General features: G+C 69.1%; 59 protein-coding genes and 1 pseudogene (1 of these 60 cut by a window edge). 40 read left to right on the top strand and 20 right to left on the bottom strand.

What is annotated here, in order from left to right; translation table 11 throughout:
* Positions 1-2075, bottom strand: the 5' portion of a protein-coding gene (locus ACOADB_RS21485; RefSeq protein WP_378603313.1) for a DEAD/DEAH box helicase. The gene continues 922 nt to the left of window position 1, outside the view; the window shows 2075 of its 2997 coding nt (coding positions 1-2075); its start codon is at positions 2073-2075; its stop codon lies beyond the left edge, outside the window.
* Positions 1982-2395 carry a (deoxy)nucleoside triphosphate pyrophosphohydrolase gene (locus ACOADB_RS21480; protein WP_378603310.1) on the bottom strand — a complete coding sequence of 138 codons (414 nt, stop codon included), beginning with the start codon at positions 2393-2395 and terminating at the stop codon, positions 1982-1984. Before ACOADB_RS21480 ends, ACOADB_RS21485 begins: the two co-directional genes overlap by 94 nt.
* 186 nt (positions 2396-2581) lie before the next feature.
* Here ACOADB_RS21480 and ACOADB_RS21475 point away from each other — a divergent pair, with 186 nt between their 5' ends.
* Positions 2582-3520: a nuclease-related domain-containing protein gene (locus tag ACOADB_RS21475; protein ID WP_378603307.1), complete on the top strand. Its 939-nt coding sequence runs from the start codon at positions 2582-2584 to the stop codon at positions 3518-3520.
* Between the two features lie 62 nt (positions 3521-3582).
* On the opposite strand, the gene ACOADB_RS21470 is transcribed toward ACOADB_RS21475, so the two are convergent.
* The 3 genes from ACOADB_RS21470 to ACOADB_RS21460 all read right to left on the bottom strand — a co-directional run bounded on the left by ACOADB_RS21470 (position 3583) and on the right by ACOADB_RS21460 (position 4466).
* Complete coding sequence (locus ACOADB_RS21470) at positions 3583-3993, bottom strand: (deoxy)nucleoside triphosphate pyrophosphohydrolase (RefSeq protein WP_378603304.1); 411 nt, start codon at positions 3991-3993, stop codon at positions 3583-3585.
* 93 nt (positions 3994-4086) lie between these two features.
* Complete coding sequence (locus ACOADB_RS21465) at positions 4087-4284, bottom strand: hypothetical protein (protein WP_378603301.1); 198 nt, start codon at positions 4282-4284, stop codon at positions 4087-4089.
* A gap of 38 nt (positions 4285-4322) precedes the next feature.
* The gene (locus ACOADB_RS21460; RefSeq protein WP_378603298.1) at positions 4323-4466 is read right to left on the bottom strand and encodes a GPGG-motif small membrane protein; all 144 of its coding nucleotides are present in this window, start codon (positions 4464-4466) and stop codon (positions 4323-4325) included.
* Positions 4467-4559: 93 nt separating this feature from the next.
* Between ACOADB_RS21460 and ACOADB_RS21455 the strand changes: the two genes are divergently transcribed.
* Genes ACOADB_RS21455 through ACOADB_RS21425 form a run of 7 tightly spaced genes read left to right on the top strand, consistent with a single transcriptional unit; the run spans position 4560 to position 8277 of the window.
* Positions 4560-5033, top strand: a complete 474-nt coding sequence (locus tag ACOADB_RS21455; protein ID WP_378603295.1) for a hypothetical protein — start codon at positions 4560-4562, stop codon at positions 5031-5033.
* A gap of 54 nt (positions 5034-5087) precedes the next feature.
* Positions 5088-5576: a PPOX class F420-dependent oxidoreductase gene (locus ACOADB_RS21450; protein ID WP_378603293.1), complete on the top strand. Its 489-nt coding sequence runs from the start codon at positions 5088-5090 to the stop codon at positions 5574-5576.
* Between the two features lie 48 nt (positions 5577-5624).
* On the top strand, positions 5625-6116 hold the full coding sequence (locus tag ACOADB_RS21445; RefSeq protein ID WP_378603290.1) for a thermonuclease family protein: 492 nt from the start codon (positions 5625-5627) through the stop codon (positions 6114-6116).
* A gap of 10 nt (positions 6117-6126) precedes the next feature.
* Positions 6127-6729, top strand: a complete 603-nt coding sequence (locus ACOADB_RS21440) for a DNA-3-methyladenine glycosylase (protein WP_378603287.1) — start codon at positions 6127-6129, stop codon at positions 6727-6729.
* Positions 6726-7034: a pyrimidine/purine nucleoside phosphorylase gene (locus ACOADB_RS21435; protein ID WP_378603285.1), complete on the top strand. Its 309-nt coding sequence runs from the start codon at positions 6726-6728 to the stop codon at positions 7032-7034. Before ACOADB_RS21440 ends, ACOADB_RS21435 begins: the two co-directional genes overlap by 4 nt.
* 53 nt (positions 7035-7087) lie before the next feature.
* Positions 7088-7627 carry a SigE family RNA polymerase sigma factor gene (locus tag ACOADB_RS21430; RefSeq protein ID WP_378603282.1) on the top strand — a complete coding sequence of 180 codons (540 nt, stop codon included), beginning with the start codon at positions 7088-7090 and terminating at the stop codon, positions 7625-7627.
* Positions 7624-8277 (top strand): hypothetical protein, encoded by a 654-nt coding sequence (locus ACOADB_RS21425; RefSeq protein ID WP_378603279.1) that lies wholly within the window; start codon positions 7624-7626, stop codon positions 8275-8277. Before ACOADB_RS21430 ends, ACOADB_RS21425 begins: the two co-directional genes overlap by 4 nt.
* Before the next feature lie 18 nt (positions 8278-8295).
* On the opposite strand, the gene ACOADB_RS21420 is transcribed toward ACOADB_RS21425, so the two are convergent.
* A complete protein-coding gene (locus tag ACOADB_RS21420) occupies positions 8296-9768 on the bottom strand; it encodes an MFS transporter (protein WP_378603276.1) in 1473 nt (490 codons plus the stop codon).
* Positions 9769-9854: 86 nt separating this feature from the next.
* On the opposite strand from ACOADB_RS21420, the gene ACOADB_RS21415 reads away from it, so the two are divergent.
* Positions 9855-10235 (top strand): MarR family winged helix-turn-helix transcriptional regulator, encoded by a 381-nt coding sequence (locus ACOADB_RS21415; RefSeq protein ID WP_378603273.1) that lies wholly within the window; start codon positions 9855-9857, stop codon positions 10233-10235.
* Here ACOADB_RS21415 and ACOADB_RS21410 read toward each other — a convergent pair.
* The 4 genes from ACOADB_RS21410 to ACOADB_RS21395 all read right to left on the bottom strand — a co-directional run bounded on the left by ACOADB_RS21410 (position 10232) and on the right by ACOADB_RS21395 (position 13135).
* Entirely contained in the window at positions 10232-10618 is a 387-nt protein-coding gene (locus ACOADB_RS21410) for a DUF2237 family protein (RefSeq protein ID WP_378603270.1), read from the bottom strand. The genes ACOADB_RS21415 and ACOADB_RS21410 overlap by 4 nt on opposite strands.
* Complete coding sequence (locus ACOADB_RS21405; RefSeq protein ID WP_378603268.1) at positions 10615-11709, bottom strand: ABC transporter permease; 1095 nt, start codon at positions 11707-11709, stop codon at positions 10615-10617. Before ACOADB_RS21405 ends, ACOADB_RS21410 begins: the two co-directional genes overlap by 4 nt.
* Before the next feature lie 67 nt (positions 11710-11776).
* Entirely contained in the window at positions 11777-12400 is a 624-nt protein-coding gene (locus ACOADB_RS21400) for a hypothetical protein (protein ID WP_378603266.1), read from the bottom strand.
* Positions 12401-12403: 3 nt separating this feature from the next.
* Complete coding sequence (locus ACOADB_RS21395) at positions 12404-13135, bottom strand: FadR/GntR family transcriptional regulator (RefSeq protein WP_378603263.1); 732 nt, start codon at positions 13133-13135, stop codon at positions 12404-12406.
* 106 nt (positions 13136-13241) lie between these two features.
* On the opposite strand from ACOADB_RS21395, the gene ACOADB_RS21390 reads away from it, so the two are divergent.
* Genes ACOADB_RS21390 through ACOADB_RS21370 form a run of 5 tightly spaced genes read left to right on the top strand, consistent with a single transcriptional unit; the run spans position 13242 to position 18109 of the window.
* Positions 13242-13763 (top strand): gluconokinase, encoded by a 522-nt coding sequence (locus ACOADB_RS21390; RefSeq protein ID WP_378603260.1) that lies wholly within the window; start codon positions 13242-13244, stop codon positions 13761-13763.
* Between the two features lie 13 nt (positions 13764-13776).
* Entirely contained in the window at positions 13777-15159 is a 1383-nt protein-coding gene (locus ACOADB_RS21385) for a GntP family permease (protein WP_378603257.1), read from the top strand.
* A 26-nt stretch (positions 15160-15185) separates the two neighbouring features.
* Entirely contained in the window at positions 15186-16880 is a 1695-nt protein-coding gene (locus ACOADB_RS21380) for an FAD-dependent oxidoreductase (RefSeq protein WP_378603254.1), read from the top strand.
* Positions 16877-17416 carry a hemerythrin domain-containing protein gene (locus ACOADB_RS21375; RefSeq protein ID WP_378603251.1) on the top strand — a complete coding sequence of 180 codons (540 nt, stop codon included), beginning with the start codon at positions 16877-16879 and terminating at the stop codon, positions 17414-17416. The genes ACOADB_RS21380 and ACOADB_RS21375 overlap by 4 nt, the downstream gene beginning before the upstream one ends.
* A 9-nt stretch (positions 17417-17425) precedes the next feature.
* Positions 17426-18109 (top strand): hypothetical protein, encoded by a 684-nt coding sequence (locus tag ACOADB_RS21370; RefSeq protein WP_378603248.1) that lies wholly within the window; start codon positions 17426-17428, stop codon positions 18107-18109.
* Positions 18110-18111: 2 nt separating this feature from the next.
* Here ACOADB_RS21370 and ACOADB_RS21365 read toward each other — a convergent pair whose 3' ends face one another.
* Positions 18112-19110 (bottom strand): HAD family hydrolase, encoded by a 999-nt coding sequence (locus tag ACOADB_RS21365; RefSeq protein WP_378603245.1) that lies wholly within the window; start codon positions 19108-19110, stop codon positions 18112-18114.
* Positions 19110-20345, bottom strand: coding sequence for a helix-turn-helix domain-containing protein (locus ACOADB_RS21360; protein WP_378603242.1), 1236 nt, complete (start codon positions 20343-20345; stop codon positions 19110-19112). Before ACOADB_RS21360 ends, ACOADB_RS21365 begins: the two co-directional genes overlap by 1 nt.
* A 363-nt stretch (positions 20346-20708) precedes the next feature.
* Here ACOADB_RS21360 and ACOADB_RS21355 point away from each other — a divergent pair, with 363 nt between their 5' ends.
* From ACOADB_RS21355 to ACOADB_RS21270, 18 genes and pseudogenes are all read left to right on the top strand, one after another.
* On the top strand, positions 20709-21839 hold the full coding sequence (locus tag ACOADB_RS21355) for a helix-turn-helix domain-containing protein (protein ID WP_378603239.1): 1131 nt from the start codon (positions 20709-20711) through the stop codon (positions 21837-21839).
* 117 nt (positions 21840-21956) lie between these two features.
* Positions 21957-22706, top strand: a complete 750-nt coding sequence (locus ACOADB_RS21350; RefSeq protein ID WP_378603236.1) for a hypothetical protein — start codon at positions 21957-21959, stop codon at positions 22704-22706.
* A gap of 58 nt (positions 22707-22764) precedes the next feature.
* The gene (locus tag ACOADB_RS21345; RefSeq protein ID WP_378603233.1) at positions 22765-23415 is read left to right on the top strand and encodes a hypothetical protein; all 651 of its coding nucleotides are present in this window, start codon (positions 22765-22767) and stop codon (positions 23413-23415) included.
* Between the two features lie 334 nt (positions 23416-23749).
* The gene (locus ACOADB_RS21340; RefSeq protein WP_378603230.1) at positions 23750-24667 is read left to right on the top strand and encodes a hypothetical protein; all 918 of its coding nucleotides are present in this window, start codon (positions 23750-23752) and stop codon (positions 24665-24667) included.
* Positions 24667-25296 (top strand): hypothetical protein, encoded by a 630-nt coding sequence (locus ACOADB_RS21335; RefSeq protein ID WP_378603228.1) that lies wholly within the window; start codon positions 24667-24669, stop codon positions 25294-25296. The genes ACOADB_RS21340 and ACOADB_RS21335 overlap by 1 nt, the downstream gene beginning before the upstream one ends.
* Positions 25297-25618: 322 nt before the next feature.
* Positions 25619-26686 (top strand): hypothetical protein, encoded by a 1068-nt coding sequence (locus tag ACOADB_RS21330; RefSeq protein ID WP_378603225.1) that lies wholly within the window; start codon positions 25619-25621, stop codon positions 26684-26686.
* 36 nt (positions 26687-26722) lie between these two features.
* A pseudogene (locus ACOADB_RS21325) lies at positions 26723-27166 on the top strand (ABC transporter ATP-binding protein); the annotation flags it as partial.
* Between the two features lie 549 nt (positions 27167-27715).
* A complete protein-coding gene (locus ACOADB_RS21320; protein ID WP_378603442.1) occupies positions 27716-28495 on the top strand; it encodes an MlaE family ABC transporter permease in 780 nt (259 codons plus the stop codon).
* A 1-nt stretch (position 28496) separates the two neighbouring features.
* Positions 28497-29420, top strand: a complete 924-nt coding sequence (locus ACOADB_RS21315) for an MlaE family ABC transporter permease (protein WP_378603223.1) — start codon at positions 28497-28499, stop codon at positions 29418-29420.
* Positions 29417-30736 carry an MCE family protein gene (locus ACOADB_RS21310; RefSeq protein ID WP_378603221.1) on the top strand — a complete coding sequence of 440 codons (1320 nt, stop codon included), beginning with the start codon at positions 29417-29419 and terminating at the stop codon, positions 30734-30736. The genes ACOADB_RS21315 and ACOADB_RS21310 overlap by 4 nt, the downstream gene beginning before the upstream one ends.
* A complete protein-coding gene (locus ACOADB_RS21305; RefSeq protein ID WP_378603219.1) occupies positions 30733-31758 on the top strand; it encodes an MCE family protein in 1026 nt (341 codons plus the stop codon). Before ACOADB_RS21310 ends, ACOADB_RS21305 begins: the two co-directional genes overlap by 4 nt.
* Positions 31758-32774 carry an MCE family protein gene (locus ACOADB_RS21300; protein WP_378603217.1) on the top strand — a complete coding sequence of 339 codons (1017 nt, stop codon included), beginning with the start codon at positions 31758-31760 and terminating at the stop codon, positions 32772-32774. The genes ACOADB_RS21305 and ACOADB_RS21300 overlap by 1 nt, the downstream gene beginning before the upstream one ends.
* A complete protein-coding gene (locus ACOADB_RS21295) occupies positions 32771-33811 on the top strand; it encodes an MCE family protein (protein WP_378603214.1) in 1041 nt (346 codons plus the stop codon). Before ACOADB_RS21300 ends, ACOADB_RS21295 begins: the two co-directional genes overlap by 4 nt.
* A gap of 2 nt (positions 33812-33813) precedes the next feature.
* On the top strand, positions 33814-35148 hold the full coding sequence (locus ACOADB_RS21290; RefSeq protein WP_378603211.1) for an MCE family protein: 1335 nt from the start codon (positions 33814-33816) through the stop codon (positions 35146-35148).
* Positions 35148-36332: an MlaD family protein gene (locus ACOADB_RS21285; RefSeq protein ID WP_378603208.1), complete on the top strand. Its 1185-nt coding sequence runs from the start codon at positions 35148-35150 to the stop codon at positions 36330-36332. Before ACOADB_RS21290 ends, ACOADB_RS21285 begins: the two co-directional genes overlap by 1 nt.
* Positions 36329-36895: a hypothetical protein gene (locus tag ACOADB_RS21280; RefSeq protein WP_378603205.1), complete on the top strand. Its 567-nt coding sequence runs from the start codon at positions 36329-36331 to the stop codon at positions 36893-36895. Before ACOADB_RS21285 ends, ACOADB_RS21280 begins: the two co-directional genes overlap by 4 nt.
* Positions 36892-37398 carry a hypothetical protein gene (locus ACOADB_RS21275; RefSeq protein ID WP_378603202.1) on the top strand — a complete coding sequence of 169 codons (507 nt, stop codon included), beginning with the start codon at positions 36892-36894 and terminating at the stop codon, positions 37396-37398. Before ACOADB_RS21280 ends, ACOADB_RS21275 begins: the two co-directional genes overlap by 4 nt.
* 21 nt (positions 37399-37419) lie before the next feature.
* Positions 37420-38247 carry a hypothetical protein gene (locus tag ACOADB_RS21270; RefSeq protein WP_378603199.1) on the top strand — a complete coding sequence of 276 codons (828 nt, stop codon included), beginning with the start codon at positions 37420-37422 and terminating at the stop codon, positions 38245-38247.
* On the opposite strand, the gene ACOADB_RS21265 is transcribed toward ACOADB_RS21270, so the two are convergent.
* On the bottom strand, positions 38234-38827 hold the full coding sequence (locus tag ACOADB_RS21265) for a mismatch-specific DNA-glycosylase (protein ID WP_378603196.1): 594 nt from the start codon (positions 38825-38827) through the stop codon (positions 38234-38236). The genes ACOADB_RS21270 and ACOADB_RS21265 overlap by 14 nt on opposite strands.
* A gap of 26 nt (positions 38828-38853) precedes the next feature.
* Here ACOADB_RS21265 and ACOADB_RS21260 point away from each other — a divergent pair, with 26 nt between their 5' ends.
* The gene (locus ACOADB_RS21260; protein ID WP_378603193.1) at positions 38854-40035 is read left to right on the top strand and encodes a site-specific DNA-methyltransferase; all 1182 of its coding nucleotides are present in this window, start codon (positions 38854-38856) and stop codon (positions 40033-40035) included.
* On the opposite strand, the gene ACOADB_RS21255 is transcribed toward ACOADB_RS21260, so the two are convergent.
* Complete coding sequence (locus ACOADB_RS21255) at positions 40036-41493, bottom strand: WS/DGAT/MGAT family O-acyltransferase (RefSeq protein ID WP_378603190.1); 1458 nt, start codon at positions 41491-41493, stop codon at positions 40036-40038.
* Between the two features lie 102 nt (positions 41494-41595).
* Here ACOADB_RS21255 and ACOADB_RS21250 point away from each other — a divergent pair, with 102 nt between their 5' ends.
* Complete coding sequence (locus ACOADB_RS21250; protein ID WP_378603187.1) at positions 41596-43188, top strand: FG-GAP-like repeat-containing protein; 1593 nt, start codon at positions 41596-41598, stop codon at positions 43186-43188.
* A gap of 27 nt (positions 43189-43215) precedes the next feature.
* Here the strand turns inward: ACOADB_RS21250 and ACOADB_RS21245 are convergent, their stop codons facing one another.
* Positions 43216-44349 (bottom strand): glutamate--cysteine ligase, encoded by a 1134-nt coding sequence (locus ACOADB_RS21245; protein WP_378603184.1) that lies wholly within the window; start codon positions 44347-44349, stop codon positions 43216-43218.
* Between the two features lie 219 nt (positions 44350-44568).
* Between ACOADB_RS21245 and ACOADB_RS21240 the strand changes: the two genes are divergently transcribed.
* On the top strand, positions 44569-45549 hold the full coding sequence (locus ACOADB_RS21240) for a hypothetical protein (protein WP_378603181.1): 981 nt from the start codon (positions 44569-44571) through the stop codon (positions 45547-45549).
* 53 nt (positions 45550-45602) lie between these two features.
* Here ACOADB_RS21240 and ACOADB_RS21235 read toward each other — a convergent pair whose 3' ends face one another.
* Complete coding sequence (locus tag ACOADB_RS21235; RefSeq protein WP_378603178.1) at positions 45603-46211, bottom strand: TetR/AcrR family transcriptional regulator; 609 nt, start codon at positions 46209-46211, stop codon at positions 45603-45605.
* A gap of 40 nt (positions 46212-46251) precedes the next feature.
* On the opposite strand from ACOADB_RS21235, the gene ACOADB_RS21230 reads away from it, so the two are divergent.
* The 4 genes from ACOADB_RS21230 (at position 46252) to ACOADB_RS21215 (ending at position 50188) form a co-directional block, all read left to right on the top strand.
* The gene (locus ACOADB_RS21230; RefSeq protein ID WP_378603175.1) at positions 46252-47784 is read left to right on the top strand and encodes a flavin-containing monooxygenase; all 1533 of its coding nucleotides are present in this window, start codon (positions 46252-46254) and stop codon (positions 47782-47784) included.
* On the top strand, positions 47781-48617 hold the full coding sequence (locus ACOADB_RS21225; protein WP_378603172.1) for an SDR family NAD(P)-dependent oxidoreductase: 837 nt from the start codon (positions 47781-47783) through the stop codon (positions 48615-48617). Before ACOADB_RS21230 ends, ACOADB_RS21225 begins: the two co-directional genes overlap by 4 nt.
* A gap of 100 nt (positions 48618-48717) precedes the next feature.
* Entirely contained in the window at positions 48718-49725 is a 1008-nt protein-coding gene (locus tag ACOADB_RS21220) for an FUSC family protein (RefSeq protein ID WP_378603169.1), read from the top strand.
* A gap of 22 nt (positions 49726-49747) precedes the next feature.
* The gene (locus ACOADB_RS21215; RefSeq protein WP_378603166.1) at positions 49748-50188 is read left to right on the top strand and encodes an SRPBCC family protein; all 441 of its coding nucleotides are present in this window, start codon (positions 49748-49750) and stop codon (positions 50186-50188) included.
* Between the two features lie 6 nt (positions 50189-50194).
* Here the strand turns inward: ACOADB_RS21215 and ACOADB_RS21210 are convergent, their stop codons facing one another.
* The 4 genes from ACOADB_RS21210 to rocD are packed head-to-tail and all read right to left on the bottom strand — an operon-like array spanning position 50195 to position 55240.
* A complete protein-coding gene (locus ACOADB_RS21210) occupies positions 50195-51400 on the bottom strand; it encodes a 2-oxoadipate dioxygenase/decarboxylase family protein (protein WP_378603163.1) in 1206 nt (401 codons plus the stop codon).
* Positions 51397-52911: an aldehyde dehydrogenase family protein gene (locus tag ACOADB_RS21205; protein WP_378603160.1), complete on the bottom strand. Its 1515-nt coding sequence runs from the start codon at positions 52909-52911 to the stop codon at positions 51397-51399. The genes ACOADB_RS21210 and ACOADB_RS21205 overlap by 4 nt, the downstream gene beginning before the upstream one ends.
* A complete protein-coding gene (locus tag ACOADB_RS21200; protein ID WP_378603157.1) occupies positions 52908-54011 on the bottom strand; it encodes a saccharopine dehydrogenase family protein in 1104 nt (367 codons plus the stop codon). The genes ACOADB_RS21205 and ACOADB_RS21200 overlap by 4 nt, the downstream gene beginning before the upstream one ends.
* Positions 54008-55240, bottom strand: coding sequence for an ornithine--oxo-acid transaminase (gene rocD / locus ACOADB_RS21195; protein WP_378603154.1), 1233 nt, complete (start codon positions 55238-55240; stop codon positions 54008-54010). Before rocD ends, ACOADB_RS21200 begins: the two co-directional genes overlap by 4 nt.
* Before the next feature lie 183 nt (positions 55241-55423).
* Between rocD and ACOADB_RS21190 the strand changes: the two genes are divergently transcribed.
* Positions 55424-55641 (top strand): hypothetical protein (locus ACOADB_RS21190; RefSeq protein ID WP_378603439.1); only part of this gene is annotated, 218 nt, incomplete at its 3' end.

Raw genomic sequence — 55641 nt, 5'->3', positions numbered from 1 at the left:
AGAACGGGGTCGACGGACTCGAACCGGTAGAAGTCCCAAAGCTCCGGCAGCCCGCCCACACGGTTACTCATCCCTGTGATGGCAACCTTCAAGCGAGCCGCGTTGTTCAGGGTGGTGTCGCCAATGGACTGGAGCACCCGTTCTTGCGAGACCTTGTCGAAGCGCACGCTGGAGAGTCCAGGCAGAACGCCCGTCTCCTCGGCCGCGATCAGGTTCTTGCGCAGCGATTCCTTGTTGAGGGACTCGTCGCCGAACAGTGCGATCGGGATGAGGAAGTTGTTGGCGTAGTTCCCGATCACATCGATGACGACGAGGTACTCCTTGCCGTCGGCCTTGCGAAGCCCGCGGCCGAGTTGCTGGACGAAGACAATCGCTGACTGCGTCTGGCGAAGCAGGATCACCTGGTTGACCGAGGGGATGTCGACCCCTTCGTTGAAGACGTCGACCGTCAGGATGTAGTCGATGGCGCCACGTTCGAGTTCCTCGACCACGTGCTCTCGGTAGGGAATCGAGTCCGTACCTGTCAGCGCGACCGTGCGAAGTTGTTTCCCTCGCAGAGTGCGTTGGTTCAGGGCCTGAGCTAGGGCGTGGGCTTCATCCTTGCGGCTGCAGAAGATCAGGCCTCGTGGTGCGACACCTGCCTGGCCGTACTTGGTGATGGCTTCGAGCAGGTGGTCGACGCGCTCGGGAGTGATGAGGAACGCGAGATCGGAGTCCGCGGTTGCGGTCGTTCCGTCGTCGAGGGTGACGTCCGCGACGCCGTAGTAGTGGAACGGACTCAGCATGTCTGCCTCGAGAGCGTGAGTCAGACGAATCTCGTACGGCACGTTGTAGTCGAAGAGTTCGTAGACGTTGAAGCCGTCGGTGCGCTCGGGAGTCGCGGTCATGCCGAGCAGGAACTCTGGCTGGAAGTAGTCGATGACGCGACGGTGGGAGATGGCACCGGCACGGTGTGCTTCGTCAACGATCACGTAGTCGAAGGCGTCGGGTGCGAGAGCCGCGAGAACGTCGGGTTGAGACAGGGTCTGAACGGTCGCGAAGGTGTAGCGCCGGTCGGTCTGCTTTGAGGTGCCGGAGAGCTTGCCGTAGTCGGACGGAGGTCCGCCGAGTACCCGCTGATACTCGTGGATCGTGCGATCCAGGATCTGCTCACGGTGCACGATGAACAGCATTCGACGCGGATTGAACGCGCGGACATCAAGAGCTGACAGGATCGTCTTGCCCGTCCCCGTGGCGGAGATGATGATCGCTCGCGACTCGCCTTTGCGTCGAACATCCGCGATCTCAGCAAGTGCGTCACGCTGCATCAGGTTCGGGACAACGCCGCGATGCGGTTCGACCTCGTCAATGGTCGATGCGGACACATCGAGCGGCGCTCGATGCGGGCGGGGGCCCGGCGCGACGAACGACGCGGCGTACTGCTCGATCCATTCGGGCGTCAGAGGGATCGATTCGGCGAGTTGGTCGTCGATCAGTCGTCGGACCTGGGCGGCTAGGTCGCTCCCCGTTGCTGCCGACACCTTGAGATTCCACTCATGGTTCTTGACGAGCGCACTCTCCGTGAGGTTCGAGCTGCCGACCATCGCGGTGACCCCATCCGCGTGATCAAAGATGTAGCCCTTGGGGTGGAAGGCGCTCGCGCGGTGCAGGCGCACGTCGACGCCGTAGTCGGCAAGGGTGAGGAGCTCGGCGAAGGCCTCAGGACGGTTGAAGCCCAGATAGTCGGACGTGACAATTCGCCCTGTTCCGCCAAACTCGAAAATCTCTTGCTTCAACAGGGCGATGGCGCGAGGGGAGACAAAGGCGACCGAGAAGAGGAAGCCCGAAGCTCGCTTCAGTTCGTCTCGCAGTACGCGGAGCACGGACTCGCTCTCGCCGTTGAGCACCATCTGGGGATGGTGTTGGCGAGGCGCGACCACGTCGCCACCGAGATAGCCGAACTGGACGTCGAGGGCCAACTCCTTGTGCCAGCCGATGTCACTCATCGATCGGCCAACTCCGCCTGGATCTTCTCGACGGCGGGAATGTCGGCGGGTGCCCAATCCAACTCGGAGAGCCTGGACGGCGAGCGCCACTCGACGGCCGCGTGTTCGGTCAGACTCGGGGTGCCGTCGATAAGTTCGCAGTAGAACGTGGTGAGCGTGACGATGCCGAAGTCGTACTCGTGGGTGGTCGAAACGACCTCCTCGCCGACGCGGACCTGGCATTCGAGCTCTTCGTCAATCTCGCGCTCGAGCGCGTGACGGGGAGTCTCGCCTGGTTCGATCTTGCCGCCGGGGAACTCCCACATGCCGGCGAGAGCGCCGTCGCCGCGCTGGGCACACAGAACGTCACCGTCCCTGACGATGACCGCCCCGACAACGTTGATCTGCTTCTTGGCGACCGGTTGCTCCACGTGCCGAAGCTTAGGGGTGGGGCCGATAGAAACATCTCCTTTGAGCGCAGCCTGGCGGCCTGGGCCAAAGCACGGCGACTCACGGCTGATGATTCACTCGGATCCGCGCGCTCGCCCCACCCGATGCGTCATGCCAGTCCTGACGATCCGCTGCGGAATCGCCTGCCGCCAGCCGATGATCGGGGCATGACCCAGGAGACGGTGGTGAACCGGTGGAAGCGGTACGGCAAGGACCGCCTCTACGTGTCTGTGCCTGTCGAGGGTGGTGACGATCTCAAGGTTGGATGGTGGGATCTCCTCTCTGACGAGGCTCACCCCGAGAACCCGGCACACGCCGCTCTACTCTCGTCCGCAGTCGCCTCGTGGCGACAGCAGAATGGCGGTGAGAACTCTCCGGTGCCGTCGACGCGGGCGACGTCTGTAGAGCCGTCCGCTCCGGCGGAACCGTTACCTGTTGCCGCTCCCGCTTCAGTGCTGGACGCAACGGCGAGGCCCTGGCGCGACCTGTCCGAGAACCGCGCCGGGGCAGCGGCCCGGGAGCAGGCCTTGTCTAGACGCGCCGCAGCGCCGGTCAAGACAACACTCGCTCGGGTGCTCGGCGTCCACACCGACGAGCGCGCGTGGCGTATCGGCGCCCACGGCGAAGAACTTGTGGCAACCCAACTCAACAAGGCAGCAATCAGAGACCCGCGCTGGCGATTCCTTCACGCCATCCCCGTTGGCAATCGAGGATCCGACATCGACCATCTCCTCATCGGACCCGGAGGAGTGTTCACCGTTAACGCAAAAAACCACCCCGGAGCCAAGATCTGGGTCGGCGGTAACACGCTCATGGTCAATGGCGCGAAGACTCAACACATCCGCAACGCCCGCTACGAAGCCCAACGGGCATCGAAGTTTCTCACTCAAGCCTGCGGTTTCCCGGTCCACGTTGACGGCCTTGTAGTCACCGTCAATGCAAGAGACGTCGTCATCAAGGCCCAACCCGAGGGCGTCTCCGTCACGTGGCGCAAGAACGTCTCGACGTGGCTGCTCAACCACGGAGACGTTCTCAGCGATGAGGCCATCAGTGCCATTTACGAGATGGCCCGCCGCTCCACCACTTGGACCGGCGCCCATCCATAGCGTGCGGCCATCGGAGGCGTGAGCACAGCGCCGCCGGGTTCGGCCGCAGCCACGACGACCCGCTACGTCCCGAGGTGCCGCTTCACGAGCTCGACAGCCGGCTCGTCCGCCGGCGCCCACTCGAGGTCATCGAGCTCATCCGGCGGGAGCCACAGCAACGCCGCATGCTCGGTCGCGGTCGGCGTACCGTCGAGAAGGTCGCAGTAGAACGTCGTGAGGGTGATGACGCCGAAGGCGTACTCATGCGTCGTGGCGGTCACCTTGGCGCCGACCTTGATCCGGCAGCCGAGTTCTTCGAGGATCTCGCGTTCGAGTGCGTGGCCCGCGGACTCGCCGGGTTCGATCTTGCCGCCGGGGAACTCCCACAGGTCGCCGGTCTCGCCGCCCGGTGCGCGCCGGGCGCACAGCACCAGGCCGTCGCGGACGATGACCGCGCCGACGACCTTGTAGTGCTTCTTCGCGGAGGGCGTCATGGGACGTGAGCCTAGGGTGCGCCCGCCCGTGCCCTCCGCCAGAAATGACGAAGGCCCGGACTTCCGCGTGGGGAGCCCGAGCCTTCGACAGCTTCAGCGGCGTTCTTCGACCACCGTGTGGCGACTGCGCTGCTGGTTCACGATCAGCGACACCACGATGGCCAGGATGCCGACGGCCAAGAGGATGCCGCCGAGTGCCGAGTCGTCGATGAACGACATGTCGATCGTCACGACGTCGAGCAGCAGGATCAGCCCTGCCGCGATGAGCACGATGCCCAGTCCGATAGCCATGATTTGCTCCTTCGATCAGAGTTGTTGAGGACGAGAAGTCAGTTGAAGATCGAGACGCCGCCGGGGCCGACGAGGAGGCCCACGACGATCAGCAGGGCGCCGTACAGGATCCGTCCCTTGACGAGCGAGACGACGCCAGCGATGACCAGGACGACCGCGATCAACCACAAGATGGTGAGCATGAGAACTCCAATCGATTCCTTCGGCTCCTTCGCCGAATGACCTTCGATACCCCAGAACCCCCATTCCATACGGGTTCTGTGCACACTGGCGGCATGGTCTCGTTGAAGTACGCCGTGGTCGAACGCGAACGCCGGTTCCTGGTCGCTGCGCTTCCCGAGGGAGTGGGGGAGACCTGGGAGATCGAGGACCGGTACGTCGACGGGAGCCGCCTCCGGCTTCGGGAGGTACGACGACCCGACGGCACCATCGTGCGCAAGCTCGGGCACAAGGTGCGCCTTGGCGACAGCCCGGCCGAGGTCGCGTGCACGTCGCTCTACCTCGACGACGCCGAATGGACCCTGCTCCTCTCGAGCCTGCCGGGAAGGACGCTGCGCAAGCGGCGGCACCACGTCCACCGCGACGGGTGGCACGTCGTCGTCGACGAGCTCGAGGACGGCACGCTGCTCGCCGAGATCGATGACGGCGACCACGAACCCCGGCCAGTTCCGGTCTGGCTCGACGTTCTCGAGGACGTCAGTGGCGACGAGGCGTGGACCGGCGCCGCGCTCGCGCGCGGGGACAGCTGACGATTCCGCCCCTGGGAGGACGACAGCGCCTGCCCCAGCCGCGAAGATCGACCCATGCGACTTCCTGGAGCCATCGTCCGGCCGCTGATCAAGTCGGGCAAGAAGCCGATGAACGCCATGCGCGCGCCCGAGGCGATGACCGTCCTGGACCGGCCGGTGCAGCACACCGACTTCTCGTCCCTCGACGGTCACGTCCACGTGCTGCTGGTGACCTACAAGCGCGACGGGACGCCCATTCCGTCGCCGGTGTGGTTCGCCCGCGACGGCGAGACGCTCTATGTCTGGACCGAGATCAACGCCTTCAAGGCCAAGCGGATCCGCAACGATCCGCGCGCGCTCCTCGCCCCCTGCGATGCCCGCGGCGTCCCTGAGGGTGATCCGATCGCCGCGCGCGGCCGGGTCCTCACCGACGAAGCAGACCGGCAGCGCGCCGCGAAGGTGATCCGCGGCCAGTGGGGGATCGGCCGCCGGATCTTCGAGCTCGTGTCGCGCCCGCTCACCGACGTGCACTACCTCGCCTTCGAACCGGCGCCGAAGGACTGACTTCGCCGTTCCCCTGACAGGGTCGGACCCTGGCCGTACGTTCCGCACATGCGCCGCCACCCCCTGCTCCTCGCGGTGGCGATCGTCGCGCTGGTCTTCGTGCTGTTCCGCGTGTTCGGCGATGCCAGTGCCAGGCCCCACAACGAGGTCCAGCAGGTCCAGCCCAAGGACGGCCGCACGCTCGTCGTCACGCACGTCGTCGACGGCGACACCGTCGACCTCGACAACGGCGAGACCGTGCGTCTCGTCGGGATCGACACCCCGGAGCGTGGTGAGTGTGGCTACGACGAAGCCCGGGACGCGCTCGTCGACCTGGTCGACGGCAAGCGGATCACCCTCGGCGCCTCCGACGAGGACCGCGACCGCTACGACCGGTTGCTGCGGTACGTCGACGTCGGCAAGGTCGACGCCGGCCTGCAGCTGATCAAGCAGGGGCTCGCGATCGCGCGCTACGACTCCCGCGACGGCTACGGCCGCCACCCGCGCGAGGACCGCTACGTCAAGGCCGACCGGGCCAGCCCGCCCTCGGTCTGCGGCTAGCCTCGCCACCGTGGCCAGCAACACCGACGACGTCGTACGACGCGCGCGCTCCCTGCTCGGCCGCACCTTCACCGCCCACGACGTCACGATCCGGATCACCGAGGTCGAGGCGTACGGCGGCCGCGAGGACCCCGCCTCCCATGCCTTCACCCGCACCCCGCGCTCGGAGGTGATGTACGGACCGCCCTGGCGGCTCTACGTCTACCGCTCCTACGGCATCCACTACTGCGCCAACGTCGTCACCGGACCCACCGAGATCGGGGCCGCGGTGCTGCTGCGGGCAGGGGAGGTGGTCGACGGAATCGACCTCGCCCGGGCCCGCCGCAACGACGCCCCCGACCACCAACTGGCACGAGGACCGGGCAACCTCGCCCAGGCGCTCGCCATCACGCTCGACGACCTCGGCACCGACCTCCTGGCCCCCGGTGCCGTCGCCCTCGGGCCGGAGGTACGCCACCGGCACCGCATCGAGGCCGGCCCGCGCGTCGGCGTCTCCAAGGCGGCCGACGTGCCCTGGCGGTTCTGGCTCGCGGGCGAGGCCAGCGTGTCGTCGTACCGCCGGAGCCCGCGCGCGCCGGCCCTCACGCCGACGCCCACTAAAGTTCGGCCGTGACCTTTGAGAACGTGACCCTGGACCCGCAGGCCAACATCTACTTCGACGGCAAGTGCGTCAGCCACACCTTCCACCTCGCCGACGGCACGAAGAAGTCGGCCGGCGTGATCTTCCCGGCACAGCTCAACTTCGGCACCGCTGCGCCCGAGGTGATGGAGCTCAACGCCGGCGCCTGCCGGATCCGCCTGGCCGGCTCCGAGGAGTGGACCGAGTACGCCGCCGGCGAGTCCTTCAGCGTCCCCGGCGACTCGTCCTTCGACATCGAGGTCACCGAGACGCTGGGGTACGTCTGCCACTACGGGTGACATCGTGGGGCGGGTGATGCAACCCGCCGGGACCTCCCACTCGTGTAGGGGACATGAGACCGACGCCGCGTGACGCGGAGTTCGAAGAGTTCGTACGACGACGCCGCTCCCACCTCCTGGGTACGGCGACCGTCCTGACCGCCGGCGACCACTACCTGGCCGAGGACCTCGTCCAGGGCACCCTGGTGCGCCTGTACCTCGCCTGGGGCCGGGCCACGAAGCGCGGCGGCGTCGACGCCTATGCGCGACGGGTCCTGGTCAACGCCTTCATCGACCACCGCCGCCGACCCATGGTGGCGAAGGAGAAGGTGACCGGCGAGCTGCCGGATCGGGCCGGCCCGTCGGCCGAGGAGCCGATCGACGCGGAGCTGCTCGCCGCGCTGAGCGCGCTGCCGGCCCGGATGCGGGCGGCCGTCGTACTGCGCCACGTCGTCGACCTCAGCGTCGAGGACGCGGCCGACGCGCTCGGCTGCAGCGAGGGCACGGTCAAGAGCCAGACGGCTCGCGGCCTGGCCAAGCTCCGCGACGTCCTGCCCGACCCCAGCACCGTCCCCAGCACCCCGCACACCCCCCACGAAGGAGACGCATCATGACCGACCTCGACCTCACCGATCGCCTGCGCAAGCTCAACGACCTCGACCCGGCGATCACCGACGACATCGTCAAGCGCGACGTGCTCCGTGGTCGCGGCGCCGCCCGTCGTCGTACCGTCCGGATGGGCGTGGCCGGCCTCGGCATTGCCGCCGTCGCTGCCGTCGGCGTGACCGTGGCGATCAACGCCGACCAGGACCGCGCGCCGGTGATCGCCCAGGACTCCACCGACAACACCGACGACCAGGTCCAGGCCGGCGACCTCGAGCTGGTCAACTACACCGGCGCCCAGGAGCCCGGCTTCGTGATCACCAAGGTGCCCGAGGGCTTCGTGCTCGAGGGTGCCGGGCCGTTCAACCTCAACATCGCCCGGCCCGACAACCTGACCGGACTCGACGTCTTCGTCGACAAGGTCACCGTGATGCTCGAGTCGTCCTCGGTCACAGGCGCTCCGGAAGGCACGCCGGTCAAGGTCGGCGACCTCGACGGGTGGCTGCGCGACAGCGACGAGGCCAAGGCACTGACCTACATCGACGGCACCCACCGTGTCGTGGTCCAGGTCTGGAACTCGCTCGGCCTCACCGACGACCAGATCATCGAGTTGGCCGAAGGCGTCACCGTGACCGCGGAGGCGCAGGCCGGCGTCGGCTGACCTGCGCCCCTCGGTAGGTCACGCCACCTCGGCCAGCTCCGGTTCCGGAGCGGTCGGGGTGGTGGCGTCTGCAGTCCGCCGGTCGAGGACCAGGCCGGCAACGGCCACCGCGGCGCCGACCGCGCAGACTGCGGCGGCGAAGCCGAGTCCCGGTCGGTAGGCGTCGAGCACGTCGGCGGCTGATGTCGCCCCTTCGGCGCCCGACGTGACGATGGCGGTGGTCACGGCCAGCACGATCGCCGCCCCGACCTGCATCGAGGTCTGCAGCACGCCCGCGGCGAGACCCTGCTCGTCGTCATCGATGCCGCTGGTGGCCTGGATGTTGATGGCAGGGAAGCCCACCCATCCGATGCCGATGAGGAGCAGTGCGGGCAGCAGCATGCCGACGTACGACGGCGAGGTGTCCAGGCGCAGCACGAACATCAGGTAGCCGATCGCCATCACCGTCATCGTCACGGCGATGATCGGGCCGGTGCCGAAGCGGCCGACGAGCTTGTCGGAGTAGATCGCCGACAGGGTGACCATCAGGCCGATCGGCAACAGGGCGAGCGCGAGCTCGAGCGGGCTCCAGCCCAGGTCCTCCTGGAGGAACAGGGTGACGATGAACTGCCAGCTGAAGTACGAACCACCGACCGCGACGATCGCGATGCTCGCGCGCACCAGGGTCGACTTGCGCAGGATGCCGAGCCGGATCAACGGGTGGGCGATGCGCTGCTCGATCGCGACGAAGGCGGCGAACAGGACGGCCACGGCGACGAACGAGCCGACCGTGCGGGCCGATGCCCAGCCGGCTTCGGGTGCCGAGACGACCGTGTAGACGAGGAGCAGCATCGCCGCACCGGAGGTGATCGCACCGAGCACGTCGTGGCCGCCCTCGGCGACCGCCTTGTCGCGGGGGACCAGGAAGTACGCCGCCACCAGCGCCAGCAGCGCGATGGGCACCGGCAGCAGGAACGTCCAGCGCCAGCCGACGCCGGTCATCAGGCCGCCGAAGAGCAGCCCGGACGAGTAGCCGCCCGCACCGAACACGGTGTAGATCGACAGCGCCTTGTTGCGGGCCGGTCCCTCGGCGAAGTTGGTGGTGATGATCGACAGGCCGGTCGGTGCGGTGAACGCAGCGGCGAGGCCCTTGATGAAGCGGGTCGCGATGAGCAGCGGGCCCGAGCTGACGAAGCCGCTGAGCAGCGACGCCACGGCGAAGACCGCGAGCGCGATCAGGAAGACCTTGCGGCGACCGAGCAGGTCGGCGGTGCGGCCACCGACGAGGAGCAGGCCGCCGTACCCGAGGACGTAGCCGCTGATCAGCCACTGCAGCGTCGAGGTCGACAGGTCGAGCTCGGCGCCGATGGACGGCAGTGCGACTCCGATCATGGAGACGTCGAGGCCGTCGAGGAAGAGCACGATGCACAGGGTCATCAGGAGGGCCCAGGTGCGGGTGGACCAGCGGATCGCGCTGATCGTGGAGGGTGGATTGGAGGTTGTCGAGGACATGCCGAGAAGGGTTTCATGCACGTGCATTGAATGCAAGCGCAAATAATGTGTTTGCATGAATGTAACCTGCTGGCTAGGATGCAGCCGTGTCGAAGGTCCGCGCTCCGCAAGCACCCGTCGCCGAATGGCGCGCGTTGCTGGACCGCCACGCAGTCGTGAGCTGTGCGCTCGAGAAGGCGATGCAGGATCGCCACGGCATCGGGCTCAGCGAGTTCGAGACGCTGGACCGGATCGTCGACGCCAACTGCGGCAAGTACCGCATGGCCGAGCTCGCCCAGGACATCCACCTCAGCCAGAGCGCGCTGTCGCGCGCGATCACCCGGCTCGAGAAGGACGGCCTGGTCTCGCGGTCGACCTGCGACGACGACCGCCGCGCCGTCTTCGTCTGCCTGACCGACCAGGGTCGTCAGGTGTACGACGACGCCCTGCCCACGCACCGCGAGGTGCTGAGCAACAGCTGGGACTAGAGGCCGCTCGGGTCGTCCGGGACGTCGACGGAGTGGGACTGCAGCACCTCGAGCGGGATGAGCTCGAGCGCCCGCTCGTTGGTCGACGCGAGCACGATCGGAGCCGCGGCTCCGTCGTCGTACGCCTGCAGCCAGCGGGCTGCGACCACGCACCACCGGTCACCGGGGTGCAGGCCCGCGAACTGCCACTGCGGACGCGGCGTCGACAGGTCGTTGCCGACGGCCATCTGGTGCGCCAGGAACTCCTCGGTCATCACCGCGCACACCGCGTGCAGCCCGACGTCCTGCGGCCCGCACGAGCAGTTGCCGTCGCGGTAGAACCCGGTCATCGGATCGGTCCCGCAGGGCTGGAGGTCGCCACCGAGGACGTTGCGCTCGCTCATGAGTCACCCGATCGGCGCAGGATGCGGGTGAACCGGGTGTGGTTCGCCGCGGCGTTGCTCAACAGGATCACCAGCAGTCCGAGCACGGAGTAGAGGCCGAGCACCACGAACGGTGCCGACGTCGACGCGTCGGGGAAGTAGAGCGCGTCGCGGGCGACCGTCGCCCCCGCCCCCGGCGGCAGCAGCTGGCCGATCGTATGGCCGAAGCGCGGGAGCATCTCCGGTGCGATCGACGACCCGGAGATGATCAGGCCGACGGTGAAGTAGAGGCCGCCGATCAGGGACCCGGCCGGCCCGATGAGGGCGACGAATGCGGCGGTCGAAGCGGTCACCGCGAGCGAGATCAGGGCCAGGCCCCAGAACAGCGTGAAGTGGTCGGCGCCGTCACCGACCCCGAACAGCGACATCGCCAGCAGGCCCACGCCCGACGACAGCAGTGCGTACGCCACCAGCAGGGCCGCGTGCCCCAGGCCGCGCAGCGTCGACTGCTCGGTCCTGCCCCGCAGCCGTCCGAGCGCGAGCGACGCGATGGACCCGCCCAGGCACAGCGCCTGGATGACGAAGCCCAGCGAGCTGCCGCCGCTGTCCTCCTTCGGCAGTGGTACGACGTCCGTCACCGGTGGCGGCGTCGTGAGGGCCGCGAGCGTGGCGACCGGGACGGCGGCACCGGCCGCGGTGAGGGACTCGACCTGCGAGGCGATCTCGTCCTGGTAGGCCGCGGTGTACTTCGCCTTGAACAGGTTGGCCACCGACGGGGACGCCGCGGAGGCGACGTAGAGCGTGGGGGACTGTCCCTCGAACGCAACGCCGCCGTAGGCCTTGCGTTCGCGGATCGCCTGCGTCAGCGCGGCCGCGTCGTCGTACGGCTCGACCTTGAAGGCGCCGTCGGCCTCGAGCTGCTCGGTCAGCTGGTCCTGCTGGGCCTGGCTGCCGACGATGCCCATGGGCAGCTCGTTGGGGGACGGCGAGTGCGCCATCGCCAGGTAGTAGATCCCGAGGACCAGCTGGATCAGCGCGCCGACCAGTGCGATGGCGATGCCGACGCGCGAGATCGCGCGCAGGGTGGTGGGAGCAGTGGAGGTTTCGCTCATGACACCAGCATGGCGCGTCTCGATACGCGCTCGCCTTGCGGCTCGCGCTACTCGACGACCTTGGTGCTCAGCAGCCGTTGTCGCAGACGCCCGTGGACGGGAGCGCCATGAAGCAGGTCGGGCAGATCTTGAAGACGACGTCCGACTTGGCCGGCTTGGCCGGGGTGCGGGGCACGGCGGCCTTCGTGGCGCGGGGCGCGCGGGGTGCCTTGACGGGCACGACCTTCTCGACCGGGGTCGGGACCTCGACGACCGGCGCGACCCAGCCCGGCGGGGGCGGGTCGGTGATCCCGAAGCGGGCGAGCACGGCGCGGGCCGAGGTGGTCGGCTGGTGCTTGGGCCGGGTCTCGATGTCGAACGACGAGGACGCGCCCTCGAGGAAGGTCTGGGCGTCCGGGTTCAGCGTCGGGGGCAGCTCGCGGTGGCGCCAGCGCTGAGGCGTCTGGCCGCGCTGGTTGACGGCGACCAGGTCGGGGCGGTCCCACGCGATGAGGGTCCAGTCGTCGCGGTGGCTGGTGGCCCAGACCGCGATCGGGCGGTCACCCGCGTCGGCCGCGGCACGCAGGGCGATGCGCTCCGGGTTGGAGAACCGGCCCTTCACGTGCAGCACGCCCGGGAGCACCTCCTCGACGGTGTGCTCCTCGGCCTTGATGAGATCAATCAGGTCAGCAAGTTCCGGCGTGTTCTCCATGGCTCAACCGACATTAGTCGAATCCGGGCCACCACCCTCATCGGTGTCGACATTCACCACCGCATCGGTGGCCTCCTCGATGATCGCCGCCATGGCGGCCCGGGCCGCGGTGGCGTCGCCCGAGCGCACCGCGCGGGCCACTTCGACGTGCAGGTCGATGGCCTCGTCCTTGGGGTTCGTGGGCATCAGGTGGTGGTGGGTGCGGCCGGTGAGGACCTCGGCGACGACGCCGTCGAGGGCGGCCAGCATCTCGTTGCCGGACGCCTCGAGCACGATCTGGTGGAACAGGACGTCAGCTTCGAGGAAGGCCTCGAGGTCGCCGGAGCGCCCGTGGACGACCATGTCGCTGGCCGCGGCCGACAGCGCACCGCACTGCTCGGGCGTGGCCCGGATGGCGGCGAGTCCGGCTGCGACGGGCTCGAATCCGCTGCGCAGCTCGCCCAGGGAGCGGAGCTGGGCAACGCGGTCGTCCGACTCGAGGCGCCAGCGGATCAGCCGCGGGTCGAAGACCTGCCACGACGTCCGCGGTTGCACGGTCAGGCCGACCCGCTGTCGCGAGGCGACCATGCCCATCGAGGCGAGCACCCGGACCGCCTCGCGCGACACGGAGCGACTGACGTCGTACTCGCTGTCGATGGTGTCGAGGGTCAGCACCGTGCCGGCGGCCAGGGTGCCGCTGACGATCCGCTGCCCGAGGGCATCGAGCACGTTGTCGTGCAGCGCGGTGCGAGCCATCGTTCCTCCAATAATCAGATTTATTGGGTCAAGGTCTTGATAAAACCAGATTAATCATCGCACACTGTGACGGCCAACACATCAGGACACGTCCGCAGGAGGCGACATGACCAGCATGAACCCGCAGGCCGTCGGGCAGGTCGTCGTGATGGGCGTGTCCGGATCGGGCAAGTCCACCGTCGGCGCGGCGCTCGCGCAACGCCTCGGGGTGCCGTTCGCGGACGCCGACGACTTCCACCCGCTCGCCAACATCGCGAAGATGACCGCCGGCCACGCGCTCGACGACGCCGACCGCCACCCCTGGCTGGAGGCGATCGGGGAGTGGCTCGCCCGGCACGCGCAGGGTGGCGTGATCAGTTGCTCCGCGCTCAAGGTCGCCTACCGCGACCAGCTCCGCGCGCACGCCCCGCGCACCGCGTTCGTCCACCTGCACGGGTCGCGTGAGGTCATCGCGCGGCGCCAGGCCAGCCGGCCAGGTCACTTCATGCCGGCCTCGTTGCTCGACTCGCAGTTCGACACGCTCGAACCGCTCGGGAGCGATGAGGCCGGCCTCGTCATCAATGTCGACCAGGACGTCGACGCCATCGTCCAGGAATACGTCGACCGCACCGCGGCACCGACCGACTGAGGAGAACCACCCCATGTCCGCTCATCTCGTCCTCGCCGCCGGCACCGACCTCGTCGATCCGGTCGCGTCCGAAGGCCGCCTGCTCGCCGCGGCCCTGCTCGGCATCGGCGTCATCGTCGCGCTGATCATCGTCGGCAAGATCCACCCGTTCCTCGCCCTCACCGCAGGCGCCATCACTGTCGGCATCACGGCCGGGGTCAGCGTGGAGGTCGCGCTGGCCAGCTTCACCGGCGGCTTCGGGACCACGGCCGCCGGGGTCGGCATCCTGATCGCGCTCGGAGCGATGTTCGGCAAGATCCTCGCCGACAGCGGGGGAGCCGACCAGATCGTCGACACGATCATCCGGCACGCCTCGCCCCGCGCCCTGCCGTGGGCGATGGCGCTGGTCGGCGCGATCATCGGGCTGCCGATGTTCTTCGAGATCGGCCTGGTCCTGCTGATGCCGGTGATCTACCTCGTGGCCCGCCGGTCCGGCCAGTCGCTGGTCACCATCGGCATCCCCGCGCTCGCCGGCCTCTCCGCCATGCACGGCCTGGTGCCGCCGCACCCCGGCCCGCTCACGGCGATCGACTACCTCGGCGCCGACCTCGGCACCACCCTCGCCCTCGGCGTCGCAGTCGCCATCCCGACGGTGATCATCGCGGGCCCGGTCTTCGGTCTCGTCGGGCGGTACGTCGACGTGGCGGTGCCCGAGCGGTTCGACGCCCCGGAGCGCGAGTTCGACCGCCGACCGAGCTTCGTCGTGACGCTCGCGTCCGTGCTGCTGCCCGTGGTGCTGATGATGGGCAAGGCGATGGCCGACATCTTCATCGACGACGCGACCGCCCCGCTGCGCCGTACCCTCGACGTGCTCGGCACCCCGCTGATCGCCCTCGCGATCGCCGTCGTGGTGGGCATGTTCACCCTCGGCTTCGGGTCGGGCATGGGACGCGACGGTGTCGCGAAGTCGCTCGAGTCCTCGCTGCCCGGGGTGGCCGGCATCCTGCTGATCGTCGCGGCCGGTGGTGGCTTCAAGCAGTCCCTGGTCGACACCGGGATCGGCACGATCGTGGCCGAGCGGGTCGCCGACTCGAACATCTCCGTCCTGCTGCTGGCGTGGTTCGTCGCCGTACTCATCCGGCTCGCGACCGGCTCCGCCACGGTCGCCACCGTGACGGCCTCCGGACTCCTCGCACCGTTGACCACGCAGCTCTCCAGCGGTGAGGTCTCCCTGATGGTGCTGGCGATCGGCGCCGGCTCGGTGTTCTTCTCCCACGTCAACGACGCCGGCTTCTGGCTGGTGAAGGAGTACTTCGGGATGAGCGTCGGGCAGACCCTCAAGACCTGGTCGGCGATGGAGACGCTGCTGTCGGTGACCGGACTGGTCTTCGTGCTCGCGCTCAACCTCGTGATCTGACTGGACACGTCGGGGAGGATGGAGGGGTGAGCGATCCCCTCATCCTCCTCGTCTCCGCCGACGAGATCGACGTCCTGACCGAGCAGTTCCGTCGCTACGAGCACGACTACGACGTCCGCGCCGCCACCACGGCCACCCAGGCGAGCAGCGCGCTGCGGGCAGCGGTCGACAGCGGGCAGGCGGTCGCGATGATCGTCACCGAGTCCGAGCTGTCGGACCAGGACGTGCTGATGGCGATGCACGAGTGGCGCACGCTCGTCCCGACCGCGCGCCGCGTCGTCGCGATCCCGATCTCGCGCTTCGCCAGCGACTCGGTGACCCTCCGGCCGTACCTGCAGAAGGGCAAGTTCGACACCTACCTCATGCTGCCGCAGGGCCGACGCGACGAGGAGTTCCACTACGCCATCGTCGAGCTGCTGAGCGACTGGGGCGCCACCGTGGCCGCGTCGGTGATCGACACCGTCCGGCTGATCACGCCCGACAGCTCGCCGCTGGCCCTGGCCATCCGCGACTTCCTGGACCGCACCGGCTTCCCGCACCGCACCTACCCGCCCGACAGCCCGCAGGGCCAGGAGGCGATTGCGCTCTACGACGGCACGCCGACGTACCCGTTGGTCCACCTGTCCTCGCGGCCCTTCGCCGAGCACCCGATCATCGCGCCGACCTCGGTCCGCGAGCTCGCGGCCCTGATCTACGGGCGCCCGTCGGACATCGAGGTCGACACGGTCGTCGACCTGGCCGTCGTGGGCGCCGGTCCGGCCGGCCTGGCGGCCGCCGTGTACGGCGCTTCGGAGGGCCTGAGCACGATCGTGCTCGAGTCCGAGGTGATCGGTGGCCAGGCCGGCACCAGCTCGATGATCCGCAACTACCTCGGCTTCCCCCGCGGCATCTCCGGGATGCGGCTGGGGCAGCGTGCCCGGGTCCAGGCGATCCGCTTCGGGGCCCGCTTCTTCACCGGCTGGCCGGTCGAGGAGCTGGTGCCCGGCGTCGACGGCGCCCCGCACACCCTCGTCACCGCCGGCGGATCGGTGCGGGCCCGCGCCGTGATGGTCGCCTCGGGCGTCGCCTATCGCCGCCTCGGCGTCGCACCGCTCGAGGACCTCGTCGGCGCCGGCGTGAACTACGGCGCCGCGATGACGGCAGCGCGCGAGATGGAGGAGCGCGACGTGTACGTCGTCGGCGGCGGCAACTCCGCCGGCCAGGCTGCCGTCCACCTGGCCCGCTTCGCCCGCTCGGTCACGATCCTGATCCGCCGCGAGGACCTGGCCGCCACGATGTCGCGCTACCTCATCGACGAGATCGAGTGGAACCCGCGGATCAGCGTGCGGTCGTGCACCGAGATCATCGACGGCGGCCCCGACGACAGCGGCCAGCTCGGCTGGCTGCAGCTGTGCGACGTCCGCACCCGGGTCGAGGAACGCGTGGACGCGGGCGGGCTGTTCCTGCTGATCGGTGCAGCGCCGCACTGCGACTGGCTGCCCGACGACGTACGACGTGATGGCCACGGGTTCGTCCTGACCGGGCGCGACGTACCCACCGAGTGCTGGGTCGACGACCTGCCGCCGGAGAACCTCGCGACCTGCGTCCCGGGCATCTTCGCCGCCGGCGACATCCGGTCGGGCTCGATGAAACGGGTCGCCTCGGCCAGCGGTGAGGGCGCGTCGGCGGTGTCGCTGGTCCACGAATACCTCGAGGGACTTCGGGTACCTGCGGCTCCATGACCACTGCCATCGACCTGGGCCGCCCCACCTCGGGTGACGTCCTCGACCTGATCACCGACGACCACCGCCGTTTCGAGCACCTCCTGTCCCAGCTGCGCCAGGCGACCGCGGACCGCGACGCCGTACGCCGGGCCTTCGCCGATGTCCTCGTTGCCCACAGCGAGGCCGAGGAGGACCTCGTCTATCCCGTCCTGCGCCGCAAGGCAGGCGACGTCGACGGGCACGACATCGAGCACGGCAAGGAGGAGCACGCCGAGGGCACCCAGGCGCTGCTCGCCGTCCTCGAGCTCAAGGGCACCGACACCCAGGCCTTCGTCGACGCGGTCGAGGAGCTCAGCAACCTCATCGCCCACCACATCGCGGAGGAGGAGCTGAGCATCATCGAGCCCGCGCGGTCGGAGGTGTCCGACAAGGTACGACGCGAGCTCGGCGAGAAGTGGTCTGCTCGCCGCAACCAGCTGATCGACGAGGGGTGCGGTTCGCTGGAGAAGGTGAGGCACCTGGTGGCCGAGGCCGAGCGGAAGGGCGTTTTGTAGGGTCTCTGCATGGCGAACAGGCGGCGGTGGAGTCGGTACAAGCCCCCTGTCGAGAAGCGGGACGAGACCGGCCAGCCCGTCGCCACGCCCACGGCGAAGCCGAAGCAGAAGGCGAGATCGAGGTCGACCTCGACGTCGAAGGTCATGCCGCCGAAGGCGAAGGCCGGGGCCGGGGTGAAGCTCAGCAGCTGGGTGGGCTTCCTGATCGTGGTCGTCAGCCTCGCCGTCGTCGTCGGGATCATCGTCGCGGCGAACTCGAGTGACGACGACGGCATCAGCGGGGATGTCGACACCTCCCTGCTGAACGAGGAGTTCGTCGGCGACGGCCTCGCGCTGGCGCTGGAGGTCGAGGGCAAGGACGCCGTGTCGGTGCGCCTGTCCGAGTACAACCTGACGGTGGAGTACTTCGACCCCAACAACCGGGAGACGCGCTACTTCGAGACCAACGACTACGTCGACGGTTACGAGCTGCGCGTCGAGAAGAGCCACTACGACGACTACCAGCCGCGGCCGTTCGACCTCTCCACCATCGACGCCGCCACGATGATCGCCGCCGTCGAGGACGCCCTGACGAAGACCGACGACGTCTACACCTACGACCTGCGGATCGCGGCCGACCGCGAGACCGGCGAGGTCTCGATGGTCGTCAGCGTCGGCGGCGACGAGTCGATCGACATCACGTCGGCGCCCTGATCTCACGGCCGGGTGGCGACGGCCGCGACCGCGGCGCAACCGACGACGGCGTAGCCCGCCGCGAGGAGCGGTGACAGCACGCCGAAGCCCGCCAGGACGGCGCCGGTCGCGCCGACCACGATGCCGACCCGTCGGGTCGCGACCAGCCGCCGCGCGGCGCGCCGCGTGAGGCTCAGGGCACGAGCGATCCGGGTGACGTCCAGGTCGCTCAACCGGATGCCGTGGCTGAGGTCCTCGGTGTCCGACAGCGTCAGGTCGGCGGAGTCCTCGGCGGTCCGGGAGGCGACCGCGACGACGCGATCGAGCCCGCGGTAGTCCGCGACCAGTCCCGACTGCTGCGCAGGCGATGTCGCGGCATGCCAGTGCTCGATGCCGCAGGCCTCGGCCAGGTGGCCGGTGTTGCGGTCGCTGTCGTCCGAGACCAGCACCGGGTCGACCCCGTCGCTGCGCAGCTGCTCGACAGCCGCGCGCGCATCAGGGCGTACGTCGTCGGCGACCGTGATGTAGCCGATCGGCCGGGAGTCGACCTGGACGCCCACGGTGACGCCGACGTCGTCGCGCGTCGCCATGCCGAGCCACTCGGGCGGTCCCAGCCGGACGGGGTGCCGGTCGACCGAGCCGCTGATCCCGACCCCGTCGTGCATGTCGATCCCGCTCACCTTGCCGCGAGCCGCGAGGCGGGCGATGGCCTGGCCGACGGGGTCCTCGGCGGCGTGGCCGAGCGCGCCGGCGAACCAGCGCAGGTTGCGGTCGTGGTCGGCCTCGAAGGGATCGACCGAGGTCACCCGCAGGTGTCCGGTCGTCACCGTGCCCCACCGGTCCAGGAGCACGGTGTCGACGCGCGGCCCGACCTTGAGGGCGGCCGGGTCGTCGAAGAAGATGCCGGCCGACCGGCCGCGGGAGCGCGTCGCCCAACGGGTCAGCGGGACGCCGTACGCGATCACGGCGGGCAGGGCAGCCACCAGGACCCAGAGCGCGGCGCCCCATGCGCCGGTCGGCATCAGCTGACCTCCTGCTCTCGGAAGCGCTCGAAGTCGCTCTGGTCGCCGGCCAGCCAGAGCGGGACGCTGGCCTTGAGCAGCAGGGTCAGCTGGATCACGAACTCGGGGTCGTGGAGGGCGTCGCCGAACAGCTCGTTGATCCGCTTCCAGCGGTAGCGCACCGTCTGCGGATGGACGCCGAGACGGGCCGCGATCGCTGGCGCGCTGTCGCGGGTCTCCAGCCAGACCAGCAGCGTCTCGGACAGGATCTCGCGGGAGTTCTCGGTCTCGCCGAACAGTGGCTGCAACAGCTCCTGGGCGAGCTGGCGACGCAGGACCGGCTCGGCGTGCAGCCAGATCTCGGTACGGAAGCGGACGCAGTCGATCACCGGTCGCGCCGGGATCACCTTGGCGGCGACGAGCTCCACCGCTCGCGTCGCCCAGGTCCAGGCGGCGGGGGTGTCGGCTCGAGGAACCGGCCAGCACACCGCGATCCGGGTGTGCGGTGCCACCGCCTTGATCGCGGCCACGACATCGTCGGCGTCGGCGGTCGCACACACGACCGGTTGCGGGTAGCGACCCGGACGCGTCAGCGCCTCGGGGCCGAGGGCGTCGCCGCCGATCGGCTCGTTCGCCTGCACCTCGACGGCGATGACGGTGATCGACTCGGGAACGTCCCACGCAGCGACCGCCGCCTGCGTCTCGACCTCGTCGTCATCGGCCACGAGCAGCGCGGCAAGGAGGCGGGCGCGGGCCAGGCCGGTGTCGGTGTTGCGCGCCTCGGTCCCGGCCCGGTAGCCGACGCCGATCTGCGCGGTCAGGTGGGCGACGAACGTCGTCACCGCCTCGTTGATGGTGTTCAGTGCGCTCGCCGACAGCTCGTTGTCCGCCGCCCGCACGCGCAGCTCGGTGAGGATCTCGCCGACTGCGACCGTCATGCCCTGGTCGATCAGGTCCTGGTCGCGGCCTCGTACGGCGACGCGGTAGCCGACCTTGCGGAACATGTCCTCGACGGGCATGTAGGACACCTCGCGCCCGAGCGCTTCGTCGACGAACAGGCGCATGGCGTTGTGGATCGCCGTGAAGACGAGCTGGCGCAGCCGACTGTCGCCCGGGGCGTCGAGCTCCGGGACGGTCGTGCGCACCTGCTGGGTCACCCGCTCGGCGACCGGGCGCACCTCTGCCTCGAGGCTGCTGATCATCCACTGGGCAGAGCCCGGCAACGAGACCCGATTCCGGGTCTCGTCCGAATTCATCTGGTTGTCCCCTCCCGTGCGGCTGTCCCGAACGCTGCGCGAAGCGGGCTCGATGGGAGCCAACACCTCTGCATGCCGCTGTGCTGTGGAACATACCTCCGCAGGTCGAGCGGCGGGAGAATTTGTCATGTGCATGACAAGTAATGACTGCTGACGACCGGTTCCGGCGTCGGTCACCGGGCGACGTCACCGCCCTTCCGCGCCGTTCTTCACCTCCCCGACCCACCGTTGTCACCCACCTGACAAGCGAGCACCGCTTTCGGCCGTCCTGCGGGGCGGGACCTTGCGACGGTCGCTCGCGATGTGGCTCGCTCATGTGGCGGTCGTCACTGACGGCCCCGGAGGGACGAGAGGGAGATCGTGGTGCTCGGGAGCGCGATCGGCGGGTGGGCCGACATCATCGACGGCGATGCGCTGGTCGCTGCGTTGTGTCGCGACCTCGACTCCGCGGACCACGCGCTGCCGCCTGCCGTGGTCCGCTCGGTCCTCGCCGCGACCCGCGCGTTCGTCGTCGCTGACGGGCGGTCCGACGACGCTGCGCGCCAGGTGAGTCCGGTCCTGATGAGGCTGGGGCGGCGCGCCGCAGTCCGCGGTCACTCCGCCGTACGACTGAGCCAGGACCTCCGGCGCGTCGTGGAGGACCGGTCCCGGCTGGCGGATCCCGTCATCGCCCGGATCGACCTTCCCGAGCAGCGTGACCTGGTCCGGTGCCGCTTGCGCCAGTTCCTGCACCAGGTCCACCACGCGACGCTGACCGGGCACCGTCAGGCCCGCGCGATGATGGCGCTGGGTCCGGTGGCCCGACGAGACATGGTCGCCCGCGCGCTGTTCGCGTCCGGCTCGGTGCCCGAAGAGCTGCTCGTCATCGCGGGCATCGACACCACGTCGTCGTACGTCCCGGTCGTCTGGATCACGGGCCTGGGGGCGCCGCACGCCGTGGCCGCGATCGACGACGCCCTGGTCGAGGGGACCGGACGGAGCGCGCTCGTGCCCGAGCGTCGGATCGACGAGCTGGCGCTCGCGCCCGGCGACCGCGTCGTCACCGGGCCCGCCCGGCCGCCGTACGACATCGGTGACGCCCTGCAGCTCGCCCGTCAGGCCGCTGCAGGACTGCGGGCCGGTCTCATCGGGAGCGACGCGCCGATCACGTCGTGTGTCGACGTCGCTGCCGAGCTCCTCATCACCGGGCGGCCGGCCCTGACCGAGGTCCTCGTCGAGAAGTACCTCGCCGGCCTGCGGGACCTCAGGCCGACGCGGCGGGTCGAGGTCGGCGAGGTGCTGCTGACCTGGCTGGAGTCGCGAGAGCCGCTCTCGGTGATCGCGACCCGACACCACGTCGCACGGCAGACCGCGCACGACCGGCTCCGGGCGGGCAAGCAGCTCGTCGGAACGGCCATCGAGGACCCCGCTGCCCATGCCGCGATCGTTGTCGCGCTGCACGCCAGCCTGCCTCGCTGGCGCGAGGAGGTGGCTGCTCGTGCGGCCCGCTCCTGACCTTGTTTTCCGGGCAGGCGTCCGGATTTCGGGCTGTTGCCCGTCCTTTCCGTTGACCGTGGAAGCCGCTGGCTCCCACGGTGACGGTGATCCCACCCCGACCCCCCAGGAGATCCAGTGAACGTTCTTCCCCAGGCACGCAGGCGCTCGGCCGTCGTGGCGAGCGCCTTCGCGCTCGTTGCCGCCACCGCGGCGCTTTCCCAGCCGGTGGCGCACGCGGACGAGACCAACCCCAACCACCTCTCCGTCGTGTACGACGCCGTCGGCTCCACCCACATCGGCGCCCAGATCGACGCCGACATGGCCCTCGGCCCCACCACGATCGAGGTCACCATCGACACCACGGCGCCGCTGCCGACGCCGATCGTCGACGGCACGATGGCGATCCCCAGCAAGGTGATGTCCTTCAGCATCTTCGGCATCCCGAGCCGGGCCACGGTCACGATGACCCAGGTCGGACCGGTCACCGGGACCCTGACGAAGCTGCCCTCACCGCGCCAGGCGCTCGACCTCGAGACGCAGGTCAAGTACGACATCAGGCTGAGCAACGTCGAGGCGAAGGTGTTCGGCATCTGGTGGCCGCTGGCCGTGGGCAGCAACTGCCACACCATCAACCCGGTCACCATCAACGCCAGCAGCCCGATCGACAACAGCACCACGCCGCCGACCGGTTACTTCACCATCAACGCCGGCGGCCCGGTCACGGCGACGTACACGATCGGGAACTTCACCGGCTGCACGCCGCTGAACTTCTTCGACATCCCCGGGTTCTTCCCGTGGTTCGGCTCGATCCCGATCAACTCGCTCGTGCCCGGCACCGACAACACGCTCGAGCTGAACCTGAACAACCCGCGTCCGCCGGCCTGATGCCTGCATCCACCGACTGCTCCACAGGTAACACCCCCACCACCCAAGGAGAAACCCCATGAAGAAGTCCAACCGGTTCGTCAGCACCATGTTGGCGACCACGGCCGCGGCCTCCGCCGTCCTGGCCATGACCGCAACGTCCGCCCAGGCTGCGACCACCTACACCCCCACGGGTGGCCCGAGCGCCAACTTCGTCGGCACCAGCGTCAGCTTCACCGACATCGAGGCTGCGCAGACGCTGACCTGTTCCACGTTCAACCTGAGCGGATCGATCATCAGCTCGGGATCGAGTCGTGCGTACGGCGCCGACGGCGGCACGCTGGGCACGCTGTCCTCGAGCGGGTGCACCAACCCGCTCGCCGGTGCCACGACCGTCGCCCCGGTCGGCACCTGGACCGTCGCTGTCACGGGCGACGCCACTGGCACGTCGTGGCCGGCCCGCCTGAAGAACGTCAAGGCCACGGTCACCGCCGCCAACTGCACCTTCGGCGTCACCGGGGTCGTCAACGGCAAGTTCGACGACAGCAACCAGCGGTTCACCCCGAACACTGGTGCGTCGGGCCTGACCATCGATGGCGGCGCCGGAGCCCCCACCGGCTCCATGTGCGTGACTCTGGACCTGCAGCCCGGCGACACCATCGCTGTCGGCGGCTACTGGACCAACACGCCGCCGGCCGGCAGCACTGCCCTGGACATCTCCAACCCGTGACGGTGATGCCCTGATCCGGAGCCGGTGGTGCGGGTCGCCCGACGCGACCTGCACCACCGGCCTTCGGTGATTTGTGTACTACCGTCCCCATCAGCCCACTCGGAGGTCAGCAGTCATCATGCGAGCTCGAACCAGGCGTCTCGGCGCCACCCGACGCCATGCCGTCGCCGTCGCGTGTGTCGTGGCTGTGGTGTCGCTGCTGCTGTCCACGCCGAGCAGCAGTGCACCGGGTGATCCGGTGCCCGGTGAGGACGAGCTGCCCCAGACGGCGATCGGCACCGGTCAGGGTGGCGTGGTCACCAACTCCCAGGGGACCGTCGTGAGGCGCTCGAAGATGTACATCACGATCCGACCTGACAGTCCGATCTGGGGAATCCTCTACGCCAACCTCTTCAACTCGCCGCCGGACAACCCGACAGCGTTTCAAGGGCTCTGTGCGCGCGGCCGACCCTGCCTGCCTGATCCGTTCTATCAGCCGGAATGTGCCAGCGCCGACCTCACGACGCAGAAGCGAGGCCTTTACTTCAAATCCTTGCTGTATCCAGTCGCCCCCTTGAGGTCGGGTGGCGTCGACGTCGGCAAAGTTGCCTCCACCCGCGTTCGGCTGCTGGCCTTTGGATCAGTTCCTGCGGAAGTCACCCTCACATTGAGGACTCCCCGCGTGAGCGGCCGAGTCCAGCCTTTCGCCGTGCACATCTGGCACACCAATGTGGGTGCGAACATCGGCTGCGACCCCACTTTCGACGCTCCCCCTGTCACGGCCCTGGTCGAAGGCAAGGTGGAGATCACCCTGAGCGACCTGAAGGTGGACGGTGTCGCGATCGACCTCGGTGCCACGTGTCGCACGGTCCGCCCCGCTGACCTCCAGTTGTGGGGGGAGACCGGACTCGGTGGCTACTTCCCCAACACAGGCGGCCCTGTCGGTGCCTTTGACGGCCTTCACCCGGGCACCATCCGCCCGCTGGACTCGCCCTACTACGGGCCGGACAACGGGAGGACGTTTCCCGCGTCGACGGGGGTCACGGTTCCGCCGTTCACCGGTTGCGGGACGGGCGGAGAAGACCTGAGTCGCTTGATGACCACCATGGCGTCGGGACCCAACAACCCGGTCCGGCTGGTGCAGTCCACCTTGGTCGGGCAGAACGACAGCACCGTTGACCTGAACGACCTCACCAAGTGCAACGCAACTGCGTGCCCGCTGCCTGCCCCGGCCTTGCCGGTGCGTCCGCCGCTTCCGGAAGGTGACCAGTGATGATGGTCCAGACTCGAACTCGGCAGCCGTTGCGTGCCTTGGCGGTTGCGATGGCCAGCGCTGCGATGGTCACGACAATGTCGGCGGGGGCTCACGCGGCGACCGACTACACGCCGACCGGTGGGCCCTCGCTCAATCTGGTGGGCACCAACGTCAGGGTTCACTTCGAAGAGATCAACCAGAGCTTCACCTGTTCGCGCTTCGACGTCGCTGGCCAAGTCACGATGCCGGGCGTTGCGCGGGAGTTCGGCGGCGAGGCCGTCGACCTGGGTGCGCTGACTGATACGTGCACGAACCCCCTCTACGGACTCAGCAACTTCACGGCGGAGCCTACTTGGCGGACTACCGTGACGGGTCCGTCGAACGGAACTTCGTGGCCCGTCCGCCTCGACGAGGTCGAGATGGGCTTCACTGCTGTCAACTGTGTGGTGGAGTTCGAGGGCACGATCGACGGCGCCTTCGACACCGCTACACAGCGATTCACTCCGGGCACCTCCGCGCTGATCGTCACTTACTGGTCGGGGAGCTGGTGCGTCACTCTCGACTTCCAGGTTGGTGACCACGCGGTGTTGCAAGGCGAACTCACCAACGTCCCGCCTGCAGGCAGCAGTCCGCTGACGTTGTCCTGACTCCGCGCTGACACTGACCCCCACCGGAACCGTCATTCCTCAACAGGAATGGCGGTTTCGGGGTCTCGAGACGGTCGCCGCGCGACCTCCTCGACCTCCGGGGCCCAGCGGGTTGTCATCGGGCTGACAACGACCCGCGTCGCCGGCCCCTTCGCCCCGCGGACCGGTCGTGGCTCCGGCGCTCCCATCCCAAAAGTTGTCACGCGCATCACAACATCCGTGTGGTGGGCGGACAGATTGCGGCGAGGCCCTAGCCCCGGTGTCGCCGTCAGCCTTGACTGAGCCGCAGGCCGAGTGACGGCCGTCACGGGAGAGGGAGCCGATGTCTCGGGCAACGAAGGCGTTCCACCGCATCGTGCGGGGGAACCGGGCACGCACCGTGCTCACCGTCGTGCTCGGCGTCCTCCTCGCGACGACCGGTCTGGTCGGGGGAGCGGTCCAGGTCCTCCGGGTCGCATCGGCCGCCCCAGCCCCCGCGACGCCGGAACGGTCGGAGGGGACCTCCCAGGCAACAGCCCTCGTCTCCGACGCGGTTCCGGCGGTCGCGGTGGAACCCGCAGTCGTCGTACGACGGCAGGCGGTTGGCGAGCCGAGCGACTTCCCGGGGTCGCTCGGCTCCGCCCCGCCGGACGCGGTCGCCGCCTACCAGCGGGCTGCCGCGATCATGACGGCCGCGTCGGACTGCGGACTCGACTGGACGGTGCTCGCCGCCATCGGTCGCGTCGAGTCCGACCACGGTCGCGGCCCGGCCGTGGGGGAGCTCCTCGACATCCCGGACACCGACCTCGGCAAGGTCGACGGCAACGAGCTGCGGGACGCGCCCGTCGGGCCGATGCGGCTGCTGCCCGCCACCTGGGCCGTCGTCGCGGTTGACGCCGACGACGACGGGGTCCGCAACCCGCAGGACGTCGACGACGCCGCCCTGGCGGCAGCGGTCCTGCTCTGCGCCGGTGGACGCAACCTCGCGTCGTTGTGGGACCTGGTGCCGGCCCTCGCGTCGTACCACCCGGCGCCGGGCTTCGTCCGCACGGTCCTCGCGCTCGTCCGGCAGTACGACGAGGAGGCGGCACGGCTGCCCGCTCCGACGGTGCCCGTGAGTCCGCTGCCGGTGTTGCCCGATCTGTGTGCCTGCCGGGACATCCAGGCGCGGAGCGTCGTGTCCAGCACGGTCCGGACCCCGCAACCGAGCCCGTCGGCCACCCCGTCAGCCACCCCGTCGACCACTCCATCGACCACTCCGTCGGCCACTCCGTCGGCAACGGAGACGACCACGGAACCGACGGACGTACCGACGGGAGAAACCAGCGACCCGACCGACGGGCCGACCAGCGAACCCACCGAACCCAGCACCGCCACGACCACCAGCAGCGACCCCGCGGTCGCGCCATGAACACCCGCATCAACACCGACAGGCAGGAGACCCGCCATGGGCGGCACCGTTGAGGTCACCGGACTCACCAAGAGCTTCGGTTCCCAGAACATCTGGAGCGACGTCACGCTGACGTTGGCGCCCGGTGAGATCACGGCGCTGCTCGGCCCGTCGGGGACGGGCAAGTCGGTCTTCCTCAAGTCGCTGATGGGTCTGCTCCGCCCGGAGTACGGGCAATGCCTGGTCAACGGTGTCGACATGATGACGGCCAAGGAATCGCACCGTCTCGACCTGCGCAAGAAGTTCGGCGTGCTCTTCCAGGACGGTGCCCTGTTCGGATCGATGAGCGTCTACGACAACGTCGCGTTCCCGCTGCGGGCCCACACCCACAAGTCCGAGGCGGAGGTGCGCCAGATCGCCTTGAACAAGCTGGACATGGTCGGACTCCTCGGCCAGGAGCACAAGCTCCCCGGTGAGATCTCGGGCGGCATGCGCAAGCGCGCCGGTCTCGCGCGGTCGCTGGTCACCGAGCCCGAGATCATCCTGTGCGACGAGCCCGACTCGGGCCTCGACCCGGTCCGTACGGCGAACCTCGCGCAGCTGCTGCTCGACGTGAACGCGCAGACCGACGCGACCATGCTGGTCGTCACCCACAACATCGAGCTGGCCCGCACCCTGCCCGACAACCTCGGCATGCTGTACCGCCGCCAGCTGGTGATGTACGGCCCGCGTGAGCAGTTCCTGCTCACCGACCACCCGGTCGTGTCGCAGTTCATGGCCGGTGACCCGGTCGGCCCAATCGGGATGAGCGAGGAGGTCGACCACAGCGTCAATGCGCCCGTGCTCGACGCCTACGGCTACCCGGCCGACGCCGTCGGTGCCCACACGATGGTGCGTGCCGGTGCCCGCGCGATCGAGGTCCTGCCGCGCCAGCTGCTTCCCGCCAGTGGTCTCCCGCGCCCGGCCACCGAACGGCACGCCCGGAGAGTCGCGTCCGGGGAGTCGTCGCTGTACATCGCCGACGACGAGGAGGTAGATCGACCACCTTCCGTGAAGCGCCCCGATCCCGTCTCGCGCTCGCTCGACCAGGTCGGCGCCTTCTTCGCGCTGGCCCTCGACACGATCCGCGCCACCTTCCGCCGGCCCTTCGCGGCCCGCGAGCTTCTCGACCAGTTCTGGTTCGTCACCAGCGTCTCCTGGGTCCCCGCGATGTTGATCGCCATCCCGTTCGGCGCCGTGATCGCCCTCCAGCTCGGCACCCTCACCGTCCAGGTCGGCGCGCAGTCCTTCACCGGCGCGGCCTCGGTCCTGGCCGTCGTGCAACAGGCAGCGCCGATCGTCACCACGCTGGTCATTGCGGGAGCCGGAGGTGCGGCCATCTGTGCCGACCTCGGGTCGCGGACGATCCGCGACGAGATCGATGCGATGAAGGTGATCGGCATCGATCCGGTGCAACAGCTCGTCGTCCCGCGCGTGCTCGCCTGCGTGATGGCGGCCGTGCTGCTCAACGGGCTCGTGTCCGTCGTCGGAGTCCTCGGTGGCTACTTCTTCAACGTCGTCGTGCAAGGCGGTACGCCGGGCGCCTACCTCGCCAGCTTCACCGCACTCGCGCAGATCTCCGACCTGTGGGTCGGCGAGCTCAAGGCCGTGATCTTCGGCTTCCTCGCCGGCGTCGTCGCCGCCTACCGCGGCCTCAACACCCGCCCCGGGCCGAAGGGCGTGGGGGAGTCGGTCAACCAGTCCGTCGTCGTGACCTTCCTCCTGCTGTTCTTCGTGAACTTCGTGATCACCACGCTCTACCTCGAGCTCGTCCCCGGGAAGGGAGCCTGAGATGGCGATCGGCACCCGGCCACCAACAGGCCCGCCAGGCAACGGGGGCATTCCGCCCACCTGGGGCCGGCCGCCCAGCCGCAAGGCCGGCCACGTCGTCGTACCCCAGCGCCCGTGGTGGGACCGCCGCCTCGACGGCCTGGTCCAGAGCGGCCGCGACGTCCGCTTCTACGGCACCGTCATCGCCGGCATCCCCAAGGCGATCCGCCTCTATCCCAAGGAGATCTGGCGGGTCCTGTCCGAGGTCAGCTTCGGCACCGGCGCGCTCGCCGTCATCGGCGGCACCGTCGGCGTGATGACCGGCATGAGCCTGTTCGTCGGCACCGTCGTCGGGCTGCAGGGGTACGCCGCCCTCGACCAGATCGGCACCAGCGCGCTCAACGGCTTCATCTCCGCCTACTTCAACACCCGCGAGATCGCGCCGCTCGTCGCCGCACTCGCCATGTCGGCCACCGTCGGCGCGGGCTTCACCGCCCAGCTCGGAGCGATGCGGATCAGCGAGGAGATCGACGCGGTCAAGGTGATCGGGCTCGACGCCGTCCCGTTCCTCGTGTCCACCCGGGTCGTCGCCGGTTTCATCGCGATCATCCCGCTCTACGTGATCGGGTTGTTGACGTCGTACGCCGGAAGCCGGCTGGTCACCGTCCAGCTGCGCGGCCAGTCCGCCGGCACCTACGACCACTACTTCCAGCTCTTCCTGCCACCGGTCGACATCCTGCTGTCCTTCGGCAAGGTGCTCGTGTTCGCGGTCCTGATCATCCTGATCCACTGCCGGCTCGGGTTCTTCGCCAAGGGCGGTCCCGCCGGGGTGGGACTGGCCGTCGGTCAGTCCGTACGACGCACGCTGGTCGTCGTCGCGCTGCTGGACCTGGCCCTGTCGATGGCGATGTGGGGCACCACGACGACGGTGAGGATCGCCGGATGAGCGGCGTGATGAGTCTCGGCCGCGCGCGGGATGCCGCCCTCGGCGTCGGCTACATCGCGCTGGTGCTCGCGATCCTCGCCGGCACCTGGCTGGCCTACAACCAGGTGTTCACCGACCGCGCCGAGATCACCCTCACCACCGGCACCCTCGGCAACGCCCTGCTCGAAGGCTCCGACGTGAAGCTCAACGGCGTGCCCGTCGGCACGGTGGACAAGATCGAACCCCGCGACGGGGGAGCGACCCTCACGCTCGCGCTCCAGCCCGACGTGCTCGACGACCTGTCGACCACGACCACCGCGCGCCTGCTGCCCAAGACCCTGTTCGGCGAGCGCTACGTCGCCCTCGTGGTCCCGTCGACCGCTGGAAAGGGGGACGACAAGCTCGAGGCCGGCGACACCATCGCCCAGGACGCCTCGTCCGCCGCCGTCGAGCTGGAAGAGGTCTTCGACCAGTTGTTGCCCGTCCTGCAGGCGATCCAGCCCGACAAGCTCTCCGCGATGCTCGGCGAGCTCGCCCTCATGTTGCGCGGCAACGGCGACGACATCGGCACCACGATGGTCGCCTGGGGTGACTACCTCCACAAGCTCAACCCGCTCGCGCCGCAGATGATGGACGACCTCGAGTCCTTCGGCCGGGTCGCCGAGACCTACGCCGTCGCCGCGCCGGACCTGATCGACGCGCTCGACAGCATGACCACGACGTCCGCGACCCTCGTCGACCAGCGCACCGAGGTGAACGACCTGTTCGCCAATGTCATCGTCGCGGCCGACGACGCCCGCGAGTTCGTCGCTGCGAACCAGTCCACGATCACCGTGCTGTCGGAGCAGAGCCGACGGGCGCTGGAGGCGGTGGCGCCGTACGCCGCCCAGTTCCCGTGCCTGTTCAAGTCACTGCGCGACTTCATCCCGGTGATGGACAAGACCCTCGGCAAGGGCACCAACGAACCCGGAGTGCACGTGGTCCTCAACGTCACGCCGTCGCGGGGGAAGTACCTGCTGGGCCGCGACGACCCGCGCTACGCGACACAGGGCAAGCCGCGTTGTCCCTACCAGGACGGCAGCGTCAAGCCCGTCGGCGGCAACCGTCAGGTTCCCTCCGCGGACACGCCCGAGCAGGTTCCCCCTCCGCCGAGCGACCGGATCCGCAACACGTTCGCGGCCGGCGCCGGCCTCGGTGAGGCCAACTCGCCCGCCGAGAACCAGTTGATCGCCGAGCTGATGGCGCCGACCGTCGGGGTCAGCCCGCGTGCCTACCCCGCCTGGGGCAGCCTGCTGGTCGGACCGCTGCTCCGTGGAGCCGAGGTGGAGGTCCGATGAGCCGCAACCAGAAGTTCGCAACGACGCTGACCAAGTCGCTGGTCTTCGCGATCGCCACCGTGCTCGCGACGCTCGCGCTCGCCGGCACGATCCGCAACAGCAGCAGCGGACCGAGCGACGAGTACGTCGCCCTGTTCACCGACGCCACCAGCCTCAACAAGGGCGACGACGTCCGCATGGCGGGGGTCAAGGTCGGCACGGTCACCGACATCGAGATCGCCAACGGACGCACCGCTCGCGTGACGTTCACCGTCTCCGAGAGTGCACCGCTGAGCGAGGGATCCACCGCCCAGCTGCGGTTCCGCAACCTCGTCGGCCAGCGCTACGTCGCCGTACAGCCGGCGGAGGTGCCCGGCAAACGCCTGGCCGCGGGGCACGTCTTCGACCTCGACGACACCGAGCCGGCGCTGGACCTCACGGTGCTGTTCAACGGGTTCCAGCCGCTCTTCCGGCTCCTCGACCCCGAGGACGTCAACGAGCTGTCCGGGCAGATCATCGCCGTCTTCCAGGGCGAGGGCCCCACCGTCGAAGGCCTGCTCAGCAGCACCGCCAGCCTCACCTCCACACTGGCCGATCGCGACCAGGTGATCGGTGACCTGATCACCAACCTGAGCTCGGTGCTGGGCGTCGTGGAGGAGCGCTCCGGGCAGCTCGACACGACCCTGGTCACCCTGCAGCAGCTGGTCAGCGGACTCGCCGAGGACCGCGAGACCATCGGCTCCACCATCGACGGGATGAGCGACCTGTCCGACAGCGTCGCCGGACTGCTCCAGGAGGGCAGGGCGCCGCTCAAGGGCTCGATCAAGGCGCTGGGCGACCTGTCCGCCGTGCTCGCCGACAACGAGGACGTCATCGCGAAGTTCCTCCGGACGCTCCCCACCAAGCTCGACCGGGTCGGCCGCCTGACCAGCTACGGCTCCTGGGTGAACTTCTACGTCTGCTCGATCGAGGGCCGGATCCCGCTGCCCGAGGGCTACTACGGCGACCTGGGCGTCCAGCCCGTCGCCGGGAGGTGCAAGTGATGACGAAGCGCTATCCGACCTCGTTCGCCGAACGCAACCGCGTGGTCATCGCCGTGATCGGGCTCGTCGCCCTCGTCGCGACCTTCTTCGCGACCTTCTACGCCGAGGACCTGCCGGTCATCGGCGGCGGCGACCGCCACCAGGCCTACCTCGCGGAGACCGCCGGGCTGCACGCCGGCGACGAGGTCCGGGTCGCCGGCGTCAAGGTCGGCAAGGTGGCCGACATCGAGCTCGTCGGCAAGCAGGTGCTGGTGACCTTCCGGGTCAAGGGCGTCGAGGTCGGCGACCAGTCCACCGCGGCGGTCAAGATCAAGACCCTGCTCGGCAAGAAGTTCCTGTCCATCGACCCACTCGGCGCCGAGGCTCTCGACGGTCCGATCCCGCTCGAGCACACCACGACGCCGTACGACGTCAACGCGGCCTTCTCCGACCTGTCCTCCACCATCGGCGAGATCGACACCGCCCAGCTCGAGGAGAGCCTGAACACGATGTCCGAGGTGTTCGCCAACACCCCGGAATCGGTGCGGGGCATGGTCGACGGGTTGTCGCGGCTGTCGCGCACCATCTCCAGCCGCGACGACGAGCTGGGCAAGCTGTTCGCCTCGACCAACGAGGTCACCGACACCCTCGCCACCCGCAACGACGAACTGGGTGCGCTGGTCTCCGACGGCAACCTGTTGCTCACCGAGCTGGCCAACCGCCGCGAGTCGATCCGCACGATGCTGCGCAGCACGGTGACGCTGGGCAAGGAGCTCCAGGGCCTGGTGCGGGACAACGAGAAGCAGTTGGCACCGGCACTGAAGAAGCTCGACCGTGTGTCCGCTGTCCTGAGGCGCAACCAGAGCCACCTCAACGACGCGCTGAAGGTGCTCGGGCCGTACTACCGGATGCTCACGTCGGCGATGGGCAACGGCCACTGGATCGACTCCTACATCTGCGGCCTCTTCGATGCCGACGACGCACCGGTCCTCGACAACGACGTGGTCCGCGACTGCCAGCCGGGAGGCGCCCGATGAATGCGACGACAAGGTCCCGGATCCGCTGGATCGCCATCGCCACGGGCCTTGCGCTCGTGGTCACCGGTGTCGTGGTCGGGCTGCGGCTGCTGCGCGACACCACCGAGTTCACCGCCGAGTTCGACGCGGCGGTCGGGCTCTATCCCGGCTCCGACGTGCAGATCCTCGGCGTCCCGGTCGGCGTGGTGACCGCGGTCGAGCCCAGGGGCGGCGGGGTGCTGGTGACCATCGAGCTCGACGAGGGCCAGAAGGTCGCGAAGAACACCGGGGCCGTCGTGGTCGCGCCCACCCTGGTCAGCGATCGCTACGTCCAGCTCACCGAACCGTGGGACGGCGGCCCTGCCCTCAAGGACGGCGCCACCATCGCGAAGACGGCCGTGCCCGTCGAGATCGACGAGATGTACGAGAGCCTGGTCGACGTCAGCGACGCCATGGGTCCTGACGGTGCCAACCGGGACGGCGCGCTGTCGGCCTTCCTCACCACACTGGCCAAGAACCTCGACGGACAGGGCGCCGACATCAACACCATGCTGTCGGAGTTCTCCGACGCGTCGGCCACCATCGACGGCTTCGACCAGGACTTCTTCGACACCGTCCGCCACCTCGACACCCTCAACACCACGCTGCTCAAGAACGACACCGGCGTGCTGGGGGCCAACAAGCAGCTGGCCCTGGTCGCGCGCTACCTCGCCGAGGACCGCGAGAACATGTCGGCCGCGATCCTCGAGCTGGGCGACGCGATGGCCCTGCTCGAGGGCTTCGTGCACGACAACCGCGCGGCGTTGAAGAAGAGCGTCGACGGCCTGCTCGGGCCGACCCGGGTCCTGGTCAACCAGCGCAAGTCGATCGACGAGGCGGTGCGCACCATTCCCCTGGCGCTGCAGAACTTCCTGAGGGCCTACGACCCCGCCAGCAACACGATGAGTGGTCGCGGCAACCTCAACGAGCTGACGGTGTGGAGCGAGGACGGCAAGACCGCCCGTTCGTCCGCGGACGCGCCGCCCGTGATGTTGCCCGGCATCGACGGAGGGCAGTGAGCATGCGTGGAACGAGCAGGCTCCGTCGTACGACGGCAGCAGGGGTGGCCGTCCTCGGACTTGGCCTCGGCCTGTCCCTCAGCGGGTGCGGTGTCCTCAGCGGAGGCGTGTACGACGCACCGCTGCCGGGTGGCGCTGACCTGGGCGATGACCCGATCACCATCACCGCGGAGTTCGAGGACGTCCTCGACCTGGTGCCCCAGTCGAGCGTGAAGGTGGACAACGTCGCGGTCGGTCGGATCTCGGACGTGACCCTGGCCGAGGACGGCCGCACCGCCGTGGTCGAGATGGAGGTGCGCTCCGACATCGACCTTCCGGCCGCCACCACCGCGCGGCTGCAGCAGACCTCCCTGCTGGGCGAGAAGTACGTCGCCCTGGTCCGCCCCGATGCCGGAACCCCCGGTGGCGCGGGCGGTTCACTGGCCGACGGTGCCTACCTCAGGACGGGGGAGTCCGACGCAGCGGCGACGGCCGAACAGGTCCTCGGCGCGCTGTCGCTGGTCCTCAACGGCGGCGGCGTCGGGCAGTTCCAGGAGATCTCCCGTGAGCTGCAGCAGGTCAACGGCGGACAGACCGAGGAGATCAGGGCGTTCCTGGAGGAGACGAACCGGTTCGTGGGCATCCTCGATCGCCGCAGGAGTGCGATCACCGGCGCGATCGACGGCCTCGCGAGGCTGGGGGAGTCCCTCGAGGGCGACCGCGACCAGATCGCCAATGTGCTGGAGAAGCTGTCGCCCGGCATGAAGGTGCTGGTCGAGCAACGGCCGCAGCTGACCCGGATGCTCACCGCGCTCGACAAGCTGTCCAAGGTCACCGTGAGCACCCTGAATGCCTCGCAGAAGGACATCGTCGCGGACTTCAAGGCCCTCGAGCCGATCCTGCGCCAGCTGGCGAAGGCGGGCAGCGACCTGCCGCACTCACTGGAGATCCTGTTGACCTACCCGTTCCCGGACTCCGTGCTCGGCGCGATCCGTGGCGACTACCTGAACGTCTTCATGACGACCAACTTCCGCACCCTTCCTGCGGGGTGTGCGGCGATCGGCTGCGCCTGGCCGCAGCCGGGTGGCGGGTCGGCGGCGCGCTCCGGTCGAGGCGGAAGCTCCGCCGAGACGCCGCCGACCATGCTGCCCTCCACCGACAGTGCGACACCGGGCATCGGCTCACCGAGCGTGCCGGGGCCGTCGATCGTGCCGCCCGAGAGCGGGTCGGGCACGCCTTCGACGCCGGGGAGCAGCGGGACACCGAGCGGGAGCCCCACTGATCCCGCGACCAGCGACAGTGGCAGTCCGGGCTCGTCGGGCAGCGCCTCCGGCGGCGCCAGTGAAGGGAGTCAGTGATGCAGCAGCTCACCCGTACCGTCCACGTGAAGCTCGGCATGTTCGTGCTCGTCGCCCTGCTCGGCACCAGCTACCTCGGGGCGTCGTACGTCGGCTTCACGCCGTTCAGCAACGGCTACCAGGTCACCGTCGCGCTCCCCGAGGCCGGCGGCCTGTTCGTGAACTCCGAGGTCACCTACCGCGGCGTCCAGGTCGGTGAGGTCACGGACCTCACGCCCACCGAGGACGGAGTGGAGGCCACGATCGAGATCAAACCCGATGCCCCCGAGATTCCGGCCGATTCGGCGGTCCAGGTCAGGAACAGGTCCGCGATCGGTGAGCAGTTCCTCGACCTTCGCGGCACGGACACCGACAAGGTGCTCGCCGACGGTGACCACCTGCGTGGCGGCATCGAAGCGGTGCCGCAGGACCTCTCCGAGGTGCTTCGGTCCGGCCGCGACCTGGCGGCGTCGCTGCCGTCGGACGACCTCACCACGGTGATCGACGAGGGCTACCTCCTCTCGCGCGGGCTCGGCGAGGACATGTCCCGGTTGCTGGAGACCTCGCAGTCGTTCCAGAAGGCCGCGGACGACAACTTCCTCGTCAGCGCCTCGCTGATCCGCAACTCCCGCCAGGTGCTGCGCACCCAGGAGGAGTCGAGTACGGCGATCCGCGCCTACAGCGGCGACCTCGCCCTCTTCGCCGCAACGCTGGCTGATTCCGACGCGGACCTGCGCACCCTGATCGGCAACACCCCGGGTGCCACACGCGAGCTGAGCCTGCTGATCCACGACGTCGGGCAGCCGCTGGCGATCCTGATGAACAACCTGGTGTCGACCGCGACCATCTTCGGGGTCAACTCCAACGGTGTGCGTGACGCCATGATCCGGCTGCCCGAGGCGGTCAGCGTGGGCTGGGCGACCACGAGCTCGCAGGGCATCAACCTCGGACTGGTGCCGTCGTTCTTCGATCCGCTGCCGTGCGTCGCTGGCTACAGTGGCACGGCGAAGCGGCGGGGCACCGATGCCACTGCTGGCCTGCCGTTGAACACGAAGGCCGGCTGCACGGCGCCGAGGTCCCAGGGCAACGTGCGCGGAGCGCAGGCCGTCGACCAACCGACACCGGGACTCGGCCGCAGGGCCGGGCCCACCGGCAGCATCAACGAGGTCGACGGACTCGACGACCTGCTGGGTGGTCAGCGATGAGCACGGACGTGATGGAGGAGCAGGACATCAACAGCGAAGAGCTCGGGGATCGCGAACGCGGCCGCGGCGTCGAATGGGCCCTGTTGGTGGTCGCGGCACTGGTCCTGGCCGCCGGCCTGGTGTCCTGGCTGAAGGCCGGTGACCACGACGCCAAGGCGGTCGAGCTGGCCGAGCTGCGCGACACCGTGCTGATCTCGGCCCGCGCCAACATCGAGACGATGAACACTCTCGACTACCGCGACGTGCCGGGTGGTCTGGAGAAGTGGCAGGACGTGTCCACGGGCACCCTCAAGGACCAGATCGCGGGGACCGATGAAGAGACCCGCACACTGATGAAGGACCAGGGCAAGGTCTCCTCCGGCAAGGTGGTCGACGCGGCCGTCATCGACCTGACCACGAGTACGGCGACCGTGATCGCGTCCGTCGAGGTGACCGTGCGCGACGGTGCCGACCCCGATGCCGCACCGACGGTGAAGCGCAATCGCTTCGCGGCCGACCTGGTCAAGGTCGGCGGCACCTGGTTGCTGGAGACCCTCGACCAGGTGGCGGTGGACCTCTCATGATGACGCTGCTCCGACGTCACCTGCTGCTCGTGGTCGCTGTCGTTGTACTCGCTGCAGGAGGACTGGCCTTCTGGCAGGCCGACCGCGTCCGCGACGTCGACAACGTCGGCAATCACGCCGTCGTCGACGCGACCCGTACGACCGAGGTCCAGTCCGCCGTCGCGGCCGCCCTGGTGCGTGTCTTCAGCTTCTCGTACGACGATCCGGGGCCGACCCAGCAGGCCGCGAAGGAGCTGCTGACCGGCAAGGCCAGCGACGAGTACGCCCTGCTGTTCACCTCGCTCGAGGAGAAGGCGCCCGGCCAGAAGCTGGTCCTCACCGCGCAGGTCCAGATTGCAGCCGTCAAGGAGCTCAAGGGCGACAAGGCATCCCTGCTGGTGTTCCTCGACCAGGCCTCGCAACGGGTCACCGACAAGGAATCCACCGTGTCGGCGGCTCAGCTGTCCATCGACGCCGAACGCGTGGACGGGACCTGGTTGATCACCAGCATCACCCCGCTCTGACGGTTGTAGTTGGATGGCGCCATGACGGCCGGCCCCGACAACCCCCGGGACGCCCGACGGGAACGGGAGCGCAAGGCCCGTCGGCTCTGGCGGCACTACCAGGCCCCAGCGCCTGACGACGTCGAACCCGAGGTCGCCGCGCAACAGCCGTGGGCCACCTACCGTCAACGTCAGCCCGAGCCGCCCGCTGTCCCCGCAACGCCCGTCTCCGGCGCCGCACGGGCTCGATCGCAGGCCGCCGAACGGGCCGCCAAACGGGCCGCCAAACGGGCCGCCGACCAGGCCAGCATCGAGGCGGGGAACCGGGTCCTCATCCGGACGTTGTACAAGCTGTTCGCCATCGTTGCCCTCCTCGGGGGCGTGGCCGTCGCGGGCAACCTGGACGCCGACGACGACGGGGCGACGGAGTTCAGCCAGGAGGGTCCTGACCCGCGCACGGCGGAAGGGATCGAGCACCTGTCGGACCTGCTCGAGGAGGCGACTGGTGACGACGAGCTCGTGGCCGCGGTTCTCCGGGAGGACAGCGCATCGGTCAGCGTCCCGAGTTCGCCTTCGACGGGGGACGTCGCTGTCTACTCGTGGAGTCGCTGGGAACCGGACGTGCTCAGCCTGATGTACGCCAGCTCGGACCGCGGTACTCCGTTCGAGCTCGGTGACTTCGACGCGGACACCTTTGCTCCGCTGCTGTCGGCAGCCCGGGATCGGCGAGGTGCCGGATCCGACGAGGGCGTGCTCGTCGTCCACCACATGGCGGGATCGCCCGTGTGGGTCGAGATCACGGTCGATGACGACGTCGGCAACGACACCGCCCATGCGACCTTCGACGGCGAGCTGGTCAACCCGGAGTGACGATCCCGGCCGCCACGGCGACCTCGCGGTAGGCCTCGGCGAGGGTCGCCACCGTCTCGTGCGCGTTCAGCCCACTCGGGTTCGGCACCACCCAGAGCTCGGCTCCGGCCAGGTCCTCCGGCTGACGCCCTGACGTGGCCTTCGGCTGTCCGAAGGCCGTGCGGTAGGCGGTGATTCCGGCGACGGCGACCACGCGCGGCTTCTTCGCCGCGACCAGTGCAGTCAGCGCCGCACCGCCATCGCGCAGCTCGGCGGCCGTCAGCTCGGACGCCTTGATCGTCGCCCGGCGCACCAGGTTGGTGATACCGATGCCGCGAGCCCGCATCATCGCCCGGTCCTCGTCGGTCATCCCGTTGGCCGGATCGATGGGTCGCTCGATCACACCGCCCTTGAACAGGGCCGGGTAGAAACGGTTGCCCGGGTGGGCGAAGTGCGTGCTCGTCGCAGCCGTCCACAGCCCGGGATTGATGCCGACGAAGAGCAGCCGGAGCGGCTCGCCCGGTCCGGTCGGCAGGAGGTCGGGGACCTCCGCGTCGCGGAACGACTCGAGCTCCGAGCGGGAGAAGGTACGACGGGCCACGGGGTGAGCCTGTCACGATGGCGAGCATGGGAGTCGACGGAGCACCGTGGAACACGTTCGTCGAGGGGGACAACCTCGACGTACTGCCCACGCTCGCGGCTGGTTCCTTCGACCTGATCTACCTCGACCCGCCCTACAACACGGGCAATGGCTTCGCCTACAACGACGACTTCAAGGGCGCCCGTGGGGCCGGAGCGGCGGGTCGGCACGTCGCCTGGGTCGAGTACCTGCGGCCGCGGCTGGTCGCCGGCCACCGCGTGCTGGCCGACACCGGCGCCATCTTCGTCAGCATCGACGACCACGAGGTCGCGCACCTGCGCCTGCTGATGGACGAGGTGTACGGCGAAGCGAACTTCCTCGCGCAGATCGTGGTGAATCTCAACGCCAAGGGACGGCAGCTGGGGCGCGGCTTCGCGACCTCGCACGAGTACGTCCTGGCCTATGCGAAGGACGCGGCGTCGTGTGTCCTCGACGCGTCGTCCTCGACGACCGTCGTGGAGGCGGACTTCCCGCTGGTGGCCGATGACGGTCGGCGCTACCGACGGCTACCCCTGCGCAACACGAACAAGAAGTTCAACCCGTTGACCGCACCGACCCTGCACTTCGCGGTGTGGGGCGACCCGGTCAGCGGACGGGTGGCGACCGCGCCGTTCATGGGCGCAGTGGAGGTCAAGCCGGTGTTCGGCGACGGCGCTCCGGCGGTCTGGCGCTGGTCGCGCCCCCGCATCGACGAGCGGCCCGACGACCTCGAGTGCCGGGTCGTGCAGGGTGGCACGGGTGAACGGGTCGACGTCTACCAGCGCGACTGGCTGCACCCCGTGGGCGGGCGCCGCAAGAAGCTGCGCACCATCTGGCTGTCCGAGGAGATCGGTTCCACGGACACGGCCGTCGCCGAGCTCAAGGCGATCCTCGGGCACGTCTTCGAGTCACCGAAGCCGACCGGCCTGATCCGCCGCATCCTCGACACCATGCCGGACGACTGCCGCGTGCTCGACTACTTCGCCGGCAGCGGCACCACCGGCCACGCGGTCGCGCTCGCGAACCTGGCCGACGGCGGTCGTCGTACCTGCCTCTCGGTGAACTCCGCCGAACCGACGCGCGCCGGTTCGAACGCAGCACTTGCCGGCTACGCCACCGTCTCCGCCATCACCCGTGCGCGGCTCCGGGCCGTCGCCGATCAGATCGGCGGCGGCCTCGGCCCCGAATAGTCAGCTGAGCCCGGCCGCCTTCTCGAGAGCCGCGAGGTCGTCGTCAAGGTAGGTCAGCAACCGCTGCAGGTGCGGGACGGTACGACGGCAACCGGTCAGCCCGAACGCCATGTTGCCGTCGTACGACGTGCAGGTGATGTTGAGCGCCATGCCGTTGATCGGGATCGACAGCGGGTAGTTGCCGACCAGCTTCGCGCCGTTCCAGTAGTGCGGCACCCGCGGACCGGGCACGTTGCTGATGACGAGGTTGACCGGCGCCTGGACGATCCCCTGCAGACCCAGCAAGGGGAGCACGATCGACGGGGTCATGCCGATCGCACTCATCGCCACGATCTGCAGTGGCGTCATGGAGGACAGCGCTTCCTTGCCGTCCTTCATCGAGCGGCTGATCGACCGGAGCCGCTCGCCCGCGTCGGCGACGTCGGTGGGGAGGCGCACCATGATCGAGCCGACGGCGTTGCCTCCGGCACTGGACGCCTGGCCGGCCTGCTTCGCGTTGAGGCCGATCGGGACCATCGAGACGAGGGGAGCGTCGGGCAGCTCGCCGAGCTCGTCGAGGTAGGACTGCAGGGCGCCGCTGCACATGGCGAGCACGACGTCGTTGATCGTGGTCCCGGTGGACTTGCCGACGGTACGCAGTCGCTCGGTCGGCCAGTCCTGGGCGGCGAAGCGTCGTGCTCCGGTGATCGACTGGTTGAAGATCGTGCGTGGGGCCGACATCGACACGGCCGACGTCTCGTTGCGCATGCCCTTGCGGAGCGTCTTCATCAGGGCCAGCGGCATGCCAGCGGCTTCTCCGCTGATGCTGAGGGCCGAGCGGAACACGTCGGCGGGCAGGTCGGCCGCCGTACGGGCCACTGCGCCGGCCGCACCTGCCGCCGCGGCCGGCAGCGACTCGGCCTCGGGCACCTTCTTCTTGCGGGAGGCACCCTCGGCGAACGGCGCCGGCATGTTGCGGCGGTCGGGATCGGTGGACAGCACGCTCGCCAGGAGTCGCATCGCGGAGATCCCGTCGACCAGCGAGTGGTGCATCTTGGTGTACATCGCCACCCGGCCGTCGGCCAGGCCCTCGATGACATGCGTCTCCCACAGTGGCCGCTCCCACGCGAGGCGCGTGGAGTGCAGTCGGCCGCAGAGGTCCAGCAGCTCGCGGACCCGGCCGGGCTGGGGGAGCGCGCTGTGGCGCACGTGGTGCTCGATGTCGAACTGGTCGTCGTCGCGCCAGAAGAGCGCGCCCGCGGTGGTCACGGACCGGTACGGGTGCTTGAGGAACAGGGGCGCGATCTTCTCGGTGTCCCGCATCGACTCGAACATCTCGCGGATGTAGTCCGGCCCCACGCCGTCGGGCTTCTCGAAGAGCTGGAGCGACCCGACATGCATGGGCATGTTGCGGTTCTCGGCCAGCAGGAAGCCGGCGGAGGTCGGGTCGATCGGCCGGAAGGCGGGAGCAGAAACCACAGGGGCCCCTTTCGTTGCAGGACCTCGATACTCGCGCGTCGCGGGGACCCTCACAAGCACTTCCGACGTTTCAGGACGGTGTCGGCGTGGGAGAGACTCGGCGTGAGTGATTTCTCGACCCCCGCAGGCTGGTATCCGGACGGCAATGGCTGGGAGCGTCGTTGGGATGGCAACGGCTGGACCGAGGAACGCCGCCGGATGCCAGAGCCGACGCAGGTCCGGCCCGCGACACCGCCCGCGTCACCGCCCGCGTCACCGCCCGCGTCACCGCCGCAGGCAGCCGCGCCGACCGCCCCGCCGGTGACCGCGGCCCCGCAGGGTCCGCCGCCGCAGGGTCCGCCGCAGCACGCCCCGCAGGGGCTGCCGCCGACCGCTCCGCCGGTCGCCTCGCCCGTCCGTCAGCAGTCCTACGGCCACGTGCCGTCCGGGCATTCGCTGGAGACGCCGTACCCCGGGGCCCATGGCAACGCCTTCCCGGCCTACCAGTCCGGACCGCCGAAGAAGAGCAAGCTGTGGCTCTGGCTCACCCTCGGCCTGGTCCTGCTCCTGGGGGTCGGCGCCGGTGTCGTCCTCGCGGTCGTGCAGCCCTGGCAGGACGACGACTCGTCCTCGTCCAAGGGGTCCGACCCGGTCGAGCCGAGCGGCAAGGTGGCCGTCCAGGGCGACATCACCGGTGACGACAAGGGCGACGCGCTCTACTACGTCTACCAGGACTACGACGACGTCAAGAAGGTCACCGCGACCAGCAACGGCAACGGTTTCGAGCTGTCCGAGGTGGCGGTCGAGCCGTACGACGAGCCCGACGCGATGTACTTCGACTGGGACAGCGACGGCGTCACCGAGAACCTCACCTGGAAGTTCGTGCTGTCGGGCAAGCAGGTGACGCTGGCCTCCAGCGACGGCGACTTCCCCGGTGACCAGAACTTCACGATGTCGTTCTCGTCCCTGAGGGAGTACGACAGCGGCACGATCCGCGTCGTCAACGGGGACTTCGACGGTGACGGTGACCAGGACCTGGCCATCGCGGGTTCCAACGACAAGGTCGTCGACGTCAACGTCCTGCTGAACGACGGCAAGGGCACGTTCGCGGCGCCGGTTCTCTGGCTGTCGATCCCGAATGCGGTGATCGACTCCACGTGGATCACCGCGGGCGACTTCGACAAGGACGGCGACGCCGACCTGTGGGCCGAGCTGCCGGCCGAACGCCTCACCGACGAGGCCTACACGAAGTACTACTCCGGCGACCGCGGCTACGCGCTGCTGACCTCCACGGGCAAGACCTTCACGCTCGGCGCCATCAACAAGAGCAGCATCTACGACGACGCCTTCCTGGTCGGCGACGTCACCGGCGACGGCACGACGAACATCGTCGGGGTCAAGGCCAACTCCTACGACGAGGAGATCACGGTCTCCGTCTACGACGTGTCCAGCGGCCAGCTCAAGGTGGTGTCCGGGTTCACCGGCAAGTCCGACATCGGCGACCGGGCCCTCCAGGGCGCAAAGCTCAGCGACGTGGACGGCGACGGCAAGGCCGACGTGGTGTTCGTGGTCAAGGCCTACAACGACACGAAGTTCACCGGTGTCCAGGTCATGAAGTCGACGGGCGCCATCTTCGAGTCGGCGCTGGTCTGGGCCGAGACTCCTGTGTGCGTGGACGACGGGTGCCGGATCGAGTTCCTGCCGAAGGTCCGCTGACCGGTCCGGTCGGTCCTTCCCTCGGTCCTACTGGTCGAGCTCCCTGCGGAGCTCGGTGACGACCGAGTCGACGACCGCGACGAGGTCGCCGTCGGTGCGTTCGGCAACGGCCCGTTGCCGGGCGTACGACGGTCCGCGCTTCAGCAGGTCCATCACCGACGCCAGCTCTTCCTCGCAGCCGAGCTTCGCCGCGGTGGGTTCCAGCTGCGGGATCAGGTCGGCGAGGTCATCGGTGACCAGTCGCTCGTTGGACTTGTCATCGAGGATCACGATGGCCTCGACGCCGTACCGCGCGGAACGCCACTTGTTCTCCTGGACGTGCCACGGCGGCATCGTCGGCAGGGTCTCGCCGGCGGCGGCGCGGTCGTCGAGCCAGATCGCCAGGCAGTGCATGAGGGCGACCAGTGCTGACATGTCGCTCAGCGTGGAGACGCCGTCGCAGATCCGGTTCTCGAGCGTGCCGTGCTTGATGGCCGGGCGCACGTCCCAGCGGATCTCGCTCAGGTCGTCGATGACGCCGGTGACGATCTGGTCGCTGGCGAACTGCTCGAACTCCTCCCAGCGCTCGAACTGGAACGGCAGGCCGGCGGTCGGGAGCTGCTGGAACATCAGCGCCCGGTTCGACGCGTAGCCGGTGTCGACGCCGTTCCAGATCGGCGAGGACGCCGACAGGGCCTGCAGGTGCGGGAAGTAGGTGAGCAGCGCGGACATCACCGGCATCACCCGGCTCTGCTCGGGCAGGCCGACGTGCACGTGCACTCCCCAGATGAGCATCTGCCGGCCCCACCACTGCGTGCGGTTGATCAGCTCGGCGTACCGATGGCCCTCGGTCAGCTGCTGCCCGGTCCACGAGGCGAACGGGTGCGTGCCGGCGCCGTACAGGTCGATGTTCAGGTCGTCGGCCGCCGGTACGACGTATCGCAGCGTGTTGCGCAGGTCCGCCATCGCGTCCTTCACCGTCGGGCAGATCCCGGTGACGACCTCGACGGTGTTCTTCAGCAGCTCCTTGTGGAGCTTCTCCGGCTCCGGCATCCGCGGCTTGGCCCGCGCGAACAGGTGGGCCGCCTCGTTGCGGAGGTCGCGGGTCGCCCGATCCACCAGCGCAAACTCCCACTCCACCCCCAGCGTGGGTGCCGCTGAACCATGGAAGTCGATGCGCACGTGCTCACCCTAGGGCGCGAAGTGTGGGAATTGGGGTGTCGAGGTGTGCCTCGTGGGGGCACGAAGTGTGGGAAATGGGATATCGAGGTGTGCCTCGTCCATCACTTTGGTGACGTTCAATGCCCGAGAGCCCCGCGCAGCCTGTGGATACGGACCTCTCCTCCACAGGGTCGGACCAGATCTGCGTGGGCGGTGGCGTCTCGATCCATCGTCGTCGCCATGGAGTTCCTCGATCGCGTCGCTGACCGCCCGTTCACCAGCGCCATGGCCGTGGCCGGCGGAGCCACCCGCGACCAGGTCCGCGACTGGGTCCGGACGGGAACGGTCCGGCGCATCCTCTCGGACGTGTACGTCGACGCGTCGGCCGCCGACGGAGTGGAGCTGCGGGCCCGGGCAGCCTCATTGGTGTTGCCCGAGCACGCGGTCGTCTGTGACCGCTCGGCCGCGTGGCTGCACGGCGTCGACGTCCTCGAGTTCGCCGAACACGATCTCGTGCCGGACCTGGACGTGGTGTCGGTCAACTGCAACAACCCATCCAGGCGCCGGGGGATCTTTGGCGGCAAACGGGACCTGCTGGAGTCGGAGATCACCGTCGTGCAGGGCGTCCGGGTCACGACACCCCTCCGGACGGTCTGCGACCTGGTGTGCCTGCGGGGGCGGTGGCAGGCGATGGCCGTTCTCGACGCGTTCCGTCGTGCGTTCGGCATCACCGAGGCTGAGCTCCGCGCGATGCTCCCGCGCTTCGCTGGCCGCCGAGGATGCAGACAGCTGCGCGAACTGATCCCGCTGTCGACCGACCAGGCTGACTCCCGCCCCGAGTCCTGGACGCGGATCATCATCCACGACGAAGGCCTCCCGGTTCCGGCCGCGCAGGTGTGGGTCGTCCTGCCGAGCGGGCGGCGAGCTCGGGTCGAGAACGCCTACGCGTACCTCCGGATCGGAGTGGAGTACGACGGCGAGGAGGACCACACCACGGATGAGGACCGCGACCACGACGACGGTCGCCGGGGCGAGCTCGACGACGAGGGCTGGATCATCCTGGTGTTGCGCAAGCACGACTTCGGGCCGGGGCAGCGTGAGGCCTGGCTCCGTGAGCTACGAGCCGCCATCGACAGCCGGAGCCCGGAGCGTGCCAGCAAGCGGATCTACGCGCGGGGTCCCGACGAGCCGTCGTACCGCTGGAAGCGCCGCAGGCACTGACACTTCGTGCCCCCAACACCCACACTTCGTGCCCCCAACACCCACACTTCGTGTCAGGGGAGGAGCGCGCCGATCGCGGGGAGGGAACCGGTGATCAGCTGGAGGAGGTCGTCGCGGGTCAGCCCGGCGTCGTCGTCGATCCAGGTGAGGACGAGGTCCTCGACCATGGCCTGCCAGGCGTGGATGACGAGGCGGACCGGCGGGGTGTCCTGGATGATCGGGTTGTCGGGGTCGGCGGTGAAGAACCGGTCGGCAAGCGCGGCGAAGGTGGTCTCGTAGATCGCGCGGAGCTTGTCGTTGCTCCCCGAAGCGGCCTTCACGAGCGAGCGGTAGCCGGCGGTGTTGGCGACGACGTAGTCGACGTAGCCGGTCAGGGAGACGAGCAACCGGTCGAGTGGCTCGCCCTCCGGCGGGGGAGCGGTCTGCTCGTACAGGTCGTCGGCCGCGCGCTGCACGACGGCTTCGTAGTAGCCCTGCTTGCCCCCGAAGTAGTGGTACAGCAGGCCGCGCGAGATGCCGGCTTCCTCGGCGATGAGGTCGATCGACAGCTCCTCGAGCGACCGCGTCGCGAGCAACTGCACGCCGAGGTCGAGCAGCTGGCTGCGTCGCTCGTCGGGCGTCAGGCGGGTGCGGGAGTGGGTGGTGGCCGTCACGTGGACCATTCTATTGACAGATATTCAATAGTGGCAATAGCGTCCTCCCATGAGTTCAACAACGACTCCCACGCAGGTCGACCACCTCATCGTCGGCGCCGGCTTCGCCGGACTGGCCGCCGCCATCAAGCTCGACGAGGCAGGCGAGCGCGACCTCGTCGTGATCGAGAAGGACAGCGACGTGGGTGGCACGTGGCACATCAACACCTACCCGGGTGCCGAGTGCGACGTCCCGAGCCAGCTGTACTCCTACTCGTTCGCCCTCAACCCGGACTGGTCGAAGGTCTACTCCCCGCAGCCGGAGATCCTCGAGTACATCCGCAAGGTCGCCCGCGACTCGGGCACGCTCGACCGGTTCGTCTTCAACACCGCCGTCATCGATTCGACGTGGGATGCCGCGACCCAGCGCTGGACGGTGCGTACCGAGGGCCCCGACGGCCCCCGTGTGTACGCCGCCCGCACCGTCGTCTCCTGCGCCGGCGGACTCTCCGAGCCGCGCCTGCCCGAGATCGACGGCATCGACTCGTTCGACGGCGAGATCTTCCACTCCGCCCGGTGGAACCACGACGTCGACCTGACCGGCAAGCGCATCGCCGTGATCGGGACCGGCGCGTCCGCGATCCAGCTCGTCCCCGAGCTCCAGGAGATCGCGGGACACGTCGACGTCTACCAGCGCACTCCCAACTGGGTGATCCCGCGCAACGAGCGCAGGTTCACCAGCCTCGAGAAGACGGCGTTCCGCAAGGTGCCGGGCCTCCAGCGTGCCGCGCGATCGGCGGTCTACTCGACCCTCGAGGGCCGGGTGCCGGCGTTCGCGAAGTTCCCCGACCTGCTCAAGGTCGTCGAGGCCCAGGGCAGGAAGAACATCAACGGCGCGATCAAGGACCCCGAGCTGCGCGCCAAGGTCACCCCGACCTACCGCGCGGGCTGCAAGCGGATCCTGATCTCCAACAAGTGGTACCCCGCGCTCGCTGCCGACAACGTCGACCTGGTCACCGACCCGATCGTGAAGATCACGCCGACCGGTGTGGTCACGGCCGACGGCACCGAGCGGCCGATCGACGTCCTCGTCGTCGCCACGGGCTTCTACGTCACCGAGCCGCCCATCGCCGAGCACGTCACCGGCAAGGACGGCCGGACGCTGGCCGACCTGTGGAACGAGCAGGGCATGGCGGCGTACAAGGGAACGACCATCCACGGCTTCCCGAACCTCTTCCAGATCGTCGGTCCGAACACCGCCCTGGGCCACTCGAGCATCATCTTCATCATCGAGTCGCAGGTGAAGTACGTCGTCGAGGCCGCCAAGGCGATGCGGCGTGAAGGCCTCGGTGCGGTCGAGCCCACGCAGTCCGCGCAGGACGAGTGGACCGCCGACATCCGGCAGAAGATGAAGCCGACCGTGTGGCAGACCGGCGGTTGCGCCAGCTGGTACCTGGACAAGTTCGGCAACAACACCACCCTCTGGCCCGGACAGACGTTCACGTTCCGCCAGCACCTGACAAAGTTCGACCTCGACAAGTACGACGTCGAGCCGGTCAGCACCCCCGTCAAGACCCGAGCCAGGAAGAAGGTCAGCAAGTGAAGGACTTCAAGAACAAGGTCGTGGTCATCACCGGAGCCGGCTCCGGCATCGGCCGCGCACTCGCACTGAACTTCGCAGGCAAGGGTGCCCGCCTCGCGCTCTCGGACGTCAACGAGGCCGGGCTCGCCGAGACGGTCGCGCTCGCGGAGAAGGCAGGAGCCCCCGACGTCCACAGCGCACGGCTCGACGTCGCCGACCGTGCGGCCTTCGTGGCCTACGCCAAGGACGTCGCCGATCACTTCGGCCAGGTCAACGTCGTCATCAACAACGCAGGCGTCGCCCTCGCCGGCAACGCCGTCGACCTCGCGTACGACGACATGGACTGGATCGTCGGCATCAACTTCTGGGGCGTGGTGCACGGGACCAAGGAGTTCCTGCCGTACCTCATCGAGTCGGGAGACGGCCACGTCGTCAACCTCTCCTCGCTGTTCGGCCTGCTCGCGATCCCCGGCCAGAGCGCCTACAACGCCACGAAGTTCGCGGTCCGGGGCTTCACCGAGGCACTGCGCGAGGAGATGCTCATCGCCGGTCACAAGGTCGGCGTGACGTCCGTGCACCCGGGCGGCATCAAGACCGGCATCGCGCGGAACGCCCGGGTCTCCGACAAGGAGGACAAGGCCGCCACGGCGAAGCTGTTCGACGAGAAGCTCGCGAAGATGACACCGGAGCGCGCAGCCGAGATCATCATCAAGGGCATCACGAAGAACCAGGCACGCGTGCTGGTCGGCCTTGATGCCCACGCCCTGCACAACTTCCAGAAGTTCACCGGCTCGCGCTACGAGGACATCGTGGCGCTGGTGTCGAAGAAGTTCATGCCCACACCGATGATCTGAAGGTGGTCTGACCCTGGACGCGTCCCTCGACCGGATGTGGACCCGGAGCCGGTTGTCGCTCCGGGGACGGGTTGACCGCTGGCGCAGCAAGCTGTGGGTCGTGGTCCAGTGCGCCATCGCCGCGGGGGTGGCGTGGTGGATCGCGGCCGACCTGATCGGTCACGAGACGCCGTTCTTCGCGCCCATCGCGGCGGTGGTGTCGCTCGGGACGTCGTACGGACAGCGCCTGCGGCGCGTCGTCGAGGTCACCCTCGGCGTCGCGATCGGTGTGTTCGTGGCGGACGTCCTGGTGGCCGGCATCGGCTCCGGCGGATGGCAGATCGGGCTGATCGTGCTGCTGGCCATGTCGACCGCGCTGCTGCTCGACGCGGGCCAGCTCTTCGTCACCCAGGCGGCGGTGCAGTCGATCGTCGTCGCGGCCCTGATGCCCGATGCGGGGGGTGCGTTCCTCCGGTGGACCGATGCCCTGATCGGTGGCTCGGTCGCGCTGGTCGCCGCCATGATCGTGCCGGCCGCACCCTTGCGCAGGCCGCGGGAGCAGGCGGCCGCGGTGGCCCGCAAGATCGCCGACCTGTTGCGGGCGGCGTCCGACGCGATGGTCGACGGCGAGGTCGGCCCGGCGCTGGACCTGCTCGCCGATGCCCGGGCGACCGACCGGATGATCCGGGAGCTGCAGTCGGCGGCCGAGGAGGGGATGTCGGTCGTCAGCTCGTCGCCGTTCCGGGTGCGGCACCGCGAAGGCCTGCGCCAGATGGTGGAGCTGGTCGACCCGCTCGATCGCTCCCTGCGCAGCACCCGTGTCCTGGTCAGGCAGGTCGCGCTCGCGGCCTACCGGAACCGGCCGGTGCCGCCGTCGTACGCACGCGTCACGGCCGACCTCGCCGCTGCCGCCGATGCCGTGGCCAACGAGCTCGCGGCCGATCGGCTGGCGATCGAGGCCCGCGACGTGGTGCTCGCCGTGGGTGCCGCCACCGGGGTCGTCGAACGCAGCGAGATCCTCACCGCCGAGGCGATCCTCGCCCAGCTGCGCGCGATCGTCGCCGACCTGCTGATGGTCACCGGCATGGGCCAGCTCGAGGCGACCGACGCCTTGCCGCCTCCGCGGTAGTGGGCATGCCAGAATCCTCGCCGTGAGCAACCTGGTGGAGCAGAGCGTCGAGATCAACGCTCCGATCGGCACCGTCTTCGCGTACGTCGACGACTTCACGACGACGAAGGACTGGATGTACGGGCTGAGCAAGATCGACCCCGTCACCGACCAGGTGCGAGGCGTCGGCGCGGAGTACGACGGCATCATGAAGGTCGGTGTCCCGCTCAAGTCGCGGATCAGGTGCACCGACTGGGCGCTGGACGAGCGCATCGAGTTCACCTCGATCAAGGGCATCCAGAACACCCAGCGCTGGACGTTCACCGACCTCGGCGAAGGACGCACGCGCGTCGACGCGTGGATCAGCTACACGTTGCCGGGCGGTCCCGCCGGCAAGGCCATGGAGCGGGCCGTGCGTCCGGTCATCGGCCTGGCCATCCGGCACACGAGCCACTCGCTGGTGAAGAACGTCGAAGCGCTCTGAACTGACTCAGACCTGCGCTGCATACAGGTCGTAAGGGTCGTGCAGGGTGCGGCCCAGGGCGTCCTGCAGCCACCGTGCGTCCCTCGACGACGCACGCTGCGCGGCGTTCACCGACCCGTCGGAGGTGAGGTTCGAGGCGAAGATGCCGGCCGCCGACTTCGGCAGGAAGTCCTCGTAGACGATCGGCTGGAGCACGCCGTCGGCATCGCGCCGGTAGTAGGCGAGACCTGCGTCGTGGAGACCCTGCTCGGTGTCGGGGAATGCGGCCAGCCCCTGGTCGTCGTACAACGCACGACCGGCGGGGGTGAGGGCGACGCCGCGCGCCTCGACCTCCCCGAATCGCACGCTGAGTGCGTCCGGAACCAGGCTGCCGTCGGCCTCGCGGAACATCCGTGGTTCGGCGAGTGCGCGGAACGACGTCTGCCGGAGCAGGACCGCAGGCTTCGAGGTGAGCGGCGGGCCCTGGATCCGGTCGATCATCGCGATGCCGCGCTCGGTCATCCGGCGGTAGAGCTCGTCGATGTCGAGCACCCGCGGCGTGAGGTGGTTGATGTGGGTCGAGGCCACGCCACCGATGTCGGCCGCGACGGACGAGATCGCCTCGAGGTGGTCGTACCACGCACGATCGACCGGCTCGGGGGACAGCGCGAACGACGCGGTGGCCAGCTCGAGGAACCGGTCCGCATCGACCGCTTCCAGCCCGCCGCCCTTCTCCGCGAGGTCGGCGAGGTCGAGCAGCTCGTCGGGGAACAGCTTCCGCGCGCCCAGGAACTCCTCGAGCTGGGCCTGCGTGCGGGCGTCGAAGAAGCGCCGGTCGTCGGGCACGAGCAGCGAGGTGAAGACCCGGAACGGGTTGACCGCGAGCTCCCGGACGTCGACCGGACGAAACGCCGTCGACACCACCGGGATCGGTGGGTTGGCCTCGCGCAGGTCGTAGAACCCGACCGGGTACATCCCGCAGGCCCCGAAGATCCGGCCCACCTGGGCCATCTCCTCGGGCGTCCCGACCCGGATCGCGCCGTGCCGCTCGGCCGTCACGCGCCCGATCGACCCGAGGCGCTCGGCCCCGGGGCCCAGCGCTGCCAGCACGTCGGCGTTCACGGCCTCGGAGACCTCGACCAGCGTGTTGTAGGCCGGGACCTCCGAGCCGTAGAGCGCCGACAGCGACCGGGCGAACCGGGCGCGAAGCTCGGTCGCGCCGATCAGGCTCATCCGAACTCGACCCCCTGGGCCAGCGGCAGCTCGGTCGAGTAGTTGATCGTGTTGGTCGAGCGCCGCATGTAGGCCTTCCACGCGTCCGAGCCGGACTCGCGCCCGCCACCGGTCTCCTTCTCGCCACCGAACGCGCCACCGATCTCGGCGCCCGACGTACCGATGTTGACGTTGGCGATGCCGCAGTCCGAGCCGACGGCCGAGGTGAACAGCTCGGCCTCGCGGACGTCGAGCGTGAAGATCGCCGACGACAGGCCCTGTGCGACCTCGTTGTGCAGCGCGATCGCCTCGTCGAGGTCGGCGTACTTCAGCACGTAGAGCACGGGGGCGAAGGTCTCCGTCTTCACGATGTCGGTCTGCGCCGGCATGTCGACGATCGCGGGTACGACGTACTGGCCACCCTGCACGCCGTCGGCTCTGCCACCACCGGTGACCAGGCGGCCTCCGTCGGCCTGCGCCTGCTCGACCGCACCGAGGAAGCCCTCGGTCGCGGCGGCGTCGACCAGCGGACCGACGAGCGTGCTCGCGTCGAGCGGCGAACCGATGGACAGGGTGCCGTAGGCCTTGGACAGCCGGTCGATCAGCTCGTCGTGCACGGACTCGTGGACGATGACGCGGCGCAGCGACGTGCACCGCTGGCCGGCGGTGCCGACCGCCGAGAAGACGATGCCACGGACCGCGAGGTCCAGGTCGGCCGAGGGCGCGACGACGGCGGCGTTGTTGCCACCCAGCTCGAGCAGGCAGCGGCCCAGGCGCGCGGCGACCCGCGGCGCGACGAGCTTGCCCATCCGGGTGGAGCCGGTGGCCGAGACCAGCGGCACGCGCGGGTCGTCGACCAGTACCTCGCCGACCGCGCTCTCGCCCAGGACCAGCTGGCTGAGCCCCTGCGGCGCCCCCACTCTGCGGGCAGCCTCGGATGCCAGGGCCTGACACGCGAGCGCGGTCAGCAAGGTCTTCTCCGACGGCTTCCAGACCACGGCGTCGCCCGCGACGAACGCGAGGGCGGCGTTCCAGGACCAGACGGCCACGGGGAAGTTGAAGGCGCTGATGACGCCGATGACGCCCAGCGGGTGCCACTGCTCCATCATCCGGTGGCCCGGTCGCTCGGACGCGATCGTCAGGCCGTGCAGCTGGCGGGACAGGCCGACCGCGAACTCGCAGATGTCGATCATCTCCTGGACCTCGCCGAGGCCCTCGGAGCGGATCTTGCCGGCCTCGATCGAGACCAGCTCGCCCAGCAGGTCCTTGTGCTCGCGCAGCAGGTTGCCGAGCTCGCGCACCAGCTGGCCGCGGACCGGACCGGGCACCGAACGCCAGTCCTCGAAGGCCGTCTGGGCGGCGGTCACCGCAGCCGTGACGTCGGACGCGCTGTGCGCAGGGAGGCGTCCGAGCTCGGACCCGTCGATCGGGGTCCGGGACACGAGCGTGCCGTCAGCAGTGAAGGGGTCGCCGGCGCCGAGGGCCGCGAGGATCTCCCGCGAACGGGCTGCCAGGTCAGTGGGGGTGCTCATGCCGAAATCTTTCCGTAGTCCCTGAAACGGCGACCTGCGTGCGTGGAGTGCAGGTCCTCGAGAGTGATGTCCTCCTGCCGCACGAAACCCTCCTGCGGCAGCTTGCCGTCGGCGACCAGCTCGAGGACGGCGACGGCCGAGGAGGCCGTGGTCCACGAGATCGCGCGCCACATGCGCCCGTCGATCTCGATGGGCAGGTAGCCACGCACGTGGTTCTCACGGAACGGCTGGCCGTCCTTGATGCCTTCGACGGCGGCGTGGAGGTAGACGATGTCGTCGTTGACCGGCGGCTTGGCCTTGACCAGGATCCGCCCGACCTCCTCGCGGCAGTCGCGCAGGCCGAGCTCGTCGAACAGGAAGTGCATCTGGTCGAAGTGGCCGGGGTAGCGCAGCGTCTTGTAGTCGAGGCGCTGCACGCGCCCTTCGTACGACTGGCACATGGTGCCGAGGCCACCGGAGGTCAGGGCAGCCTCGAGCTCGATGCCGCCGATGACGACGCGCTCCTTCTCCTCCATCGCCGGCACCATCTGGCGGCGACCGGAACGGAGCACCTCGCAGTCGTTGAGGTACTCGTTGACGACGCCCTCGGCCGACCAGTTGAACGCGTAGCCCAGCAACCCGGTGGGGTTCTGGGGGAGCGCGCCGACCTTGAGCTCGATCGAGCGGATCTCCGAGAATCCCTTGGCGAGCGAGGCTCCGACGATGCCGATCAGCCCCGGCGCCAGGCCGCACTGCGGCACGAAGGCAACGCCCGGCGTCTGCCCGGCGAGCTCGATCACGCGCTGCGTGGTGGGCACGTCCTCGGTCAGGTCGAAGTAGTGGCAGCCCACGGCCGCCGCTGCCTCGGCGACCTCGATGTTGCGGTCGTACGGCAGGCACGAGACGACGGCGTCGACACCGCGCAGCGCGTCCTGCAGCGCCGTGGCGTCCTTGACGTCGAGCTCAGCGGTCTCGAAGCGCAGCCCCGGGTGGGGCGTCGCGTCGTAGCCGCTGACCTTGAAGCCGGCGTCGGTGAGCAGTCCTGCCACCAGTTCGCCGACCTTGCCCAGGCCGATCACGCCGACCTGGTTGATGCTGCGCTTTCCTTGGGCCGCGGTCACCGCAGACTCCCTTCGAGTTGGTCCATTCCCCAGTTGAGGTCGTCGGTGGATACGACGAGTGGCGGCGCGAGCCGGATGGTCGAGCCGTGCGTGTCCTTGGCGAGGACGCCGTGTGCCATCAGGCGCTCGCAGACTTCACGCCCGGTGCCGAGCGATGGGTCGATGTCGACGCCGGCCCACAGGCCGCGGGTGCGGAAGCCGACGACGCCGTTGCCGACCATCGCCTGCAGTCGCTCCGTGAGTACGACGCCGAGCTGGTCGGCGCGCGCCTGGTGCTCGCCGGAGGCCAGCATCGACACGACCTCCAGGCCGACCGCGCACGCGAGCGGGTTTCCGCCGAACGTGGAGCCGTGCTGTCCCGGGTGCAGCACGCCGAGCACGTCGCGGTTGCCGACGACTGCGGAGACGGGCACGATGCCGCCGCCGAGCGCCTTGCCGAGGACGTAGAGGTCGGGCACGACGCCGTCGTGGTCACAGGCGAACGTCTTGCCGGTGCGGCCGAGTCCGGCCTGGATCTCGTCGGTGACGAAGAGCACGTTCTCGCGGGTGCACAGCTCCCGGAGTCCGACGAGGAACCCGGCCGGCGGGATGATCACGCCGCCCTCGCCCTGGATCGGCTCGATGAGCACGGCCACGGTGTCCGGGGTGATCGCGGCCTCGATCGCGGCCAGGTCGCCGTACGGAACCATGTCGAAGCCCGGGGTGAAGGGTCCGAAGCCGTCGCGGGCGTCGGGGTCGTCGGAGAAGCCGACGATCGTGGTGGTGCGACCGTGGAAGTTGCCGGCTGCCACGATGATCCGGGCCTGGTCGGCGGCGACGCCCTTGACGTCGTACCCCCACTTGCGGCTGACCTTGATCGCGGTCTCCACTGCTTCGGCGCCGGTGTTCATCGGTAGCACCATGTCCTTGCCGCACAGGTCGCCGAGGGCGGCGCAGAAGTCGGCGAACCGGTCATGGACGAAGGCGCGGCTGGTCAGGGTGAGCCGGTCCAGCTGCGCGTGCGCGGCGGCCAGCAGGCGCGGGTGGCTGTGGCCGAAGTTCAGCGCGGAGTAGCCCGCGAGCAGGTCGAGGAAGCGGCGACCGTCGACGTCGGTCAGCCAGGCGCCCTCCGCGTGGCTGAGCACCACGGGCAGGGGGTGGTAGTTGTGCGCGGTCCGGGCCTCGGCTCGGGCCACCTCCGCAGCGGTGCGTCGGGGAGTCAGGACGCTGCGATCAGTGGTGATGCTCATGGAATTCCCTCCGTCACCCTGATGGCACCGGAGGATCTCCGGTGGATTGCCAGATTGTCGGACAATCTTTGTCCACTGTAACCCAGGCCACACGACGAAAAGCGAATCGGGCGGCCTTCGGATGGCCCTGCGTCCGGCACCGATTGATAACTGGTTGCGGGGGAGCGGGAGAATGGTCGGGCTGTGGACATCACCTACCCGCCCGACCTGCCGGTCAGCGCCCGTCGCGAGGACATCGCCGCGGCGATCCGTGACCACCAGGTCGTGATCGTCGCGGGCGAGACCGGCTCCGGGAAGACGACCCAGCTGCCGAAGATCTGCCTCGAGCTGGGACGCGGGCTCCGCGGCGACGACGGCCGGGTGCGGATGATCGGCCACACCCAGCCACGCCGGATCGCGGC

The organism is Nocardioides sp. CPCC 206348 (assembly GCF_048654705.1).
Lineage (GTDB): Bacteria > Actinomycetota > Actinomycetes > Propionibacteriales > Nocardioidaceae > Nocardioides.
The sequence above is the reverse complement of the archived record's forward strand: the minus strand, read 5'-3'. Positions and strand labels throughout refer to the sequence as shown.

Bases quoted from the DNA above. Each gene is read 5' to 3' on its own strand.
- ACOADB_RS21470 (WP_378603304.1), bottom strand. From the start codon at position 3,993: ATGACGCCCTCCGCGAAGAAGCACTACAAGGTCGTCGGCGCGGTCATC.
- ACOADB_RS21475 (WP_378603307.1), top strand. From the start codon at position 2,582: ATGACCCAGGAGACGGTGGTGAACCGGTGGAAGCGGTACGGCAAGGAC.
- ACOADB_RS21430 (WP_378603282.1), top strand. From the start codon at position 7,088: ATGAGACCGACGCCGCGTGACGCGGAGTTCGAAGAGTTCGTACGACGA.
- ACOADB_RS21365 (WP_378603245.1), bottom strand. From the start codon at position 19,110: ATGCCGACCGGCGCATGGGGCGCCGCGCTCTGGGTCCTGGTGGCTGCC.
- ACOADB_RS21465 (WP_378603301.1), bottom strand. From the start codon at position 4,284: ATGGCTATCGGACTGGGCATCGTGCTCATCGCGGCAGGGCTGATCCTG.
- rocD (WP_378603154.1), bottom strand. From the start codon at position 55,240: ATGAGCATCACCACTGATCGCAGCGTCCTGACTCCCCGACGCACCGCT.
- ACOADB_RS21410 (WP_378603270.1), bottom strand. From the start codon at position 10,618: ATGAGCGAGCGCAACGTCCTCGGTGGCGACCTCCAGCCCTGCGGGACC.
- ACOADB_RS21370 (WP_378603248.1), top strand. From the start codon at position 17,426: ATGGCGAACAGGCGGCGGTGGAGTCGGTACAAGCCCCCTGTCGAGAAG.
- ACOADB_RS21360 (WP_378603242.1), bottom strand. From the start codon at position 20,345: ATGAATTCGGACGAGACCCGGAATCGGGTCTCGTTGCCGGGCTCTGCC.
- ACOADB_RS21375 (WP_378603251.1), top strand. From the start codon at position 16,877: ATGACCACTGCCATCGACCTGGGCCGCCCCACCTCGGGTGACGTCCTC.
- ACOADB_RS21235 (WP_378603178.1), bottom strand. From the start codon at position 46,211: ATGGTCCACGTGACGGCCACCACCCACTCCCGCACCCGCCTGACGCCC.
- ACOADB_RS21400 (WP_378603266.1), bottom strand. From the start codon at position 12,400: ATGGAGAACACGCCGGAACTTGCTGACCTGATTGATCTCATCAAGGCC.
- ACOADB_RS21455 (WP_378603295.1), top strand. From the start codon at position 4,560: ATGGTCTCGTTGAAGTACGCCGTGGTCGAACGCGAACGCCGGTTCCTG.
- ACOADB_RS21230 (WP_378603175.1), top strand. From the start codon at position 46,252: ATGAGTTCAACAACGACTCCCACGCAGGTCGACCACCTCATCGTCGGC.
- ACOADB_RS21300 (WP_378603217.1), top strand. From the start codon at position 31,758: ATGACGAAGCGCTATCCGACCTCGTTCGCCGAACGCAACCGCGTGGTC.
- ACOADB_RS21295 (WP_378603214.1), top strand. From the start codon at position 32,771: ATGAATGCGACGACAAGGTCCCGGATCCGCTGGATCGCCATCGCCACG.
- ACOADB_RS21395 (WP_378603263.1), bottom strand. From the start codon at position 13,135: ATGGCTCGCACCGCGCTGCACGACAACGTGCTCGATGCCCTCGGGCAG.
- ACOADB_RS21275 (WP_378603202.1), top strand. From the start codon at position 36,892: ATGATGACGCTGCTCCGACGTCACCTGCTGCTCGTGGTCGCTGTCGTT.
- ACOADB_RS21285 (WP_378603208.1), top strand. From the start codon at position 35,148: ATGCAGCAGCTCACCCGTACCGTCCACGTGAAGCTCGGCATGTTCGTG.
- ACOADB_RS21345 (WP_378603233.1), top strand. From the start codon at position 22,765: ATGAAGAAGTCCAACCGGTTCGTCAGCACCATGTTGGCGACCACGGCC.
- ACOADB_RS21420 (WP_378603276.1), bottom strand. From the start codon at position 9,768: ATGTCCTCGACAACCTCCAATCCACCCTCCACGATCAGCGCGATCCGC.
- ACOADB_RS21330 (WP_378603225.1), top strand. From the start codon at position 25,619: ATGTCTCGGGCAACGAAGGCGTTCCACCGCATCGTGCGGGGGAACCGG.
- ACOADB_RS21210 (WP_378603163.1), bottom strand. From the start codon at position 51,400: ATGAGCCTGATCGGCGCGACCGAGCTTCGCGCCCGGTTCGCCCGGTCG.
- ACOADB_RS21310 (WP_378603221.1), top strand. From the start codon at position 29,417: ATGAGCGGCGTGATGAGTCTCGGCCGCGCGCGGGATGCCGCCCTCGGC.
- ACOADB_RS21270 (WP_378603199.1), top strand. From the start codon at position 37,420: ATGACGGCCGGCCCCGACAACCCCCGGGACGCCCGACGGGAACGGGAG.
- ACOADB_RS21315 (WP_378603223.1), top strand. From the start codon at position 28,497: ATGGCGATCGGCACCCGGCCACCAACAGGCCCGCCAGGCAACGGGGGC.
- ACOADB_RS21305 (WP_378603219.1), top strand. From the start codon at position 30,733: ATGAGCCGCAACCAGAAGTTCGCAACGACGCTGACCAAGTCGCTGGTC.
- ACOADB_RS21385 (WP_378603257.1), top strand. From the start codon at position 13,777: ATGTCCGCTCATCTCGTCCTCGCCGCCGGCACCGACCTCGTCGATCCG.
- ACOADB_RS21405 (WP_378603268.1), bottom strand. From the start codon at position 11,709: ATGAGCGAAACCTCCACTGCTCCCACCACCCTGCGCGCGATCTCGCGC.
- ACOADB_RS21205 (WP_378603160.1), bottom strand. From the start codon at position 52,911: ATGAGCACCCCCACTGACCTGGCAGCCCGTTCGCGGGAGATCCTCGCG.
- ACOADB_RS21240 (WP_378603181.1), top strand. From the start codon at position 44,569: ATGGAGTTCCTCGATCGCGTCGCTGACCGCCCGTTCACCAGCGCCATG.
- ACOADB_RS21290 (WP_378603211.1), top strand. From the start codon at position 33,814: ATGCGTGGAACGAGCAGGCTCCGTCGTACGACGGCAGCAGGGGTGGCC.
- ACOADB_RS21460 (WP_378603298.1), bottom strand. From the start codon at position 4,466: ATGCTCACCATCTTGTGGTTGATCGCGGTCGTCCTGGTCATCGCTGGC.
- ACOADB_RS21390 (WP_378603260.1), top strand. From the start codon at position 13,242: ATGACCAGCATGAACCCGCAGGCCGTCGGGCAGGTCGTCGTGATGGGC.
- ACOADB_RS21280 (WP_378603205.1), top strand. From the start codon at position 36,329: ATGAGCACGGACGTGATGGAGGAGCAGGACATCAACAGCGAAGAGCTC.
- ACOADB_RS21260 (WP_378603193.1), top strand. From the start codon at position 38,854: ATGGGAGTCGACGGAGCACCGTGGAACACGTTCGTCGAGGGGGACAAC.
- ACOADB_RS21340 (WP_378603230.1), top strand. From the start codon at position 23,750: ATGTACATCACGATCCGACCTGACAGTCCGATCTGGGGAATCCTCTAC.
- ACOADB_RS21445 (WP_378603290.1), top strand. From the start codon at position 5,625: ATGCGCCGCCACCCCCTGCTCCTCGCGGTGGCGATCGTCGCGCTGGTC.
- ACOADB_RS21425 (WP_378603279.1), top strand. From the start codon at position 7,624: ATGACCGACCTCGACCTCACCGATCGCCTGCGCAAGCTCAACGACCTC.
- ACOADB_RS21335 (WP_378603228.1), top strand. From the start codon at position 24,667: ATGATGGTCCAGACTCGAACTCGGCAGCCGTTGCGTGCCTTGGCGGTT.
- ACOADB_RS21450 (WP_378603293.1), top strand. From the start codon at position 5,088: ATGCGACTTCCTGGAGCCATCGTCCGGCCGCTGATCAAGTCGGGCAAG.